The organism is Streptomyces griseosporeus, from assembly GCF_014656055.1.
GTDB lineage: Bacteria > Actinomycetota > Actinomycetes > Streptomycetales > Streptomycetaceae > Streptomyces > Streptomyces griseosporeus.
In genome coordinates, this window is record NZ_BNBR01000001.1 from 1642089 (window position 1) to 1697806 (window position 55718).

A 55718-nucleotide genomic window follows, 5' to 3' on the forward strand; every position below is an offset into this window, starting at 1 on the left:
CGCGTCCAGGATCTGCCCCCGCACCGAGGCCCGCTGGATCAGCGGTCGGTCGGCGGGCTGCTCGCCGTGGGTGTGCTCGCCGCGCGCCGCCGCGTTCACGTCCGCGGCGCTCGGCTGGGCCGGCACCGACGCGGGACGGCCCCGCGTCGCGGGGATCCCGGGTCCGGCGGAGCCCTGCACGCCCTGCTTCACGGGTCCTCCTCCGGGCTTGTCGGTACTTGGGGTCATTACGGCCGGTTGTTACTCGGCCGTCAAGCACCATAGGCGCAGAACCGCCCAGTTCAAATCCGAGCCATGTTCGATAAGGTGAGGCTTGCCTTGCTTGGAGGGCGTCGAGTTTCCGTGATTGGTGGTTCCGTATGCCTGTCCCGTCGTCGGCCGTCGCGGACTCCTACGCCCGCCTGACCGAGGTCTTTCCGGGACTCATCGTCACCGAGCTGGGACCGGGCGAGCGCGCCCCGCAGGGCGGCGGCTGGGTCGCGGCCGCTGCGCTGGCCGGGGGCGGGGCCGAGCTGGACGCGTTCCTCGAATGGGACGACGCCCAGGTGCTGCGCGACTACGGGCAGCGGGCCCGCCCGGACGTCGTGGCGAGCTTCGGGCTGCACCGGTACGCCTGGCCGGCCTGCCTGCTGATCACCGTCCCCTGGTTCCTGCACCGCCGGGTGCCCCGCTATCCCGTGACGCACGTCTCGTACGACCGCACCGCCGGGCGCATGGCCGTGCGCCCCGCGTCCTTCGCCTGCCTGCCGGGCGACCCCGCCGCCGCGCTGCCCGGGGCGCGGGTGGTCGCGGACGAGGAGGCCCTGCGCGCGGAGGTGCGGGGCGCCGTCGCCGAGCACCTGGAGCCGCTGCTCGCCGCCTTCGGGCCCCGGATGCGGCGCCGCGGCCGCGCCCTGTGGGGCACGGCGACCGACGAGGTCGTCGAGGGGCTGTGGTACGTCGCCCATCTGCTCGGCGAGGAGGAGCGCGCCCGGCGCGAGCTGGAGCTGCTGCTGCCCGGCGCCACCCGGCCGTACGCCGGGTCGGCCGCCTTCCGCGAGCTGACCGGGCCGGACGGCGAGCGGCTGCCCACCCGGGACCGGGCCAGCTGCTGCATGTTCTACACCGTGCGGCCCGCGGACACCTGTGTCACCTGTCCGCGCACCTGCGACGCCGAGCGGGTCGCCAAGCTGGCCACCGCGGCCGTCAGTTGAGGATCCCTCAGGTAAGATCACCGCGAGCAGGACACCCGTTCGGTCACAGGTGTTTCACATCTTCCCCACGCGTCGCGGGAACTTTCCGTGGAACCACCCGTACGGGTAGTCTTATTCGAACTCAACTCCCGCCCCTCAAGCGGCAGTTCGAGCAGAACGCCGTCCTGGGCATCCCCTTGCACCTCCTTGGCGGCCTCTTGCCCCGAAACCCCCTGAGGGCCGGTGGGATTGGGCCACTATGGCGGGCGTTACGCCCTATCCCAATGCAAGGGACCCCAGATGAGACTGACCGACATATCGCTGAACTGGCTGCTTCCGGGCGCCGTACTGCTCCTGGGCATGCTGGCGGCGGTTGCGGTGCTCGCGCGCGGCAAGCGCTCCTCCGGGGAGCACGCGAAGACGGAAGACTCGTGGGAGCGCGCCGAGGAGCGCCGCAGGCGCAAGGAGGCCCTGTACGGCACGGCCTCCTACGTGCTGCTCTTCTGCTGTGCGGCGGTGGCCGCGGCACTGTCCTTCCACGGCCTGGTCGGCTTCGGCCGGCAGAACCTGAACCTCTCCGGCGGCTGGGAGTACCTGGTGCCGTTCGGCCTGGACGGGGCGGCGATGTTCTGCTCCGTGCTGGCCGTGCGCGAGGCCAGCCACGGTGACGCGGCCCTCGGTTCCCGGATACTGGTGTGGACGTTCGCGGGCGCCGCGGCCTGGTTCAACTGGGTGCACGCGCCGCGCGGCATGGGCCACGACGGTGCGCCGCAGTTCTTCTCCGGTATGTCCCTGTCGGCCGCCGTGCTGTTCGACCGGGCGCTGAAGCAGACCCGCCGCGCCGCGTTGCGCGAGCAGGGCCTGATCCCGCGGCCGCTGCCGCAGATCCGCATCGTGCGCTGGCTGCGGGCGCCGCGTGAGACGTACAAGGCGTGGTCGCTGATGCTCCTGGAGGGTGTGCGCAGCCTGGACGAGGCCGTGGACGAGGTCCGTGAGGACAAGCGGCAGAAGGAGGAGTCGCGCCGTCTGCGCCGGGAGAAGGAGCGGGTGGAGCGCGCCCAGCTGAAGGCGATCAGCCGCGGCCACCGCGGATTCGTGGGCCGGGGCACCGGCCGCGAGGTCGAGGTCGCCGTCGAGCGGGACGACGAGCGGGTCTCCGCGGAGCCCGCCATATCCGCGGAGCAGCTGCCCGTACGCTCGCGTCCCTCCCTCCAGCCCGTACGGAGCGGATCTGACCCGATCACCGTCGACCTGACGGCCGAGGACGACACCCAGGCCCTGCCGCGCCTCGACTCGCTGGAGCGCAAGCTGAAGGACCTGGAGCAGCAGTTCGGCTAGGAGGCCGGTGGCTGTCCGCCGACGGATTCACGGGAAGGGGCGCGACCCGCTTGGGGGTCGCGCCCCTTCCCGTTGCCACAAGGGCCGTCTGCCGGGCCGGTCAGGCGGCCTCGGCGTCCAGTTCGAACCACACCACCTTGCCCGCGCTGTGCGTCTTGACGCCCCAGGCGTCCGCGAGGGCCTGCACCAGCACCAGGCCCCGGCCGTGCGTACCGTCGTCGGCGTGCGGTACGCAGGGCCTCGGGCGGCGGGCCAGACCGTCCCGGACCTCCACGCGCAGGGCGTGCGTCCCGACGGTGGCCGTCAGGACCGCGTCATGGTCGGTGTGCACCAGCGCGTTGGTGACCAGCTCGCTGGTGAGCAGTTCCGCTATCTCCGAGCGTCCCGGCCTCCCCCAGTGCCGCAGCAGCTCCCGTACCGCCCGGCGTGCCTCCGGCACGGCCTTCAGGTCGGCGCGCCCGAGTCTGCGTTCCAGCCGGGGCGCGCCCGGTCCGTCCGCGGCCGAGCCGGTCTCCTCGGCCGCCATGTCCGTTGTCGTCGTCTGAGCCGAGGTGGCCCCGATGGTCATCGGTCCGCTCCCTCGTGCTTGCCTCTTCATGACCCCCGCCCGCGTGCCGATGTCGGTTTCCCTCCTGCTCGAACACGTTCACGGGAATGCTTGCCCGGCGGTTCGGACGGCAGTCATGTCACGTCGCCGACGCCCGGGTGTTCGGCCATGGCCGGGGCGCCCCGCACATGCTCCGGGAAGGTGTCCGGCGGGTTCCCGGCGGGATTTCGGAGCGTTGCCGTGCGCCGGTGTGCGCGGGCGGCGCCGGGGCGGACGGTCGTACCGGGCCGGGTGAGCCGTACGACCGGCGCGACGTTCCCGGAACGCCACCGTCACCCCGGCCGCTGCACCCGTCGCACGCATCCCCGGTCCTCTCCGCCTCGCGGCCTGCAATTGCACGCCGTGCGGCCACTGGCCCCGCCCCCGTCCGCAGGCCCGCGTCACCGCGGTCGCCGGGCGCGCGATCCGGGCCCGGGCCGGGCCGCGCCGGCCCCCCGGTGCACTCACGGTGACGCGCCGGGCGCGGCGCGCTGCCACGCCGTCCGTCCGCCCGGTGAAGTTGGCCGGAAACCGACCCTCCGGCACGTCAGGGACGGGGCACGTTGCGCAGGTTGGAGCGGGCCATCTGGAGCATGCGGCCGACGCCGCCGTCCAGCACGATCTTCGAGGCGGACAGGGCGAAGCCGGTCACCATGTCGGCGCTGATCTTCGGCGGGATGGAGAGGGCGTTGGGGTCGGTGACCACGTCGACGAGGGCCGGACCCTTGTGCTTGAACGCGTCCTTCAGCGCGCCCGCGAGCTGCTTGGGCTTCTCCACCCGCACCCCGTAGGCGCCGCAGGCGCGGGCGACGGCGGCGAAGTCGGGGTTCTTGTTGGTGGTGCCGTGCGAGGGCAGGCCCGCGACCAGCATCTCCAGCTCGACCATCGACAGCGCCGAGTTGTTGAAGAGGACGACCTTCACCGGCAGGTCGTACTGGACGAGGGTGAGGAAGTCGCCCATCAGCATGGCGAAGCCGCCGTCGCCCGACATCGACACCACCTGGCGGCCGCGGTCGGTGAACTGGGCGCCGATCGCCATCGGCAGGGCGTTCGCCATCGAGCCGTGCGAGAAGGAACCGATCACGCGGCGGCGGCCGTTGGGCGTGATGTACCGGGCCGCCCACACGTTGCACATGCCGGTGTCGACGGTGAACACCGCGTCGTCGTCGGCGAGTTCGTCGAGCACGGCGGCCACGTACTCGGGGTGGACGGGGATGTGCTTGTCCACCTTGCGGGTGTACGCCTTGACCACGCCCTCCAGCGCGTCGGCGTGCTTCTTCAGCATCTTGTCGAGGAAGCGCCGGTTCTCCTTCGGCTTCACCCGCGGGGTCAGACAGCGCAGCGTCTCGCGCACGTCGCCCCACACCGCGAGGTCCAGCTTGGAGCGGCGGCCGAGGTGTTCGGGCCGGACGTCGACCTGGGCGATCTTCACGTCGTCCGGGAGGAAGGCGTTGTACGGGAAGTCCGTGCCGAGCAGGATCAGCAGGTCGCACTCGTGGGTGGCCTCGTAGGCGGCGCCGTAGCCGAGCAGGCCGCTCATCCCGACGTCGAAGGGATTGTCGTACTGGATGTGCTCCTTGCCGCGCAGCGCGTGCCCCACCGGCGACTTGATCTTCTCGGCGAACTCCATGACCTCCGCGTGCGCGCCCGCGCAGCCGCTGCCGCAGAACAGGGTGACCCGCTGGGCCCCGTCGATCAGCTCCACCAACCGGTCGATCTCCGCGTCGCCGGGCCGCACGGTGGGCCGGCTGGTGACGAGGGCGCTCTCGGCGGCCTTCTCGGGCGCGGGCTGGTCGGCCAGGTCGCCGGGCAGGGCGACGACGCTGACGCCGGAGCGGCCGACCGCGTGCTGGATGGCGGTGTGCAGCAGCCGCGGCATCTGCTTCGGGCTGGAGATCAGCTCGCAGTAGTGGCTGCACTCGCGGAACAGCTGGTCGGGGTGGGTCTCCTGGAAGTAGCCGAGGCCGATCTCGCCGGACGGGATGTGCGAGGCGAGGGCGAGGACCGGGGCCATCGAGCGGTGGGCGTCGTACAGGCCGTTGATCAGGTGCAGGTTGCCGGGCCCGCAGGAGCCGGCGCACGCGGCGAGCCGCCCGGTGATCTGCGCCTCCGCCCCGGCGGCGAACGCGGCGGTCTCCTCGTGGCGTACGTGGATCCAGTCGATGGCGGCGTTGCGGCGCACGGCGTCGACGACCGGGTTGAGGCTGTCGCCGACGACGCCGTACAGACGGCGGACGCCGGCGCGGACGAGGATGTCGACGAACTGCTCGGCGATGTTCTGCTTGGCCATGCCCAGGCATCCCTTCCTCGGTCCCGGCCCGGGCGGGGAGCCCGGGGGCGGTCGCGTACGGCGCGTCGGGATCCATCAACCCACAGGCGGCGCGGTCACGCCTCCCACACCGCGGCGGCCGTACGGTCGTCGGCGTACCCCTTCACCCGGACCTGGGTGTCCGCGAGGAACGCGGCGAGGCCGGGCGGGGCGGGCTCGGACCACCGGCCGGTCAGATGGCGGCACAGCTCCGGTTCTCCCCGCAGCGGCTCGGCCAGGCCCTCGGTGCACATCAGCAGCACATCACCCGGACGGGCGACCGAGGCGCGGAACCGGAACGGCTCGCGCGGCGGCTGCGGGGCCGGCTCGTACGGGCTCGGGGGCGTGGGGATGCCGAGGTCCATGGTGAGGCGGTCGCCCTCGGGTGTCTCGGCGGGCGGCGAGCCGAAGCCGACGACGGGTTCCCCGGCGACCTCGCCGACCGGCGGTTCGATGTCCCGCCAGGCGCCGTCCCGCAGCCGGAACAGACCGCCGGCGCCCACGCCGAAGAAGACCCGGACCCGGCACGCGGGGTCGGCGGGCAGCAGCAGGCAGCGCAGGGTGGCGGAGTACTCCTCCGGCTTCAGGCCCTGTTCGGCGGCGCCGGCCCGCAGCCGGCCGAGGCTGCGGTCGGTCAGCCGGTGCAGCCCCGACTTCAGGTCGCCGCGCCGGGCGGCCCGGATGTCCTCCACGAGCCGGGCGTGGCTGCGGCCGACGGCCCGCCCGATCCACCGGCAGGCCTCCGCGGCCGCGCGGTGCGCGCCGGGTGTGGCCCGCGCGCCGGTCGCCATCGCGACCAGCACCAGCGCCTGCTCCCCCGCCCCGAACCGGGCGGTGAGCAGCGCGTCCCGGCGTGGTTCGCCCCGGTAGCGCGCGGAGTCCCCGCGCACGGACGCGGCCCGCAGGGTGCACACCCCGTAGCGGGCCCCGTCCAGCACGGTGTCCGCCACCAGGTCCCCCAGGTCGTCGGGGTCGGCGGCGGGCAGCGCGGTGGGCTCGGCGTCGTAGGTGGGCGGCCGCGTCCCGACGAAACGGAGGGGGGCGGGGGGCTGCGCGGGGAGGTCCACGCGGGTGGGGGTGCGGGGTGCCGAGGGCTCCCCGGTGCTGTCGAGTGCGGGCGGGGCGTCCGGCAGCGGGGGTGCGGGGACCGCGGACGGCGACGGTGGCGCGGGCGGGGCGTCCGGCGGCAGCGGTGGGGACGGGGGCGCGGGCGGAGGGGCGCCGAGGCCGGGGGCGGCGCCCTCCGTGCTGGCGGTCGGCCGGCTCTGCGCACCGGAGTCCGGGCCGGGCGCGGTCCCGGCGGGTTCGGGCGGGGCCGTACGGCCCTCGGGCCCGCGCTGCGTGAACCCCGGCGGCATCGGGCCGGGCGGGAAGCTCGCCGGCTCCGGCGGGGCGGCCGGCGGCGGCTCCCAGGGCGCCCGCGGCCGGACGGTCCCGGCGGCGCCGGACGCCGTGGCGCCCTCGGGCCCCGGCGCCGGCCCCGTCCGCTGGGGAGGGAGTGCCTCCGGGGCGGCGGGGGCGCCCAGCGTGCCGGTCGCGGAGACGAAACGGTCGTCCAGCGAGTCCGGTGCGGCCGTCGGGCCGGTGTCCCCGGTGGCGTCGTCGTACAGCTGCGCCCACCAGTCGTCCTCGGGCCCGGCGGGCCTTCCCCCCTGCTGGCTCATGCCCCTCATTGTCCACCGCACGGGCCGGATGAGAACGGGGCATCGGGAAAATGGGGCACCACGGGCCGCACCGGACGGCGTGTCGGACGGCGTGTCGGGCGAACCGTCAAACAACCGTACGAAGTGTGGAGTTGAGGGTCGCCGGACGGCTCCACCCCCCACGGGAGAACCGCCCGGCGACAGCTGGTGACCCGGCCCCGGATCCCCTTCGCGCACACACGCGTCGCGGGCCCGGGTCACGTCCTGGGTACGGCCGGTCCGCCCGCACGCCTGAGGAACCGCGGGAAGGACACCCGTCGCGGTGATCATGCGGGACCGCCGTGGCCCCCACCTTGGCAGAGCGGCCAGGGGTACGGCGATGATGTCCGGCGGCGGGTTTACGCCGTGGCCGTTTCCCGCCACCTCGGGCACCCGCCCCACCGGCCCGCCGTCACCAGGGAGGACGAAGCAGGAATGCTGGCAGCGATAGACCTGGACGAGACGCACGAGTCGGCGTACCGCGCCCTGGTGGCGCTCGGCGCCGCCGACGTGCCGGACCTCGCGCGCCGGCTGTCGCGGGGCGAGCGGGACACCGAGCGTGCGCTGCGGTGGCTGGAGCGGCAGGGGCTGGCCGCCCGGTCCTCGGCGCGGCCGGGCCGCTGGGTCGCCGCCCCGCCCGCCGTGGCGCTCGGCGCGCTCCTCACCCAGCAGCGGCACGAGCTGGAGCAGGCGGAGCTGGCGGCGGCCCTGCTGGCGGAGGAGTACCGGGCGGCGTCCGCCGAACCGGCCGTGCACGACCTGGTCGAGGTGGTGACCGGCGCCGCCGCGGTCGCGCAGCGCTTCCTCCAGCTCCAGCTCGGGGCGGGCGAGGAGGTGTGCGCGCTGGTCACCGGCAACCCGGTGGTGGTCTCCGGCACGGAGAACGAGGCGGAGGAGCGCGCCGCCGCCCGGGGCGTGCGCTACCGGGTGGTGGTGGAACGCCCGGTGCTGGACCTGCCGCACGGCATGACCGAGCTGACGGCCGCGCTGTCCCGGGACGAGGAGGTGCGGGTCGTGGAGTCGGTGCCGACGAAGCTGGTCGTGGCCGACCGTTCGCTCGCCCTGGTGCCGCTCACCTCGCGCAGCGCGGAGCCGGCCGCGCTGGTGGTGCACGCGAGCGGGCTGCTGGAGCTGCTGCAGGGGCTGTTCGAGTCGGTCTGGCGGGACGCGCTGCCGCTGCGGCTCGGCCCGGACGGTGTCACCGAGCAGGGCCCGGACGGTCCCGACGGCACCGATCTGGAGATCCTCTCGCTGCTGCTGGCCGGGCTGACCGACGCGAGCGTCGCCAAACAGCTCGACCTGGGGCTGCGGACCGTACAGCGGCGGGTGAAGCGGCTGATGGAGCTGACCGGGGTGACGACCCGGCTGCAACTGGGCTGGCACGCCCATGAGCGCGGATGGGTGGCGCGCGGGCGGTGAGCGGTGCCGGGGCGGTCCGCCCCCGCCTGCGCGGCGGGGCTGCCTCCGGCACCCTGGGCAGATGGGAGTGTGGGAACTCCTGCTGGTCGGGGTGGTGCTGCTGCTCGGCCTGTGCGGAGTGCTGGTGCCCGGCGTGCCCGGATCGTGGCTGGTGTGGGCCGCGGTCATGTGGTGGGCGCTGCAGGACCCGCGGCCGCTCGCCTGGGGCGTGCTGGTCGGCGCCACCATGGTGCTGCTGCTGTCGCAGGTGGTCCGCTGGGCCCTGCCGCCGCGCCGGCTGCGGACCGGCGGAGCCACCCCGCGCATGGGCGTGTACGCGGGGCTCGGCGCGCTGGCCGGCTTCGTCCTGCTCCCCGTGGTCGGCGCGATCCCCGGCTTCGTCGGCGGCATCTACCTCTCCGAGCGGCTGCGCCTGGGCCGGCACGGCGAGGCGCGGGCGGCGGTGCGGACGGCGATGCGCTCGGGCGGCTGGAGCGTCCTCGCGGAACTGTTCGCCTGCCTGCTGATCGCGGGGGCGTGGCTGGGTGTGGTGCTCGGGGGCTGACCGTGCCGCCGGCCGGGGTCCGCGGGGACCGGAAGCCGTAGGTCGCAGGTCCCGGTCGGGCTCCGCCGAGGATCCGATGTGCGGGACGGCGGCGCGTGCTTGGCTGCCGTACATGACGACGACGCACTCCGGCGAGGCGACGACCGGGCGGTTCAGCGAGGCCGAGCGGGCCTACCTGCGGACACAGCGGCTCGGCCGCATGGCCACCGTCGACCCGCGGGGACAGCCGCAGGCCAACCCGGTCGGGTTCTTCCTCCAGGACGACGGGACGATCCTGATCGGCGGGTACGCCCTCGGCACCACCAAGAAGTGGCGGAACCTGCGGAAGAACCCGAAGATCGCCCTCGTCGTCGACGACGTCGTGAGCGTACGGCCGTGGCGGGTGCGCGGGGTCGACATCCGCGGCGAGGCCGAACTGCTCGTCGGCCCGCACGACCTGGGCCCCCACTTCAGCGAGGAGCTGATCCGCATCCACCCGCGGCGCGTGCACAGCTGGGGGCTGGAGGACGGTGACGCCTAGAACGTGTCACCACGCCTCGGGGAGCGAACCTTCCAGGGCGAGCAGCCGTTGCTTGCGCTCCAGGCCGCCCGCGTAGCCGGTGAGCGAGCCGTTCGCGCCGATCACCCGGTGGCAGGGGCGCAGCACGAGCAGCGGGTTGGCGCCGATCGCGCCGCCGACCGCCCGGACGGCGGCGCGGGGCGCGCCGATGCGCGCGGCGATCTCGCCGTACGTCGTGGTGGCCCCGTAGGGGACGGCGTCCAGGGCGTCCCACACCCGCTGCCGGAAGGCGGTGCCGTGCGGGCGCAGCCGGAGCCGGAACTCCTTCAGGTCGCCCGCGAAGTACGCGGCGAGCTGCTCCTCGGCCTCCCGGAAGGGGGCCGGGTCGCGCACCCAGCCGTCCTCGACGCTGCGGCCGCCCTTCTGTCCGGGCACGGACAGCGAGGTCAGCGCCCCGTCGTCGGCGGCGGTGAGCAGGAGGGTGCCGAGCGGGCTCGGCGTCTCGGTGTAGCGGATCGGGCCGGTCATGTCAGCTCCCACTCCCCTGCGACGAGCAGGTGGTGTACGGCGTAGGTGCGCCAGGGGCGCCAGGTGTCGGGTACGTCGGCGCCGGGCGGCGCGACGTCGGGGTCGCCGAGGGCGCGGGCACGGACGGCGGCGGCGGTCGCCGCGTCGACACCGTCCACGGCGAGCAGGGCCTGCTGGGCGTCGTCGCGGTCGGCGCCCGCGTCCAGGCGTACGGCGCCGTCGGCGAGGGCGGCGGCGAGCGCGCCGACGGGCCCGCCGGGCTCGGCCTCGGCGAGCACGCCCGGTTCGGGGAACAGGTGGGTGAGGGTGCCGCAGGGCGCGTCGAGGGCCTTGCCGTAGCGCTGGACGAGCCGCTGCGCCTCGGCGGTGCCGACGAGGGCGCGGACGGCGAACTCCTCGGGGTCGGCGGCGCCCGGCACGCGCAGCCCGGGCCGGGCGGCGACCAGCGGGGCGAGCCGCGGGTCGGCCCCGAGGCGCTCGTCGACGGCGTACGGGTCGGCGTCGAGGTCGAACAGGCGGCGCAGCCGCTGAACGGCGGTGGTCAAGTCGCGCGGGTCGGTGAGGTGCAGCCGCGTATGCAGCCAGCCGCCCGGGTGGGCACCGCCGCCGGGCCGGGCCGCGCCCGGCCGCTCGTCGACGGCGACGATGCCGGTGCCGTACGGCAGCCGCAGGGTGCGGCGGAAGACGCGCCGGCCGGGAGGGCCGGTGACCTCCTCCACGCCGGGCACGGCCTCGCTCGCGAGCCGGTCGAAGACGGGACCGGCCTGGTACGGCCCCCGGTGGGCGAGCCGCAGCGGGATGCCGGCGCCGGGGGTGCCGGAGCGGCTGCCCCGGGGGGCGGCGTCCCGCAGCGCGGTCGGGGTCGCGGCGTACACGGCCCGTACGGTGTCGTTGAACTGGCGGACGCTGGCGAACCCGGACGCGAACGCGATCTCGGTGACCGGCAGGTCGGTGGTCTGGAGCAGCACGCGCGCGGTGTGCGCGCGCTGGGCGCGGGCCAGGGCGACCGGGCCGGCGCCCAGCTCGGCGGTGAGCTGCCGCTGCACCTGCCGGGCGCTGTAGCCGAGCCGGGCGGCCAGGCCGGCGACGCCTTCCCGGTCGACGACTCCGTCGCCGATCAGCCGCATCGCCCGCCCGACGACATCGGCGCGGGCGTTCCACTCGGCCGACCCCGGCACGGCGTCCGGCCGGCACCGGCGGCAGGCGCGGAACCCGCTGCCCTGCGCGGCGGCGGCCGTCGCGAAGAACCGCACGTTGCGGCGCTTCGGTGTGACGGCCGGGCAGCTGGGCCGGCAGTAGATGCCGGTCGTCTCGACACCGAAGAAGAACACCCCGTCGAACCGGCCGTCCCGGCTGCGCACGGCCTCGTACCTGGTCTCTTCGTCCATCACGGGATCCAGTGTGCGCTGCCGGGACGGGTGCCGCTGGCGGGAATCGGACATGGCGCTGAGGTGCGTCTCCCACCGCGGGGAGGGTGGGAGACGCCGGTCGCTCAGCTCACCGCAGGCGTCCCCGCTTCGCCTCCATCGCCGCGCGCCCGATCGCCCCCTTCCGCTTCCAGTCCCGTCGCAGCTCCGCGCGGACCCGTGCGTCGGTCTTGGCGACGATCCGCTGGTTCTCGCGCTTGAGCTTGCGGTAGCTCTCCAGGCGCCGGGCCGGCAGCTCACCGGCGTCGATGGCGGCCAGCACCGCGCAGCCCGGCTCGCTCTCGTGGGCGCAGTCGTGGAAGCGGCAGTCCTCGGCCAGTTCCTCGATCTCGGCGAAGACCTGCCCGACGCCGGTCTCGGCGTCCCACAGTCCGACGCCGCGCAGCCCGGGAGTGTCGATGAGGACGCCCCCGCCGGGCATGACGAGGAGGTTCCGGGTGGTCGTCGTGTGCCGGCCCTTGCCGTCGACGTCCCGGGTGGCCTGCACGTCCATCACGTCCTCGCCGAGGAGCGCGTTGGCGAGGGTGGACTTGCCCGCGCCGGACTGCCCGAGCAGCACGGACGTACCGCCGGAGACGACCGCGGCGAGCACGTCCAGCCCTTCGCGCAGCTCGGCGCTGACGGGGATCACGGGCACGCCGGGCGCGGTGGTCTCCACGTCCTGGGCGAGGTACGACAGGGTCACCGCGTCGGGCACGAGGTCGGCCTTGGTGAGCACCACGACCGGCTGCGCCCCGGACTCCCAGGCCAGGGCCAGGAACCGCTCGATGCGGCCGAGGTCGAGTTCGACGCCGAGGGAGACGGCGATGATCGCGTGGTCCACGTTGGCGGCGAGGATCTGCCCCTCGGACCGCTTGGAGGAGGTGGAGCGCACGAACGCGGTACGGCGCGGCAGATAGGCCCGTACGTAGCGCGGGTTGCCGCCGGGTTCGACGGCGACCCAGTCGCCGGTGCACACGACCCGCATCGGGTCGTGCGGGGTGACGAACGCGGTGTCGGCCCGCAGGACGCCGCCGTCGGTGGCGACGTCGCACTGGCCGCGGTCGACCCGCAGCACGCGCCCGGGCAGCAGTCCTTCGGCGGCGTACGGGGCGAACGCGTCGGCCCAGTCCTCGTCCCAGCCGTAGGGCAGGAGGGAGGACGGGGTGGACGGCGAAGAAGAGGTGGAAGTCAAGGGTGACCCTTCACAGGGTGGCCCCGGCGGCGCCCGTGGGCGCGGGATGGGTGTGAGGTCAGCCGGTGGCCACGGAGGTGGACGGAATGGATTCCTGGATGCGGGCAACGCCCGTCACAGGGACAGCCATCGGTCGACACCTCCTCACACTCGTCACGTCGGCACGCGGCGGCCGACTGCCGTCGCGCGGAACGTCCCTCACCCTAGCGAGGCGCCCTGGGTCCGGGTCAACCGGTTTTACAGGGGTGTCCGTTGAGGGTGAAGCCGTAGGGGGCCGTGTTGCGCTCGGACCAGGTGGCGAGGAAGCCGAAGGAGACGGTGCCGCCGGCGGGGACGGAGCGGTCGTAGTCGGCGGCGTCGGCGGTGACGTGCGGGCCGTTCTGGGTGGCCTGGGCGTTCCACATCTGGGTGATGCGCTGGCCGTCCCGGAAGGACCAGTCGACGTGCCAGTCGGTGAGGGCGTCGGCCGTGCTGACGGTGACGGCGGCCTGGAAGCCGTCGGGCCACTGGTTGAGGAGGCGGTAGCCGACCGTGCAGGCGGCCGCCGCGGAGGCCGCCTCGCCGGTGGTGGAGGCGGTGCCCTGGGGTTCGGGGTCCGGGTTCTGGGCGCGCGAGGGCGCTGTGGTCCTGGCCGCGGGCGCGCTGGTGGCCGTGACCGTGGGGTGCTTCGGGGTGGCGGAGTGGGTGAGCGCGGGCCGGGTGGGCGGCGCGTCGGGGAGGGCGCCGGTGGCCTGGCGGCGGTCGGGGTCGTCGGTGCGGGCGCCGGCGGCGTCCCCGTCGGAGCCGAGCGGCATCAGGGTGACGGCGAGGGCGAGCAGCGAGACGAGTCCGGCCGCGGCGAGGAGGCCGCCGCGCGTCCTGCGGGTCCGGTCGGGTTCGCCGGGCTGCTCGGCCGCCGGTGTCCGGGCGCCCGCGCGGACCTCGGCGGCCCTGCGGCGCCGCTCCAGGTAGGCGAGGCCGCCCCAGCCGAGGACGCCGCCGGCCAGGGCCGCGGGAAGGGTGCCGCCGTGCAGGCGCAGGCAGGAGACGGCCTCGGCGCAGTCGGGGCAGGTGGCGAGGTGCCGGGAGAGGTCCTCGGGGGTGTCGGTGCCGGGCCGGCGGGTGACGGCGTCGAGCAGGTGGGCGTAGCTGCGGCATTCGGTGTCGAGCGGGGCGTCGAGGTGGGCGCGCCGGCAGCGGTCCCGGAACAGGACGCGGACCTGGTCGAGTTCCTCGGCCGCGGCGGCCGGGTCGAGGCCGAGCCGGCGGGCGACGGCGCGCAGCGGCAGCGCCTCCACTTCGGCGAGCCACAGCAGTTCGGCGTCGGGTTCCTGGAGGTCGCGCAGGCCGCGCAGGGCGAGGGGGCGGCGGCCGGTGTGGCGGGCGGCCTGCGGGGAGTTGAGCCACAGCCGCAGGTCCGGGTCGAGGTGGTGGCCGCGTCCGGTGGCCTCCCAGTCGGCGGCGGTGGCGCGGACCGCGGTGAGCAGCAGCGGGATGCGCGGCAGCCGGGCGGGGCGGCGTCCGGGGCCGCGCCGGGTGACGGCCTCGGCGTCGCGGACCTCGCGCAGGCCGCGGGCGAACGCCTCGCGGGCGAGCGTCGGGGCGGCGCTGGTTCCGGCCGTGCACAGGTCGGCGTAGGAGAGGACGGCGTCCCAGCACTCGGTGAACTGCGCGGCCTCGGTGGCGTCCTGGGGGGTCGGCAGGTCGGGCATGCGTCTCCTGCATCCACACGGGCGAGGTCAACTCATCTACCTGGCAGTGGAGTTGAGGGGAAGCCTCGCGGGGTGACGGCCGAGCCTTTCACGTTTCCCGCACAACTGACAAGCGCGCTGTTCAGATGTGGGGGGCCCGCTGCCGTGCCGCCCCCAGGGGTACGGCGGCGGGCCCCCGTCCGTTCACGGGGTGGTGGCGGCGGGTTCCTGGGCCGGGAGGCTGTCCATGAAGGAGCTGACGGAGAACACGGCGCGGCCGGGTCCGGGCGGGCCGTACCCGGGGGGCGAGGAGAGGCCGAAGTCCTCCATGGTCTGCCGGTAGGCCTGGAGCAGCCGGATGTGGTACTCCAGCGGCGCGCCCTGCGGGTTGGCCTTGCCGAGCGGGGTCGTCGGCTCGGGGCACCAGGTGGTGAAGCGGGGCGTGATGCCGTGGGACATGAAGAAGCGCAGGCCCTCGGTGGTGGAGGCGATGGCCTCGTCGACGGTCTTGAAGCCGAAGGGCTCGGCCATCTCGACGCCCGCGACGAAGTTGGGGATGACGTTGCGCGCGCCGAAGACGTCGGCCGAGTCCAGGATGCGCTTGTGCCACTCGTCGCGGCCGACGTACCGCTCCTTGCCCGGGCAGTACATCTTGAACAGGTACTCGTCCCACACCTCGTAGTTGGGGTGGTAGATCTGCACGCCGTAGTCCTTGAACCGCTGCACGTCCGCCTTGGGCAGTGCCTGGGCGACGACCTTGCCGATCCAGCGGCCGGGGAAGCGCTCCTCGATGGCCTTGGCGTAGTGGCCGTAGAAGTCGGCCTCGTCACGGCCGGAGACGGTCTTGGTGATGGCGCCGCCGGTGAGCGTGTAGGCGGTGGACGCCTTCTGGGTGTCGTACCGGTCGATGATCTCCAGGGCCTCCAGGACCTCCTCGACGTCCTTCACACCGGTGTAGGGGCGTCCGGCGGCCTTGTGCTGGCGCCAGTTGTGGTTGATGTCGCAGTACTGGCACTCCTCCTTGGCGCCGAAGTACTGGCAGACCCGGAAGACGGTGAGGTAGATCAGATAGCCCCACTGGATGGTGGGGGCGACCTCCATGACGGACTTCCCGTTGGACAGCTTGTGCCGGTAGTACTCCGGCATCGGCGGCACGCCCACGTCGGCGATGCGCCTGCCGTCCAGGTAGAGCCCGAGCATGCCCTCCTCGTCCGCGGCGACGCGGTAGGGGGAGGCCGGGTTGACGCGGACGGACACCACGGTCCGGCGCAGGTCGTACGGCCCGCCGGTGAGGATGATCTCCTCCGGCGGGCGGCGCAGCGCGGCCTCGCCCAGCTCGGGCAGGGTCCCGTGGTCGAAGGAGAAGATGAAGTACGACTTCGGCTTCACCTCGCCGCTCTCGTTGTCACTCAGGGCCGACGGGTCGAAGGCGACCCCGCCGCGCAGCAGGTCCTCCTTGAAGACGGCCTCCCGCGGCACATGCGGAAAGCGCTCCATCAGATCCTCGACCAGCGCGGTACGGCTGCCCATCCGTCTCTCCTCCCGGCTCAGGCGTACGACTCCTCACGGTATGCCCTGCCTCCCGCGTCACCCCTGCCGGGTCCCCCCGCGCCGCGCGAGGTGCGCCGGGACGGGGGTGTCCGGGGGCAGCGCGGGGTCGGTCACCGGGGCACCCCAGACCGAGGTCAGCGGCAGGACGCCCGCCCACAGGCCGAGGGCGGCGTCGGGTCCGTCGCCGTCGTCCGGCGCGCCCGTGCGGATCTTGACGGAGGCGTGTTCGAGGGAGACGGCGAGGAGGGTGGTGGCGGCCAGCTCCTTGCGGTTCGGGCGGCGCGCGTAGGCCCACTGGCCGGGTGCGGCGTGCTCGGTGAGCCGGCGCAGGCCCTCCAGCTTCTCCTCGGGGTCGGTCACCGGGCGGGCGTCGCCGTGGACGACGGCGCTGCGGTAGTTGACGCCGTGCTCGAAGACGGACCGGGCGAGGACGAGCCCGTCGACGTGGGTGACGGTCACGCAGACGGGTGCGCCGCCGGCGAGGCTGCGGCTGGCGACGGAGCCGTGGACGTACAGCCACCGCTCGTCGCGTCCGTACACGGTCGGCACGACCAGCGGCCGCCCGTCCACCACGACCCCCAGATGGCAGACGAACCCGGCGTCGAGGATCGCCTCCAGGTCGGCGCGGCGCAGGCTGCCCTGCTCGCGCAGACGGCGGTGCCGGGTCAGCTCGGTGAGGGGGAGGTCGGCGGGCAGCGGGGAGGCATCCATAGGCAGGGAAGCTACCGATTTCGCGCAACGGAAGCCAGATACCGGCGATAACAATCGCTGGAACGGCGTGATACGACGAAATCCGCAGTGATCTCGGGCGACCGAGGATGCGCGGGATATGTTAACGCGGAAAACTAATTCGACCCTGCACCCTGGGAGGGCGTCCGCATGACCGTGACCAACTGGGCGGGCAACATCACCTACTCCGCCGCGGAGCCGTACCGACCCAGCTCCCTTGAGGAGCTGCGGGCGCTGGTCGCCGGCGCGGCCGCGGTACGGGTGCTGGGCAGCGGGCACTCCTTCAACGAGATCGCCGAGCCGGGCGCCGGGGGCGTCCTGCTGTCGCTCGACGCAATGCCCGCCGGGACGGACGTCGACACGGCGGCGCGCACCGTGCGGGTGGGCGGCGGCGTGCGGTACGCCGAGCTGGCCCGCCGGGTGCACGCGCACGGGCTCGCGCTGCCCAACATGGCCTCCCTGCCGCACATCTCGGTGGCGGGCTCGGTGGCGACGGGCACGCACGGCTCGGGCGTCGGCAACGGACCGCTCGGCGACGCCGTACGCGAGGTGGAGCTGGTCACCGCGGACGGCTCGACGGTCGTCATCGGCCGCGACGACGCCCGGTTCGGCGGCGCGGTCACCTCCCTCGGCGCCCTCGGCGTCGTCACGGCGCTCACCCTGGACCTGGAGCCCGCCTACGAGGTGGAGCAGCACCTCTTCACCGAACTCCCGGCGGAAGGCTGGGACTTCGAGACGGTGGCGGCAGCGGCGTACAGCGTGAGCCTGTTCACCGACTGGCGCGACCCCGGCTTCCGGCAGGTGTGGCTCAAGCGGCGCACCGACCAGCCTCTCACCGCGTTCCCCTGGGCGGTGCCGGCGAAGGTGGCGCTGCACCCGGTGCCGGGCATGCCGGCCGGGAACTGCACCGAGCAGTTCGGGGTGCCGGGCCCCTGGCACGAACGGCTGCCGCACTTCCGGGCGGAGTTCACGCCCAGCAGCGGTGCCGAGCTGCAGAGCGAGTACCTGCTGCCGCGGCGGCACGCGGAGCGGGCGCTGCGCGCCCTGCACGAGGTGCGCGGGGCCGTGGCGCCGGTGCTGCAGACGTGCGAGGTGCGAACCGTCGCCGGCGACCGGCAGTGGCTCAGCCCGTCCTACGGCCGGGACACCGTGGCCGTGCACTTCACCTGGATCGAGGACACCGCGACCGTGCTGCCGGCGGTGCGGCGGGTGGAGGAGGCGCTGGAGCCCTTCGAGCCGCGGCCGCACTGGGGGAAGGTGTTCACCACCCCCGCGGAGGCGCTGCGCGAGCGCTATCCCCGGCTCGGTGACTTCCGGCGGCTGGTGGCGGAGCTGGACCCGGCGGGGAAGTTCACCAACGCGTTCGTGCGGAGGGTGCTCGGCGGGGGCCGCGCCTGAGCGGCGGAGGCCCGCGGCCGGGACGGCCCTCCGACCCGGCCGGGACTTTTTTCAGCCCCTTTCCTAACCCCTTGTCGAACCCGAGCCGTACACCCTAGCCTGAGCGCCGTGAAACGCACATCCCGCGACATCCGCACCGCGAACCGCTACGAGGTGCTGCGTCAGATCATCGCCTCCTCCCCCACCTCCCGGCAGGAGCTGGCGGCCGCCACCGGTCTCTCGCTGGCCACCGTGGCCACCCTCGTCGGGGAGCTGCTGGACCTCGGCATGATCACGGAGGTCGGGTTCGAGGACTCGGCCGGCGGCCGCCCGCGCGGGCTCGTCGCCGTCAACAGCTCCGGCGGCGCGCTGATCGGCGTGGACATCGCGGAGACGTACGTCCGTGTCGAGCTGTTCGACCTGGCGCTGACCGTGCTGGCCCGCGCCGACGAGGACGTCCGTCCCGGCGAGAGCCGCCCCGAGCAGGTGGTCGCCCATGTCGCCGCCGCCGTCGGCTCGGTGGTCGCGCAGGCCGGGGTGGAGGCGGCGCGGGTGCTGGGCGTCGGGGTGAGCGTGCCGGGGCAGGTGGACCGCGACGGCGGCATCGCCGAGTACGCGCCCAACTGGGACTGGCACGACGTGCCGTTGCTCGACCTGCTCGCCGAGCACATCGCCTACCCGCTCTACCTGGACAACCCGCTGCGTGCCTGCGCGGTCGCCGAGCTGTGGTTCGGGGCCGCGCGCGGGCACGGGGACGCGGTGGTGGTGAACCTCGGCACCGGGGTCGGTGCCGGGCTGGTGCTCGGCGGCGGGGTGCACCGGGGCGTGAGCAACAGCGCGGGCGAGTGGGGGCACACCACGCTCGTGCTCGACGGCCGGCTGTGCCACTGCGGCAACCACGGCTGCGTGGAGACGTACGTGGGCGCCCCCGGCATCATGCTCAACCTGCGCGAGCTGAGCCCGCGGAGCCCGCTGCTGCACCCGGAGGACCAGACCGCGACCGTCCGGGCGCTGGCCGACGGGGTCGCGGCGGGCGACCCGGTGGCGCTGAAGGTGGTCCGCGACACCGCCCGCTACCTCGGTGCGGGCATCGCCGACCTGGTCAACCTGCTCAACCCGGAAGTCGTCGTCCTCAGCAGCTGGGTCGCCTCCCTGCTCGGCGAGCCGCTGCTCGACGAGGTGCGCGCGTCCGTCGCCCGGCACGCGCTGCGCCGGCCGCTGGCCGCCACCGAGATCGTCCTGTCCCCCGTCCCCACCGACCCGGTGTGCCTCGGCGCCGCGACGTTCGCGCTGGAGGGCGCGCTCCAGTCGGTGGGCCAGCGGGCGGCGGGCAAGCGCGCCCCCGCGGCGAAGGGCCGTACCGCGCCGCCTTCCTGACGGTCCGCCCCCGCGCCCGAAGGCCGCCGGCCACCCCTGACCGGCGGCCCGCACCCGCGTGCCGACTCGACCGTCCGTCCGTGCTGTTCGTCATCCCGAACCCGGCACAACGTTTCGCACCGACTTCGTCCAACCCCTTGCCGAAGCCTTAGCCGAAGGTTAACGTCCCGCACCGCACCGCTCGCCTCTCACGACAAGGACGTCACCATGCCGGCACCGAACAGCAGCACCTGGAACCGCCGTTCGCTCCTCCGCGCCGCCCTCGGTGTGACCGCCGGCGGCGCGCTCGCCGCCTGCGGCAGCAACAACGGCCGGGCGGGCGGCGGTTCCGGCAAGGGACTGGTCCAGTACTTCCACGCGTACGGCGAGCCCGGCACCGAGCAGGCGATCCGGCGGTACGCCAAGGCCTACCAGGGCGCGAACGTGACCACGCAGTGGATCACCGGCGCCGACTTCGAGAGCAAGCTGTTCGCGACCCTGCTCACCGACAACGCGCCGGACCTGTTCGAGTTCCACCCGCAGATCCAGCTGGTCAAGAGCGGGCAGGTGGCCGATCTGACGGACATCGTCGCGCCGGTGAAGGACGACTTCAACGCGGCCGACATCGCCTCGCACACGGTCGACGGGAAGATATACGGCGTCCGGATGCTCGACGACCCGCAGTTCTTCTTCTACCGCAAGTCGATGCTGGAGAAGGCCGGCGTCGGCGTGCCGCAGACCCTCGACGAGCTGATCGAGGCCGCCGCCAAGCTCACCACCGGCAAGGTCAAGGGCCTGTTCCTCGGCAACGACCTGCACGCCGTCATCAACCCGCTGATCTGGTCGGCCGGCGCCGACACCCTCGACGACAACAACCGGATCGCCTACCACACCGACGGCGTGGTCGAAGGCCTGAAGAAGATGCGCACGCTGTTCACCAGCGGCTCCCTGCTGCTGGGCGCCCCGGCCGACTACTGGGACCCCTCCGCGATCAGCCAGGGGCTGACCGCCATCCAGTTCTGCGGCATGTGGGCGATGCCGCAGCTGCAGCAGGCGCTCGGCGACGACCTCGGCGTCTTCCCCTTCCCTAAGGTCACCGACGCGGGCAAGCCGTCGGTGTACAACGGCGGCTGGTCGATGTTCGTCAACGCCAAGGGGAAGAACGTCGACGCGGCCAAGGAGTACGTCAAGTGGCTGTGGATCGACCAGAAGCGGTACCAGGAGGACTGGGCGCTCTCCTACGGCTTCCACATCCCGCCGCGCACCTCGATCGCCGCCTCCGCCGGGAAGCTGAAGAGCGGGCTCGCGGCCGAGGGGGTGAAGCTGTTCAACGACTTCGGCCACTTCGACCGGATCGGCTGGACCCAGGCCATGATCAAGGCGACGGAGGACGTCTTCGCCGACTGCGTGCGCAAGGGCGGCGACCCGGAGGCCGCGCTCGACCGCTGCGACAAGGCCGTGAACACCGAGCTGAAGAAGCTCTTCGGATAGGCCGCCGGACGGACAGCGCCATGTCGACCACCACCACGAAGGACGTCGCCCGCCCCGCCGGACCGGGGGCGTCCCCGGTGCGGCCCCGGCGGGGACCGCGCGCGCTGCTGGGCAGCCGTACCTTCAACTTCTGGCTCTTCACCGGCCCGTTCCTGATCGGGCTGCTGGTCTTCGTCTACATCCCGATCGGCTGGAGCGTCTGGCTCAGCTTCTTCGAGGCCCGGTTCACCGTCACCCCGGAGAAGTTCACCGGCTTCGACAACTACCGGCAGATCCTGCGGAACGGGAACTTCACCGGCGCGCTGGTCACCTTCACCGTGTTCGCCGCGTTCATCGTGCCCACCACCTGGGCGGTCTCGCTGGGCCTCGCGCTGCTGGTGAACCGGCTGCGGTTCCTGCGGGCGTTCTTCCGGTCGGTGTTCTTCCTGCCGACGGCGTGCAGTTATGTCGCCGCCTCGCTGATCTGGAAGATGTCCCTGTTCAACGGTGTCCGCTTCGGTCTGGCCAACACCGTGCTCGGCTGGTTCGGGGTGGAGAACATCGCCTGGCTCGCCGACCCGGACCCGCCCTGGTACTGGCTGGTCATCGTCACGGCCCGGCTGTGGCTGCAGTCCGGCTTCTACATGATCCTGTTCCTGGCCGCGCTGCAGAACATCCCGCAGGAGCTGTACGAGGCCGCCGCGATCGACGGCGCGAAGCGCGGCTGGCAGACCTTCCGGTACATCACGCTGCCGCAGCTGCGGGCCACGTCCACCGCGGTGATCCTGCTGCTGCTGGTCGCCGCCTACCAGGCCTTCGACGAGTTCTTCAACCTGCTGTCCCGCACCACCTGGGGCCGCCCGCCCCTCGTCGAGCTGTACTACACCGCCCTCGGACAGAACCAGGACTACGGCGCGGGCAGCGCCGGCGCGGTGCTGCTGACCCTGCTGATCTGCGTGGTCACGCTGTTCCAGGGGAAGATCCTGGGCTTCGGCCGGGGGGAGGAGTCGAAGTGAGCCGTGCCAAGCGCGGCGGGGTCATGGGCTCCGCCGGCCTCTACCTCGCCACCGGCGTCGCCGCCCTGTTCTTCCTCGTCCCGTTCTATCTGCTGGTCCGCAACGCCCTGTCCACCGACCCGCAGATCACGGGCGAGGAGTGGACGTTCTTCCCCACCGACCTCCAGTGGGGCAACATCACCGAGCCGTTCCGCGACCCGACCGTCGACTTCGGCCGGTCGATGGTGAACTCGCTCGTCGTCGGCGTCCTGCACACGCTGGGCACCCTGCTGGTGTGCTCGCTGGCGGGGTACGGCCTGGCCCGCATCCCGTACCGGCACGCGAACAAGGTCTTCTACGCCGTCCTGGTGACGCTGATGGTCCCGGCCGCCGTGACGTTCGTACCGAGCTTCGTGCTGGTGTCGTCCCTCGGCTGGGTGGACAGCTACCGCGGGCTCATCGTCCCCGGCCTGTTCAGCGGGTTCACCTGCTTCCTGTTCCGGCAGTACTTCCTGGGGTTCCCCAGGGAGCTGGATGAGGCGGCGCGGGTCGACGGGCTCGGCTACTGGGGCGCGTACTGGCGTGTCGTGGTGCCGAACTCGCTGAACTTCTTCGCGGCGATCGCCACGATCACCTTCATCAACGGGTGGAACTCCTTCCTGTGGCCGCTGGTCATCGGCCAGGACCCGAGCGCCTGGACGGTCCAGGTCGCCCTGTCGTCGTACATGACCAACCAGACCGTCAACTATCACCTGATCTTCATGGCCACGGCCATCTCGATCCTGCCCCTGCTGCTCGTGTTCCTCTTCCTCCAGCGCTGGCTGGTGCAGGGGATCGCGCAGACCGGCATCAAGGGCTGACCCGCTCCTTCTTCCACCGTCTGGAGACCGATGTCTTTCCGTACGACCGCCGACTACGTCGAGGACGTCTCCCCGGGCGGCGGCGCCCTGCCGCCGCGCGCCTGGTACGCGGCGTCCGACGCGAAGTCGCTCTCCCTGAACGGCAGCTGGCGGTTCCGGCTGTCGGCGACCGCCGACGCCGAGGACGACACCTTCGCCGAACCCGGCCACGACACCGGGGACTGGGCCGAGGTCACGGTTCCCGGGCATTGGGTGCTCCAGGGGCACGGCGCGCCGATCTACACCAACCACCTCTACCCGTTCCCGGTGGACCCGCCGCGGGTGCCGACGGAGAACCCGACCGGCGACCATGTGCGCCACTTCGACCTGCCGGCGGACTGGCCGGCGGACGGCGCGGCCGTGCTGCGCTTCGACGGGGTGGAGTCCTGTGCCCGCGTCTGGCTGAACGGCACCGACATCGGCGAGTTCAAGGGGTCGCGGCTGCCGCATGAGTTCGCCGTCGGGCACCTGCTGCGGCCGGCCGGCAACGTGCTCGCCGTCCGTGTCCACCAGTGGTCGGCCGGCTCCTATCTGGAGGACCAGGACCAGTGGTGGCTGCCGGGCATCTTCCGTGACGTGACGCTGTTGCACCGCCCGGCGGGCTGCGTCCTCGACTTCTTCGTGCACGCCTCCTACGACCACGTGAGCGGCGAGGGCACCCTGCGGGTCGACTCCGACACCGACGGGCGGGTGACCGTGCCGGAGCTGGACCTCGACCTCGCCACCGGCGAGGCCGCCACGGTCCCGGTCGAGCCGTGGACGGCCGAGACGCCCCGCCTGTACGACGGGGTCCTCGCCACCGAGGGCGAGCGGGTGCCGCTGCGCATCGGGTTCCGCACGGTGGAGCTGTCCGACGGGCTGATCAAGGTCAACGGCAAGGCGGTCCTGTTCAAGGGCGTCAACCGGCACGAGTGGCACCCGGAGCGGGGCCGCGCGCTGAATCCGGAGACGATGCGCGAGGACGTGCTGCTGATGAAGCGGCACAACATCAACGCCGTCCGCACCTCCCACTACCCGCCGCACCCGGCCTTCCTCGACCTGTGCGACGAGCTGGGCCTGTGGGTGATCGACGAGTGCGACCTGGAGACGCACGGCTTCACCGAACAGGGCTGGCGGGACAACCCGGTCGACGACGACCGCTGGACCCCGGCCCTGCTGGACCGCGCCGCCCGCATGGTGGAGCGGGACAAGAACCACCCGTCGGTGGTGATGTGGTCCCTCGGCAACGAGGCCGGCACCGGCCGGGGCCTGACCGCGATGGCCGAGTGGATCCGCGGCCGGGACGCCTCGCGCCTGATCCACTACGAGGGCGACCTCGACTGCCGGGACACGGACGTGTACTCGCGGATGTACGCCGCCCACGCGGAGGTCGAGCGGATCGGCCGGGGCCTGGACGGCGGGACGCACAAGCGGCGCGCACTGCCGTTCATCCAGTGCGAGTACGCGCACGCCATGGGCAACGGCCCGGGCGGACTCGCCGACTACCAGCGGCTGTTCGAGGCGTACGAGCGGCTCCAGGGCGGGTTCGTCTGGGAGTGGATCGACCATGGCATCCGCCATCCGGAGCTGGGCTACGCCTACGGCGGCGACTTCGGCGAGGAGCTGCACGACGGGAACTTCGTCTGCGACGGCCTGCTCTTCCCGGACCGCACGCCCTCGCCCGGCCTGGCCGAGTACAAGAAGGTGATCGAGCCGGTCGGCTTCGACGGCGACGGCGGTACGGTCCGGATCACCAACAAGCAGGACTTCGCCGACCTGTCCGCGCTGGCGTTCGAGTGGTCGTACCAGGTGGAGGGGGAGACGGCCGAGTCGGGCAGCCTGGCCGTGCCGCCGCTCGCGCCGGGCGCGTCGGCCGAGGTGAAGCTGCCCGAGCCGCCCGCCCCGCACCCGGACGGCGGGGAGACGCAGTGGACGGTACGGGCGGTGCTGGCGGCGGACACCGCGTGGGCGCCGCGGGGGCACGTGGTGGCCTGGGGCCAGTTCCCGGTGACGGCACGGCAGGCCCCGGCCGTCGCGGCGACCGCCCGGCCGGTGCGCGGGGCGGACCGGATCACGCTCGGCCCGGCCGCGTTCGACGCCCGCACCGGCGCGCTGCTGTCGATCGGCGCGGTGGCGGTGCGGGACCTGCGCCTGGACGTGTGGCGGGCGCCCACCGACAACGACGACGGGGCGTCCTGGCAGGACGACGTCCGCCACGGCCCGCTGTGGCGCAGGCTCGGCCTGCACCGGATGCGGCACCGGCTGGACGCGGTGGAGACGGCCGGCGACGCGCTGACCGTGCGGACCCGGGTGGCGCCCGCCGCCTGGGAGTTCGGACTGGCCACCGTGTACCGGTGGACCTCCGACGGCACCCGGCTGAAGCTCACCGTGTCGGTGGTCCCCGAGGGCGACTGGACGGTGCCGCTCCCCCGGCTCGGCGTGCGCTTCGCGCTGTCCGCGGCCGACGAGGTGCGCTGGTTCGGCGGCGGCCCCGGCGAGGCGTACCCGGACACCCGGGCCGCGTCGATGACCGGCCGCTGGCGGTCGACGGTGGACGCGCTGCAGACGCCGTACGTCCGCCCGCAGGAGAACGGCGCCCGCGCCGGGGTCCGCTGGGCGGAACTGGGCGGCCTGCGGGTGGAGGGCGACCCGGAGTTCTGGCTGACGGCGCGGCGCTGGACGACCGAACAGCTGGACGCGGCCCGGCACCTGACCGACCTCGCGCCCGGTGACGCGGTGTGGGTCAACCTCGACCACGGCCAGCACGGGATCGGCTCGCAGTCCTGCGGTCCGGGCCCGCTGCCCGGGTACTTCCTGCGGGCGGAGCCCGCGGAGTTCTCGTTCGTGTTCACGGAGACCGGCTGACCTGCGCGGTTCATCCGTCGTCCGCGGCCGGCCGGGGTGCGTCCACCCGGCCGGCCGCGGTCGTGTTCCACCGGACCCGGGGAAGGGGTCAGCCCGCGCGGTACGCCCGCAGGAACGCCGCCACGCCCCCGCTGATCAGCCGTTCGGTCTCGTCCCGCGGCAGGGGCAGGATGCCGTAGTGGGACAGCTGCACGATGGCCTGCCAGGTGAGCGCCGTGTAGTGGCCCGCGGTCAGGGCGGCGTCCCCGTGCGTGTCGATCAGCCCGGCGTCCGCGAGGTGGCCCATGGCCTCGGTCAGGGCCCGGCGCACCGGTTCGGGGCCCGCCTCCTGCCAGGCCCGCAGCACCTCCGGCGGCACATGGTCGGCCTCGGCGTGGATGTGCCGGACCAGCGCGAAGTGGTTGGGGAAGTCCGCCATGAGGTCGACCAGGGAGCGGGCGAGCGCCACCAGGTCCCGCTCCAGGTCCTCGGGGCGGGGCAGCCGCGCGGTGTCGAGCACGGCCTGGATACGGGCGATCTGGGCGTCCTTGACCTGGGCCGACGTCCAGGCGAACACGGTGCGGAAGAGCTGCGCCTTGCCGTCGGGGAAGTGGTTGTAGAGGGTGCGCGTGGACACGCCGGCCTCGGCGGCGAGCGCGTCGACGGAGGCGCGGGCGTACCCCTCGCGTCCGAAGACCGTGCAGGCCGCGCTCGCGATGGCGATCTGCTTCTCCAGCTTCCTGGGTGACATCTCCCGCCGCGCCTGCTCCAGCCAGGTCTCGTTGGTCCGGCCCACTGCGTCTCCTCGCTCCATGGAGTTACAACGAGCATTGTACTTTCAACAACGCTCGTTGTAGTTTTTACAGCGAGCGTTGTAACTCCATCCCTGAAGGGGGACCCATGACCGTGTCCGAGACCCGCCCCGCCGCCGACGAGGCGCCGCTGCGGGTGGCCGTGATCGTCGGCAGCGTCCGGGAGGGACGGCAGGGACCTGCCGTCACCGACTGGTTCCTGCGCACCGCCGAGGGCCACGGCCTGGACCTCGACGTCATCGACGTCGCCGAGGTGGACCTGCCGCTGGTCATGCCCGGCTGGGGCGGCAGCGCGAGCCCGGAGGCGGCCGCCGCACTCGCGCGGGTGTCGCCGCGGGTGGAGCGGGCCGACGCCTTCGTGATCGTCACGCCCGAGTACAACCACAGCTTCCCGGCCGCGCTGAAGAACTTCATCGACTGGCACCACCCGCAGTGGCAGGCCAAGCCGGTCGGCTTCGTCTCCTACGGCGGCCTCGGCGGCGGTCTGCGCGCGGTCGAGCAACTGCGCCTGGTCTTCGCCGAGTTGCACGCGACGACCGTGCGCGACTCGGTCAGTCTGCACGGCCCGTGGTCGGGCCTCGGCCAGGACGGCGAGCCGCTCGACGCGACCGTGTGCGCGGGCGCCGCCAAGGGCATGCTCGGCCAGCTGGCCTGGTGGGGCCGGGCCCTGCGAACCGCCCGCGCCGAGCACCCCTACCAGGGCTGAGGGGCGCACCCGATGGCCACGGTACGGGCCGCCGACGGGGACGTGGCGGCGTCCCCTCGGCCCACCGGCCCCTCGCCCACCGCCGCTCTGCACCGCGTCATCACCGTCGTGATCATCGGCTCGGTGATGTCGGTGCTCGACATGACGATCGTCAACGTCGCCCTGCCCGCCCTCTCGACGGCCTTCTCCGCACCGCTGGAGACCATCCAGTGGACGGCCACCGCCTACACGCTCGCGCTCGCCGCCGTGATCCCCACCGCCGCGTGGGCGATGGGCCGGATCGGCGCGAAGCGCGTCTACCTCACCGCGCTCGTCCTGTTCACGCTCGGCTCGCTCCTCGCCGCGTGCGCCTGGGACGCGCCCAGCCTCATCGCGTTCCGCGCGGTGCAGGGGCTCGGCGGCGGGCTGCTGATGCCGGTCGGCATGGCGATGACGATGCGCGCGGCCGACCCGGCACGCCTCGGGCGGGCGATGGCCCTGCTCGGACTGCCCATCCTGGTCGGTCCGGTGGCCGGTCCGGTGCTCGGCGGCCGCCTGCTCGATTCGGCCTCCTGGCACTGGATCTTCCTGGTCAACCTGCCGGTCGGCGCGGTGGCTCTGATCCTCGCCGTACGGCTGCTGCCGCGCGACGCGCCCGCCGGCCCGGCCGCCGCGCCCCGGCTGGACGTGCCCGGCCTGCTCGCGCTGTCACCGGGCCTCGCCCTGCTGCTGTACGGCCTGGCCCGGGGCGGCGAGCGCGGCGCGTTCACCTCGGCCGGCGTGCTCGTCCCGACGGTCGCGGGCGCGGCGCTGGTGGCGGCCTTCGCCGTACGCTCCCTGATGATCCGTCACCCGCTGCTGGAGCTGCGCCTGTTGCACGACCGTGCGTTCGCCGCCGGGATCGTCACCCTCGCCCTGTTCTCCTGCGGCTACTTCGGGTCGATGCTGCTGGCGCCGATGTACTGGCAGCAGGAGCGCGGCCTGAGCGCGTCGGCGGCCGGCCTGCTGGGCGCGCCGACCGGGCTCGCCGTCGGCCTGGCCATGCAGGTGGCCGCCCGCCGGATCGACCGGGTCCCGCCACGCCGGGCCATCCGGGCCGGGATCGTGATCGGCGCCCTCGGCATGGCGCTCACGGCGCTCCAGGCGGGCATGCCGGACGTCGCCGCCTGGCGGATGGTGGCCTCCTCGATGGTGATGGGCATCGGCTCGGGCATGACGCTGATGCCGACGATGGCCACCGCGACCCGCGCGCTGCCGAAGGACCGCGCCGCCGCCGCGAGCACCGCGCTCGGCATCAACTCCCAGATCTGGGCGTCCGTCGGCACGGCCCTGATCTCGGTCGTCCTCGGCACGGGTACGGGCGGCCCGGCCGCCTTCCGCGTCGCCTACGCCGTGGCGGCGGCCCTGCTGGCCCTGGCGTGGCTGCCGGCGAGCCTGCTGCCGGGGCGGCGGGGCTGAGACCGAGGGGGATCCTCCACCTTGATGCGCTAGGCTCATACCTAGAGCCCCTAGCTTCGGGAGGATTCCCCTTGGCCCGTGCCGGTATCACCGTCGACCGCCTCGTCGCGGCCGCCGCCGAACTCGCCGACGAGGTCGGCTTCGAGAAGGTCAGCCTGTCGGCGCTGGCGCGCCGCTTCGGGGTGAAGGACGCGAGTCTCTACTCGCACGTCCGCAGCCTCCAGGACCTGCGCACCCGGCTCGCGCTGCTGGCCGGCGGCGAGATGATCGACCGGATCGCCGCTGCGGTGGCCGGGCGGGCCGGGAAGGAGGCGCTGGCCGCGTTCGCCGGCGCCTACCGGGAGTACGCCCTGACGCACCCGGGGCGGTACGCCGCCACGCAGATCCGCCTCGACCCGGCGCTCGTCGCCGACGCCCCCGCCATGCGCCGCACCGCCGAGATCACCTACGGCATGCTCCGCGCCTACGGCCTGGAGGAGCCCGACCTCACCGACGCCGTCCGCCTGCTGCGCAGCACCTTCCACGGCTACTGCGCGCTGGAGGCGGGCGGCGGCTTCAACGCCTCGCGGGATGTGGGCCGTTCCTGGGACAGGGTGGTCGACGCCCTGCACACGGCCCTCACCCACTGGCCCCACGACGACCACTCCGACGGGAGCGAACATGACTGAGTCCGGCCCGCACCACGACGTCCGCGGCAGTGGGCCCGTCCTGCTCGTGCTGCCCGGTGGCGCGGGCCATCCGATGGGGCTCGGCCCGTTCGCCGAACGGCTAGCGGCGCGGTTCACCGTCGTGACGTACGACCCGCTGGGCCTCGCCCACGGCCGCCTGGGCCTGCCCGTCGAGGACCAGCGGGTCGAGCGGTGGAGCGACGGGGCGCGCCAGGTCCTCGACGCCGTACTGCCCGACGGGGAGCAGGCGTACGTCGTCGGCTTCAGCTCGGGCGGCATCGCCGCGCTGGACCTGCTCGCCCGGCATCCGGAGCGGCTCGCGCACGTCGTCGCGCACGAGCCGCCGTGCGTGGCCCCGCTCCCGGACGGGGCACTGCAGCGCGGGCGGTTCCAGGAGGTGGTGGCCACCTACCGCGCGGAGGGACCGGAAGCCGCGGCGCGCGGTCTCGGCGCCGTACTGGAGGGACGGGAACCCACGGCTCGGCCGATATCCGCCGGGGACGGCGAGGAGACAGTCACCGAGGGCCGGCCCCTCGGCCGCCAGGAGGAGTTGAGCCGGCCCATGGCGCTCTTCCTCCGCCACGTCCTGGGCCCGTTCACCGCCTACGTCCCCGACCGGGCCGCTCTGGCGGCCCCGCACCGCACGGCCCGGCTCACCCTCGCCGCGGGCGCCGACTCCCGCGGCCACCTGCTGTACCGCACCGCGGAGTTCCTCGCCGGGTGGGCGGGCGGTGACTTCGCCGAGTTCCCCGGCGGGCATGTCGGCGCCGCGACGCACGCCGGGGAGTTCGCCGACCGGCTGGCCGGGCTGCTGTCCGTCAGCCGCCCGGACTGAACGCCACGACCTCGGCGTACGCCGGTGCCGTGCCCGTCGGCGTACGGCCCTCCCGCACGTCCGCCGCCGTCTCCAGCGCGGCGCCCAGCGCCCTGCGGTACAGCAGCGAGCCGAGGCTGATCCGGCGGACGCCGAGGTCGGCCAGCCGGCCGACGGGGAGACCGTCCGGCGAGTAGAGGATGTTCAGCGGCACGTCGAGGTGCCGGACGAGCTCGGCGATGGTCCGGGGATCGGTCACGCCCGGCACGAACACGCCGTCGGCGCCCGCCAGGCGGTAGGCCTCCAGCCGGGCCAGGGTGGCGGCCGTACCGCCCTCGCCGTCGCCGAGCCAGTGGGTGTCGGTGCGGGCGTTGACGAACAGGCCGGGGGCCGCCGCCTTCACCGCGGCGATCTTCGCGGCGTGCCGGTCGGCGGGCCCGAGCCCGTCCTCCAGGTTCACGCCGACCACTCCGACCGACCACAGCTGCCGCGCCAGCTCCCCCACCTCGTCGGGATCGTCGCTGAAGCCGCCTTCCGCGTCGACGGACAGCAGGAAGGGACCGCTGCCGAGGGCGACGGCCAGCCGCAGCGTCTCGTCCCGGGTCGCCGCGGCCCCGTCGGGCAGCCCGGCCGCCGCGGCCACGCCCAGGCTGGTCGTCCCCACGGCGGGGAACCCGGCGGCGGCGAGGGCGTGCGCGGAGGCGTGGTCCCAGGCGTTGGGCAGCAGCAGGGGGCGCTCGGCGTGGTGCAGGGCCGCGAACGCGGTGGACGGGCGGGTGAGCGGCGGGGAACCGGGGGCGCTGTCGGTCATACCGGCACGGTAGGCGGGCATCGCTTCGGCAGCGGCCGAACTGTCCCCCTCCAGCGGCGGCCGGGTCAGCCCTCCCCCCGCTCCGCCGCGCTCCGCTCCACGCAGAACTCGTTGCCCTCCGGGTCGGCCATGACCGCCCAGCCGGTGCCGTCCGGGTTGCGCCGGTCGGCGACGAGGGTGGCGCCGAGGCCGAGCAGCCGCTGCACCTCCTCGTCCCGGGTGCGGTCCTGCGGCTGGAGGTCGAAGTGCAGCCGGTTCTTCACCGACTTGGCGTCGGGCACCGCGATGAACAGGAGGTGGGCGTCCTCGATGATGGCGGCGGGGTCGCCCGGCTTGTCGTCCTCGTGGAGGGGCAGGTCCAGCACCCGGGACCAGAAGCCGGCCAGCTCGTAGGGGTCGGCGCAGTCGATCGTGACGTGGCGAATCGTCGAAGTCATGCGGGGCATTGTCCGCAGCGCCCGTGGGGCGGGCAACGGGATTAGGAGCCGCCCGGCGGCTCCTCCGGGACGAGCCCCAGAGCGCGGGCCCTGTTCACCGCGGTGACCCGGTCGTGCACGCCGAGCTTCTTGTAGAGGTTCTCCTTGTGCTTGACGACCGTGCGCTCCGCTATCCGCAGCGGACGGCCGATGGCGTACGCGGTCAGCCCCTCGCTCAGCAGCGCCAGGACGGCCGCCTCCCGCGCGGTGATCCCGAACTCCGCGGGATCACCGAGGGCCGGAAGACTACGCACGACCGCTTCATGGGCGGAGACCGTGTCGAGCAGGGAACGGGCCAGCCCGGCATACTCCAGGTCGCGGCCGGTGAAGCCCTGCCCGCTGCGGCTCATGATGACGCTCCGGACCTGGCCGGTGCGCGCACTCAGCGGTAGCGCCAGCTGGCGGTCGATCCCGATGGCCGACCTGCCCGCGCGGTAGGCCTCGCTCTTCCACCACCGGTCGTCAGCGATCGCGTCGAGGGTCAGCGGCGTCCGGTCCGCCGTGGACGCGTAGTGGCGCAACAGCGGGTGGACCCGCATATGGGTGTTGATCAGGGCGTCCAGCGGGGCCTCGTACAGCCAGTCCGGTTTGCCGGTCAGCGCATGACCGGTGCCGGCGTCCCAGTCGAGGTCGACGAGGACGGCCAGGTCCACCGGCAGGTCGGCGGTCAGCCGCTCCATGAGCAGCGGCCACACACGCACCGGTTCGCGTTCGGTGAGAATCGCCATCGCCAGATCGTGAAGGAGCCGGGCATCACGCCCCGACAGAGCGGTCACCCACGCAGTGTCCCCGATCGGTCAGGGCACCGCCAGGCGCATCGGGGGCTCAACCGGCGTACAGCAATGCGGAGTTGTCCGTATGTCCCGCCCCCCGCGCCGGAGGCCAGCCTGGACCGACCAGGAGGCGGGCAGGGTGTCCGTCTCTCCGTCCGTTCCGGAGGTCCCAGGCATGCGTACACCCATCCGTGGCCGGCTCGCGCCCGCAGCGGCCACCGACCGGAAGCCCCGGTTGCGCCGCCGTTTTCTGCTCGCCGCGCTCCTGTTCACCGCAGTGGCGCTCACGGGGGCGCAGCAGGCGCCGCCGGCCCACGCCGTGACCTTCCAGCCGCTGCGCAGCTGGTGGAATGACGGACGCGGTGACAACTTCGCCACCGGAACGCCGGAGCAGGAGGCGAGCGCCCGGTCGGCGAACTACCGTTCGCTGCGCGTCGAGGCATGGCTGTGGCCGGACGACGGGGACAACACCCGGTCGGGGCTCTACCTGTTCTGGAACGCCGACCGGCAGGACTACTTCAGTACCGCGACCCGGCAGGGTGTCGACTCCGCCGTCAGCGCCGGATACCAGTACATCGGCGTCCAGGGCTACGTGCTGGGCCGGTACGAGGCCCACACCGTCCCCCTCCGCCAGTACTGGAGCGCCGACCGGCAGGACAACTTCCTCACCGCCACCCCGGAAGGCATCCGCGACGCCGTCGCCGCCGGCTACACGTTCGTCCGCATCGAGGGCTACGTGTACCCCGCCACGTGACCGGCCCGGCGCGCGGCCGGTGCGCCGCGCGCCCACCGACCACCCCACGCCGGAGAGGGCCGCGCACGGCCCAGGACACACCGAGGACGGCACCATGCCCGATCTTCCGACACCGGACGGCTCACCACCGGTGTTCGTGATCAACCTCGACCGGGACCACGAACGCCTGGCGGCCATGGCCGCGCGACTGGGCGCGTGGGGGGTCGAGTTCACCCGCTGGCCGGCCACGGACGGCCAGGCCCTGGCCGACGGCCCGCACCTGCCGGCCGCGGCCGAGTTCGACGGGGTCGCGCTGAGCGGCTTCGACCGTTTCGCACTGCCTGAAGCGGCGTGCGGGATCAGCCACATCAGGCTGTGGCGGATGCTCGTCGCACAGCGCGTTCCCTGGGCGGTCGTCCTGGAGGACGACGCGAGGCTGATCCGCCGACCGCCGTCCGGCATCGGCGCGTGGGGGCTGCCGCAGGACGCGGACATCGTGCTGCTCAGCGACCGCGCCGCCCCCGGAGCGGTACGGCGGGCAGGGGCTTCGGGATTCTCCTTTGCCGACGTCGTCGGCGGCGCGGGCACCGAGGGGTACCTCGTCTCCTGGGAGGGCGCGCGGCAGTTGCTCGCCGTGACGCGGCCGCTGCTCAACCCGCTCGACTTCCAGATGTACGCGCACTTCGCCTCCGTACGGCGCGCGGACACCTTCCCCCATCTGTGGTCGCTGCCCCGCAACGAGGCGGCGGACGGGACGGAGCTGAACGCCTACCGTCTCCTCCCGCCCCTGGTCGCCCACGCGGACACCCGGTCGAGCATCGGCAACGGCCGCCACCGCAGGGCACGTTTCCTGTGCCGGGCCCTGCTGGGCCTCAACTTCGACACCGACGGCTCCTACCCCTACCGACCCCGGCCGCCGGCCGCGATCGCCGCGTCCACCCGGCCGGCGGCGGCACCTCCGGTCTCCGCCCCGGCGCGGGGCGGCGCGGGGGAAGCCGGCTTCGTCACCGGTGCCGACCTTTCCCACTGCCCGGAGGGTGCCGCGGCGCGCATGGCCCGGACGCTGGCCGAACACGGTGTCACCACGGCCAGGATCAGCTGCTGGGTTGCCGACGACAGCACCATGAACCTCGCCAGGACCGTGCGGCTGGCCACCGCCGCCACCCGCGCCGGCCTGGGGGTCCATCTGGTCCTGCATTACTCCGACACCTGGGCCGATCCCGGGCGGCAGAACAAGCCGGCGGCATGGCGGGGGCTCGGCATCGGCGCCCTGCGCTCCACCGTCCGCACCTATACGTCGGCCGTCCTCGCGCAACTCGCGGACCACGGTGCCCCGCCGGTGATCGTGCAACTCGGCAACGAGATCACCAATGGCCTGCTGTGGGCCGCGGAAGGTGAGGACCAGCGCGCGGGCGGACGCCTGCACCCGCCGGGCCGGGATCCGCACCCGGGTGGCGCCGGTGCCCACCCGTACTGGGAACGCGAGGACCAATGGGTGATCGTCGCCGAGCTGCTGAACGCGGCCTCGGCCGGCGTCCGCGCGGTCCTGCCCCGGGAGTGCCGCACCATGGTCCACCTCGACCGGGGCGCGGACATCGACGGAGCACGCTGGTGGCTGGAACACGCCACTCGGCACGAGATCGGCTTCGACCTGATCGGCCTGTCGTTCCATCCCCTCTGGCACGACGACGCGACCCTCGACCGCCTGGGCCGGATCGCCGAACTGCACACCGCGTTCCCCGGCAAACCGGTGGTCGTCGCCGAGACGTCCCACCCCTACCGGGTGTTCCGGCACGACGGCCCGGTCCGCCGCACCGGTCCCGAGTTCCCCTTCACCCCTGAGGGGCAGGCCGCGTTCCTGGCCGGGGCGCTGCGGACCGTGCGCGACGCGCCCAACGGGGCCGGGGTGATCTGGTGGGGCACCTGCTTCACCGGCGATCAGGTCGAGAACGGGGTGGACGCCTTCTACGCCCAGGCGCTCTTCGACGCCGCGGGCACACCTCTGCCCGCCCTCGCCGCCTTCCGCGCGGCCCGGCGGCACCACGGCGAATGAGTCACGGATCCCGAGCGCCCGCCGGTCAGGCCAGGTCACGTCCTCCCCGGCTCGACGGCATGCGTCAGACGACGCTGTCCAGAGCCGGCGCGAGGACGGCGAACGCCTCGTCGGTCAGGGCGGCGGGGTCCTGGTCGCCCTCGCCCGCGCTCCAGCGTTGCAGCACGGTGTCGAACGCGGTGAGCGCCGCTCCGGCGGCGAGTTGCGGGTAGAGGCCGGCCGGGCCGAGGCCGAGCCGCCGGGTCAGTTCCTCGGCCAGCGCGTCGCGCCACTGCGCCTGGCGTTCCAGGAAGCGCGCGAGCAGGGCCGGTGTGCCGAGGATCAACCGGATGACGCGCAGGGTCTGTTCGCCGTGGCCGGCGCACGCGTCGACGGCGGACCAGACGGTGTGCCGCAGCGCCACGGACGGCGGCTCCTGCGCGGGACGCTCCGCGAGCGCCGCCCGCATCCCGGTGCCCATCTCGCCCAGGAACTGGACGACGACGTCCTCCTTGGAGGCGAAGTAGCGGAAGAAGGTCCGCTTGGACACGCCGGCCGCGCCCACGATGTCGTCGACCGTGACCGCGTCGAACCCCTTGCGGGCCAGCAGATCCAGCGCGGCCCTGGTCAGTTCGTCCGCGACCAGCTGCCGTTTGCGCTGGGCCAGGGTCGGTTCGGGTCGGGCGGTCATGGCGCCATCCTATAAGCGATGTCATGGGTGGCACTTGAGCGCATGCTTGACACCAAGTGTCATTAGGGGCATGTTGTGCCGCATGGGGAACGGACAGAAGGACACCAGCGGCGCGGAGCACGTGCCCGACCAGACCGGCCGGACGTTCGTCGTCACCGGCGCCAACAGCGGCCTCGGGCTCGCGACTACCCGTGCGCTGGCCCGCCGGGGCGCCCGCGTGGTCCTGGCCGTCCGCGACGAGAGCAAGGGGCGGCGGGCCGTCGCCGGGATCACGGCCGAAGTGCCGGACGCCCGTCTGGAGGTGCGTTCGCTCGACCTGGCGGACCTGGACTCGGTCCGTGCCTTCGCCGACCGTCTGCACGCGGACGGTCCACGACCGGACGTCCTCGTCAACAACGCGGGGGTGATGGCCCCGCCGCGCACCCTCAGCGCCCAGGGCCACGAGCTGCAGTTCGCCGCGAACCACCTCGGCCACTTCGCCCTCACGGGCCTGCTGCTCGGCCTGCTCACCGAGGGCAGGGACCCACGCGTGGTCACCGTGACGTCCCTGAACCACCGTCAGGGCCGTCTCGACTTCGACGATCTGCACGGTGAGCGCGGCTATGCCCCGATGCGGTTCTACAACCGGTCGAAGCTCGCCAACGCCGTCTTCGGCCACGAGCTGCACCGGCGGCTCGACGCCGCCGGCAGCCCGGTGCGCAGCCTGCTCGCCCACCCCGGGTACACCGCCACCAGCCTCCAGACGAGCGCGCCCACCGGCCTGGTGCGGTTCCTCTTCGGACGCCTCCTCACCCCGCTCGCCCAGTCCCCCGACCGGGGCGCGCTGCCCCAGCTGTACGCGGCGACCCGCCCGGACGCGGGGAGCGGGCAGTTCTTCGGGCCGGGCGGCCCGGCCGAACTGCGCGGCGCGCCCCGCCGGGTGCTGCTCGCGCCGGCCGCCACCGACGCCGGGACGGGCCGACGGCTGTGGGAGGTCTCGGAGCGGCTGACCGGCGTACGGTTCCCCCTGCCGGTGGCGTGACCGGGGCGCACGCCGGGTTCCGGTCGGGCACCCTGCGTCCGGTCAGGGCACCCCGGGGCTCTCAGCCCTCCGCCCGCACCAGCCCCGCCGGAACCAGGTGCTGGGCGAGGAGCTCGTCCCGGACCAGACCGGCGTAGACCGTGGCGCCGTGGACCGAGGTGTGCGTGTTGTCGCGCTTCTCGTTGGAGAGGTAGAGCGCCTTGGAGCCCTCCACGCCCAGGGACTCCACCAGCGCCTTGGTCTTCGCGGTGAGGTCGATCAGCGGGACGCCCTCGGCGGCGGCGACGGAGCGGATGACGGCCGGGTGGTCCACCCCGAGGCCGTTGACCAGCAGGGCGGTGTTGTTGTCCAGGGTGCCGTCGGAGTTGAACCAGCGGCGGACGATGGGCGTCACGAGGACGGGCTCGCCGCCCCGCGCCCGGACGCCGTCGACCAGCGTCTCCAGGTTGGCCCGGTAGGTCGCCGCGTCCGTCGTCTTGTCGTTGTGGGCGAGCTGGACCAGCACCAGGTCGCCGGGGCGGATCAGCGGCTCGACGGTGGCCCACAGCTGCGGGTTCTGCAGATAGCTGACCGTGCTCTCGCCGGAGTCCGCGTAGTTGGCGACGGACAGGCCCTTGCGCAGGTACTGCGGCAGCTGCTGACCCCAGCCCGAGTACGGGTCGCCGGGCTGGTCGCAGACCGTGGAGTCGCCGACGAGGAAGAGCCGGCGGGCGTGCCGGGCGGGGGTGACCCGGATGTCCGCGAGGGCCGGGGCGCCGCCGCCGATCGTCAGGTCGAGGCCGGGAGTCCCCGCAGGGCCGGTGGGCTCTCCCTCGGGGGTGCGGACGTTCACCGTGAAGCTGCGGGCGGCGCGTTCGCCGGCCGCCACGGCCGTCTCGGGCAGCAGGGAGCGCCTGGTCTCCCCGCCGAGGCCGGTGCGGGAGGCGGCGTCACCGCCGAGGAGGACCTGGACGTCGTACGTGCCGGGCGGGACGTCGAAGTGGCAGGCGGTGGCGGTGCAGTGGTCGAGGCCGAGGGGGCGCGGCGCGTCCCCGGCGGCCCGCGCCGGTACGGCGGTCAGGGCGGTGGTCAGGGACAGCGCCGCCAGCACGGCGAGGTTGAAACGTCTCACGTACGGCTCCTCCGTCGGCAACAGGGCTGGGCGGCTGGACCGTACCGCTTACGACAAGCGCTTTCTAGACCCGTGGCAGATTTTGCCCGTCGCTCAACCACAGCTCCGTGAAAGGGCTTTCGCGAAATCGATTCAACTGTCACGCTGCCAGACACCCGCAACCCCGCACGCCCCGAAGGAGGGCACCCGTATGCCCGGATCCGTGAACCGACCGGTCCGCCGCCGCACCCTCGTCCTCGGCTCCGCGGCCGCCGCCGGCGCGGCCGCCCTCGGCGGTCCGCTCGCCCCGGCCGCGTCGGCGGCGGGCTTCGGCTGGAGCGACGACGGCGCGAACTACGTCGTCGACACCGGAGCCAACCTCGTCTTCAAGGTCAGCAAGACCAACGGCGACCTGACTTCGCTCGTCTACCGGGGCACCGAGTACCAGGGCTACGGCGGCAAGAACTCCCACATCGAGTCCGGTCTCGGCACCTCCACCGTGACGCTGAAGCAGTCCGGCTCGACGATCCTGATCTCCGTCGCGTACGGCACGCTGCGGCACTACTACGCGGCCCGCAGCGGCGAGAACAACATCTACCTGTGGACCAACAAGGCCGACACCTCGGTCAGCGCCACCCGGTTCATCCTGCGCGTCAAGGCGGGCCTGTTCCTCAACGACGAGCCCGACTCCTACACCTACGCGCCGACCACCGTCGAGGCCTCCGACGTGTTCCGCAAGGCGGACGGGCAGACCCGCTCCAAGCACTACTCCAGGCTGCGCGTCATCGACTACGACCACGTCGGCTGGAGCACCGGAACCGTCGGCTTGTGGATCGTCCGCAGCAACCACGAGAAGGCGTCCGGCGGCCCCTTCTACCGTTCCCTGCTGCGCCACCAGAGCGCCGACGGCGGCGGCCTGTACGAGATCCTGTACTACGGCGAGAACCAGACGGAGGCCCAGCGCTTCGGGCTCCAGGGCCCGTACGTCATCGCCCTCACCGACGGCGGCGCGCCCTCGCCGTCGCTGTACCACGGCGCCCTGACGACGCCCTGGGCGGACGGGCTCGGCATCGCCGGGTACGTCCCGGCGAGCGGGCGCGGCCGGGTCGCGGGCGTGGGCATCGCAGGGCGGAACACGGCGTACCCGTACACGGTCGGGCTGGCCAACCCGGAGGCGCAGTACTGGACGCCGGCGCGGGCCTCGGACGGCTGGTTCTCGCTGGCGGGAGTGCTGCCGGGGACGTACACGCTCACCGTGTACAAGGGCGAACTGGCGGTGTACACCACGTCGGTGACCGTGGCCGCGGGTGCGACGACGACCCTGAACACGATCACCGTGCCGTCCTCCGGCGACCCGGGCAACGCGAGCGCGATCTGGCGGATCGGCCAGTGGGACGGCACGCCGGGCGGGTTCAAGAACGCCGCCCTGATGACGTACGCCCATCCGTCGGACGTACGGGCCGCGTCCTGGACCGGGAACGTCGTCGTCGGCAGCGGCACCGAGACCTCGTCGTTCCCCTGCTATCTGTGGAAGGACGTCAACAGCGGCATCCTCGTGCACTTCCGGCTCACCGCCGCGCAGGCCGCCGCCGCGCACATCCTGCGCATCGGCGTGACGACGGCCTACGCCAACGGCCGGCCGCAGGTCACCGTCAACGACGCCTGGACCTCCGCCGTCCCCTCGCCGCCCGTCCAGCCGAGCACCCGGTCGCTGACCGTGGGCTCCTACCGGGGCAACAACCACACCTTCACGTACAGCGTCCCGGCGTCCGCGTGGCTGACGGACACCAGCCGGTACAACACGCTGCGGATCGATGTGGTGAGCGGTTCGGGGACGACGTCCTACCTCAGCGCGGGCACGGCGATCGACGCCATCGACCTGCTGGCCTGACCGGTCCTCAGCTGCCGCGCGTCCACTGCTGGTTGGTTCCTCCGTTGCAGGTGTAGGTGATGATCGCGGCGGAGTCGGCGGTGGACGCGCCGGACACGTCCAGGCACTCGCCGCTCGCCCGGGACACGACGGTCACGTAGGAGCCGGAGGCGGTGACGGACCACTGCTGGGCGGTGGCCGTGCCGCAGTCCTCCTGGGTGACGGCGCTCGCCTGTTCGGTCAGGCACAGGGAGCTTCCGCGTCCCACCAGCTGGTAGGTGCCGTCGGCGACCGGCTTGAACCACCAGGCCTGGTTGGTGCCGCCGTTGCAGCTGTACTGGCTGACGGCGACGCCCTGCCACAGCGACCGGCCGGGCACGTCGGCGCACTTGCCGCTGTGCCGGGCGATCAGCGTCCGGTAGGTGGCGGCGGTGCCGGTGACGGTGCCGGCGGCCGTGTCGACGGTGATCTCCGGGTACCAGGTCATGGACAGCGTGGTGGAGGTGGGGAAGGCCAGCGGCAGCCAGACGTACCGGGAGTCGTTGACCGTCCCGTCGAAGGAGTTGCCCCAGCGGTCGCCGAGGTAGAGGTACGACGTGCCGGAGGTGCCCTGCACCGGCAGCACGTACGCGGTCTGCGAGCCGTAGGCCGTGGCGTCGCCGACGTTCGCCATCCCCGTCCAGGGCCCGGACGGGGACGGGGCGGTGGCGTACTGCTGCTGGTTGGGGTTCCAGCCGGTGGCGCCCGAGGTCAGCATGAAGTAGACGCCGCCCCGCTTGAACAGGGCGGGGGCCTCGCGGTGGCCGCCGGGCCAGGGGTTGGCGACCAGGCTCGCGACACCGGTGTAGTCGGCGGTGAGCCGGTAGATGTGCAGGTCGTAGTTGTCCCGGGCGGCGGAGATCAGATACCCGGTGCCGTCGGTGTCGGTGAAGACGGTGAGGTCGCGGGACATGTACTGGCCGAGCGGGCGGAAGCTGCCGCGCCAGGTGTAGGTGCCGTCGACGGTGTCCGACACGGCGACGGCGGCACGGGCCTCGCTGTAGTCGGAGCCGTTCTCCTTGTGCATCCACATCACGAACTGCCCGGTGGCGGCGTTGTACACGACCTTCGGGCGCTCGATGTTGGCGGTGGCCAGTTCGGCGGCGGACGACTGGGTCAGGACGTGGTTCCTGAACTCCCAGTTCTTCAGGTCGGTGGAGCGGTAGGCGTCCACGGACCGGAAGGTGTTGTCGGCGTTGCGGTGCTCGCCGAACCAGTAGTAGTACGCGCCGGCCTTGAGGACACCGCCGCCGTGCGCGTGCAGCGGGTTGCCCGACGTGTCCTTGAACTGCGTGCCGTTGGCGATGGTCTGCGGTGCGGCCTCGGCGGGTGCGGCGGCGGCGAGGGCGGCGGCGAGCGCGCAGCACAGGGCGAGGAGGAGCGCGGGGAGGCGTCTCATCTCACGCGCCTCCCCGCCGGGTGTCGGCGACGGGGACGCCGAAGTCCGGTGTGCCGTCGGGCTTCCAGCCGAAGGGCTGGATCCGGGTGTGCCGGTTGGGGTCGTCGAGCGGGTCGCCGGTGATCTCCGGGTAGGTGCGGGCGTGGTAGACGAGGACGTCGGTACGGCCGTCCTCGGCGACGGTGAAGCAGTTGTGCCCGGGGCCGTACTGGCCGGTGGTGTCGCTGCTGGTGAAGACCGGCACCGGGGACTTGGCCCAGCTCGCGGGGTCCATCAGGTCGCTGCCGGCGTCGGCGGTGAGCAGGCCGACGCAGTAGTGCCGGTCGGTGGCGGAGGCGGAGTAGGTGAGGAAGACGCGGCCGTTGCGCTGCAGGACGTACGGGCCCTCGTTGACCTTGTAGCCGACGCACTCCCAGTCGTACTCGGGGGTGGTGAGCCGGATCTGGGGGCCGGTCAGGGTCCACGGGTTCGCCATCCGCGACAGCCACAGCGCGGTGTTGTTGTCCATACCGGGCTCGTGCTGGGCCCAGCACAGGTAGCGGGTGCCGCGGTGGGTGAAGGTGGTGGCGTCCAGGGAGAACGTCTCCCAGGCGGTCCTGATCTGCCCCTTCTCCACCCACGTCCCCCGGAACGGGTCGGGGTGGGCGTTCTCCAGCACCCAGACGCGGATCCGCCACACGTCCTCCGCGGGGGCGGCGGCGAAGTAGACGTACCACTTGCCGTCGGCGCGGTGGAGCTCCGGCGCCCAGATGTGGGCGCCCATGTCCCCGGTGGGGTGGGCCCGCCAGACGACGGTCTCGGGGGCCGTGGCGAGGCCGTTCAGGGTGCGGGAGCGGCGCAGCACGATGCGGTCGTACTCGGGGACGGTGGCGGTGAAGTAGTAGCGGCCGTCGGTGTGCCGGTGGATGTGCGGGTCGGCGCGGTGCGGCACGAGGGGGTTCACGAACCGGGCCGCCTCCGGGTGTGCGACGGGCTCGGCCGCCTGGGCGGTGCCGGGGACGGCGGCCAGGGCGCCGGCGGCCGCGGCACCTTTCAACAGCAGTCTGCGGCCGGGGGCTTGGGGCAGGTCGGGGTCGCGGCTCATACGGTGCTGCCTCTCGGTGGGGGACGAAACGGTGCGCACACTCTGTTCGGCATATCAAACGCCATCTGCCATTCCGAACGCCGAAAACGTAAGGGCGGTCCGCGGGGAGGTCAACACTCCCGGCCGTGGATTCCGGGCCCGGCTCGACTACCGTCGACGGCATGACCAGCACCGTCCCCCTCGCCGAGGCCCTCACCGCCGGGACCGTCGTCCTCGACGGCGGCATGTCCAACCAGCTGGAGTCCGCCGGGCACGACCTGAGCGACGCGCTGTGGTCGGCGCGGCTGCTCGCCGAACGGCCCGAGGCGGTCACCGAGGCGCACCTGGCCTACTTCGAGGCGGGCGCCGACGTGGCGATCACCGCCAGCTACCAGGCCACCTTCGAGGGGTTCGCCGGGCGCGGCATCGGCCGGGCGGAGGCGGCCCGGCTCATCGGGCTCAGCGTGGAACTGGCGCGCCGGGCCGTGCGGCAGGCCCGGGACAAGGGGGTGACGCGGCCGCTGTGGGTGGCGGCCTCAGCCGGCCCGTACGGGGCGATGCTCGCGGACGGCTCCGAGTACCGGGGCCGCTACGGCCTGAGCGTCGGCGAACTGGAGCGGTTCCACCGGCCCCGGCTGGAGGCACTGGCCGCCGCCCGGCCGGACGTGCTGGCCCTGGAGACGGTGCCCGACACGGACGAGGCGGCGGCCCTGCTGCGCGCGGTGCGCGGGCTCGGGGTGCCGGCTTGGCTGTCGTACACCGTGGACGGCCCCCGCACGCGGGCCGGGCAGCCGCTGGAGGAGGCCTTCGCCCTGGCCGCCGACGCGGACGAGATCGTGGCGGTAGGCGTGAACTGCTGTGCCCCCGAGGACGTGGACGCCGCCGTGGCGACCGCGGTGCGCGTCACCGGCAAGCCCGTGGTGGTCTACCCGAACAGCGGCGAGGCCTGGGACGCCGAGGCCCGCGCCTGGAACGGCCGCTCGACCTTCACGCCGACGCAGGTGCTCGGCTGGCGGCGGGCGGGCGCCCGGCTGATCGGCGGCTGCTGCCGGGTGGGCCCGGACGCGATCACGTCGATCGCGCGGACGCTGGCGGGCTGAGACGGTCGCGGGGAGAGGCCCGGCCCGCCGGCCAGGAGGGCCCGCTCCACCGGACCGCGTGCGGAGGCGTCAGCGGCGGCGGACGCCGGCCGAGCGGCGGAACCGCCGTACCGCCGACCGCAGTTCCGTACCTCGCGCGGACGAGCCGGCAGCCGGGTCGGGGGCGACCTCCGGAACGGTGAGTTCGGCGGCGCTCCACAGGGCCAGCTCGGCGTCGCGGTGACCCCGGGAGGTGTACGGGGCACGCACGGCGGACGGGTCCCGGGCGGCCACCGGCTCCACCGGCGCCCCGGCCGCCGGCTCGTCGGCGCCGGCGGCGAGCAGCGGTTCCGTGGCACCGCCCGCGCGGACCGACTCGGCGGCCTCGGCCACCGGCAGCGGCGCGGGGGCCCCGTCCACCGGCACCGGTTCGACGTCTTCGTCCGCCGGTGACGGGCCACCGCCGCCGTACCCGCCAGGGGCCAACGCGCCCGTTCCCCCTCCTGTTTCGAGGTCCACCGCCTCCGTGCCGTACAGCGCGCCCGCGGCCCCCGAGCCGCCGTCGCCCGTCCCGTACGCCGTCGGTCCGGCGACCTCGCCGAAGATGCGCACCGGGTGCGTGGCGTCCCAGGCCTCCCAGCCCGGGTCGCCCTCGGCGGCGAACCGCACCCACGCGCGGTGCATCGCGTCGGCCAGTTCCTGCGGCGCGCCGTGGCCGGCCAGCTTCGCGGACTCGGGGACCTCGCCCGTGTCGAAGACGAACCCGAGTTCCAGCGCGTGGCAGGCGCCGAGCCCGGGCAGCAGGGACGGCCAGGCGAACTCGTACACGTACGACGAGCCGGGCCGGGACTCGGCCAGGCGGTGCAGCGGCAGGCGCAGGAGGTGGTCGGTGACCATCTGGCCGACGATCTCGGCGGTGCCGGCCCGGGGGTGCAGGGCGCGGTAGCCGCGCGGCACCTCGTGGCCGCAGTGGCAGCGGGCCATGGCGCCGGCGAGCGCCACCGGGCCGAGCCGGTCGACGCGCTCGACGAGCCCGCCCGGCACCAGCCACAGCCGGTACTCGTCGCGGGTCCAGCCGAGGAGCAGTTCGGCGTCCCGGGCCACGCCGCCGTCGGTCAGCGCCTCCAGCGGGTCGCGCGGCACCAGGTCGCCGTCGACGACGATGCCGAAGGACGGCCCGCCGAGGACGGGGCTGCCGAGCCGGCCGACCTCGGCCTGGGTGCGCAGCAGCAGGTCGCGGTCGACCTCGGCGAAGGCCTGCGCGGTCGCGGGGATCTTCAGCCGGGCCGCCATCCGGCGCACCATGCGCCGCACCTTGTCCCGGCCGAAGGCCTCCGGCGGCCCGCTCTGCAGGACGGCGCGCCGGAACAGGCCCTGGGCCTGCGGGGCGGCGATGAGCGCGCCGACGCTGATCGCCCCGGCCGACTGCCCGGCGAGGGTGATCCGGCCGGGGTCGCCGCCGAAGGCCGTGATCGCCTCGTGCACCCAGCGCAGGGCGGCGAGCTGGTCGCGCAGGCCGGGGTTGGCGGGGGCGTCCGGGAAGAGGCCGTAACCCTCCACGCCCAGGCGGTAGTTGACGGACACGAGGACGACACCGTCGCGGGCGAAGGCCCGGCCGTCGTAGACGGGCACGGCCGAGGAGCCGCGGGTCAGCGCGCCGCCGTGCAGCCAGACCAGGACGGGCAGCCGGGCGTCCGGGTCGGGGTCGGGCGTCCACACGTTGAGGTTGAGGCAGTCGTCGCCGGGGACGACGGGGTCGGACAGGTACTTCTCGAAGGCCTCGGAGTACGGCGGTTTCGGCGGGGTCGGCCCGAACGCGCCCGCGTCGCGCACCCCGTCCCAGGGCTCGGGCGGCTCCGGCGGCCGGAACCGGCGCGGGCCGAAGGGCGGCGCCGCGTACGGGATGCCGCGGAAGGTGGCCACGCCGTCCTCGTACCTGCCGCGTACCGCCCCGTAGGGGGTCCTGACCACGGGATCCGTCGGGTCCGCCGTCATGTGCCCACCAGCCCTTCGCCGCACACGTGCACCGGTAACACCAGAGCATCACACCGGCGGCGGGTATTCCGGCGCTCGCGGGGTGCGGGGGGCCGTTCGGGGGACCTCGTCCGGGCCGGGGCGCCGGGCTCTTCACCTCGCGAGGCCGCCCACCTAGGATAGCAAGCGCTTTCTGCACCTCGTTCGGACGCGGAGAGTGCGGCGCTGGTCGATCGATGGCCCCCGGGGCGGGCCGGAGAGGTGGTTGTCGATGGTCCGTACGGGGAGTGCGAGCGTGGCGGCCGGACCGACGCTGGCGGTGGTGGCGCGGGAGGCCGGGGTGTCGGTGCCGACCGCGTCGAAGGTGGTCAACGGCCGCCAGGACGTGGCCCCGGAGACGCGCCGGCGGGTCACGGAGGCGCTGGACCGGCTCGGTTATGTGCGCAGGCCCCGCTTCGACGCGGCGAAGGCACCCCGGCTGGTGGATCTCGTCGTGCACTCCCTGGACAGCTCCTGGTCGGGCGCCGTCCTGCACGGGGTGGAGGAGGCGGCGTACGACGTGGGGCTGGACGTGGTCGTCTCGGCGGTCCTGGCGCGCGGCCGGGGCGGCCGGGCGCGGCGCGACTGGCTGGACAAGCTGACCGTGCGCGGCTCGGCCGGGGTGCTGTTCAACCTGGCGGAGCTGACGGAGTCGCAGTACGCGTGGCTGGACGCGCACCGCATCCCGTTCGTGATGCTGGACCCGGTGGTGGAGCCGCCGGCGGGCGTGGTGTCGGTGGGGGCCGCGAACTGGCAGGGCGGGGTGACGGCGACGGAGCATCTGCTCGCCCTCGGCCATGAGCGCATCGCCGTGATCGGCGGGAACCGGCGCATGCTGTGCAGCGGCGCCCGGGTGGCCGGCTACCGCTCCGCGCTGGCGGCGGCGGGGGTGCCGTACCGCTCCGAGTACGTGCGCCACGGCGGGTTCGACGAGGCGGTGGCGGGCCGCCGGATGCGTGAGCTGCTGGAGCTGCCGGAGCCGCCGACGGCGGTGTTCGTCTGCTCCGACCGGATGGCGCTCGGCGCCTACGAGACGCTGGCCGAGCGCGGGGTGCGGGTGCCGGAGGACATCAGCGTGGTCGGCTTCGACGACCTGCCCGAGTCGCGCTGGGCGGTGCCGGCGCTGACGACGGTCCGCCAGCCGCTGGCGGAGATGGCGGCCACGGCGCTGCGGCTGCTGGTGCGGATGATGGACGGCGACCACCCGGAGAGCACCCGCACCGAGCTGTCGACCCGAGTGGTGGAACGGGCCAGTACGGCGCCGCCCCGGGCGAGCTGAGGAGCCGCACCGGGAGCGGGTGAACTGCGCGTCCGTTCGGGCGTGCGCCTCGTGACGGGCGGCGCGGCAAGATCGTTTGCCGGGCATGAACCTCACCAAACGCACCGCCGTGCTGCTCGCCCTCGCGGCGCTCACCGCGACCCTCACCGCCCTCGCCGTCGCCGGACCGGCCCAGGCCGCCGCGCACCACGACCCCTCGCACCGTCACTCGGCCGCCGCCGACCCGGTGGACGAGCCGGAGGACGTCGAACTCGACGAGGCGGGCCGCCCCGACCTCACCGAGGACTGACCGGACACAGCGAACGGCCGGGCACCCACCGTCGGACGGGTGCCCGGCCGTCGTCGCGCACCGGTCCGGCCGGACAGGCGCCCCCTCGCGCGTCAGCCCCTCAGCCCGGCCCCTCCCCCGCGACCCGGTGCCCCGCCGCGGCCAGCGCCTCGACCATGTCGACGGCGCTGCCCTCGTGGTCACTGCCGGCGGTGCCGCTGCCGGTCTGGAGGTTGGCGGCGCGGTCCACCTCCAGGACCGAGTCGGAGTGGGAGTTGTCGATCACGGTGATGAGGCTGCCGGCCGCCGCGGGGCTCGCGGCCGCGCCGAGCAGCGCCGCCGTGAGCGCCGCCGCCGTCCGCAGCCGGGCGGGGCCTGCGGTCATACGGTCACGCCCGCGGCGCGTACGGCGGCGTCGTCCCGGCCGGCCTCGTGGTCGCCGGCCGAGCGGAAGCGGGCGATGTTGCGCTCCAGCAGCCGGGTGGCCGCCTTGACGCCGACGCCCCGCTCGGCGTCGACCTCGGGCAGTCGGCCGTCGGCGGCCTTGAGGCCGGTGAGGGCGGAGTCCATCGCCTCGTGCGCGGCGAACAGACACGGCGTGCTGTAGATCGCGACGTCGACGCCGAGGTCGGACAGCTCGCCGAGGGAGAGGCGGGGCGACTTGCCGCCGGCGATCTGGTTGAACAGCAGCGGCTTGCTGCCGACGACCTCGCGGATCCGGCGGATCCACTCCACGCTGCGCACCCCGTCGACCAGCACCACGTCGGCGTCGGTGGCGGCGAGCTTCTCGGCGCGGCGCAGGATGTCGTCCTCGTCGGTCGCGTCGGTGCGGGCGACGACGACGAGGTCCCGGCGGGTCTTGAGGACCTGGTCCAGCTTCTCCAGGTACTCCTCCAGCGGCAGCACCTGCTTGCCGTCGGCGTGGCCGCAGCGGCGGGGCCGCTTCTGGTCCTCCAGGATCACGCCGGAGGCGCCGATCCGCTCCAGGCCCTCCACGACGTGGCAGGCGACCTCGGGGTCGACGTACCCGTCGTCGATGTCGACCAGCAGATGGTGGCGCGGGAAGGCGCCGCGCAGCCGCTGGACGAAGGCCACCATGTCGGGCCAGGCGATGAACCCGATGTCCGGCAGCCCGTAGTAGGAGGCGGCGAAACCGAATCCGGAGACGAACATCCCGTCGTAGTGGCGGGCCGCGATCGAAGCGGAGTACATGTCGTAGACGCCGATGAGCGGGGTGGTCCCGGGTCCGGCGATCTGCTCCCGCAGCTTGTTCCCGTAAGTCAAGGTCCGGCTCCTCCACTGGAGTTGGATCACATGCGTCGAGCGGGCCGCCGTGCGGGACACGGGCGGCCCTTTGCCAGGACAAAAGGATCCCTATACCGAAGCGAGACCTCTGCTGGATGTGTCCTTTACTCACTCCAATGGGGTAAGCAGTTCACCGGAGAAACGTCACTGGAGACCGCCGTCCGCCGTGTGGGCCGCCCAGGCGGTGCCGCCGCGCAGATGGGCGCGGAAGGCGGGGTCGGCGTAGGCCTCGGCGGCATGGCCCAGAGCGGTGTAGAAGACGCGTCCGGCGCCGTGGCCGTGGCACCAGGCGAGCGGGTGGTCGGCGCCCATGCCGCCGCCGTCGTACGACGACTCGTCCGCGGCGAGCAGCACGCGCACCCGGCCGCGCGGGCTGGAGCGGAAGTCGTACCACTCGTCGGTGAAGTCCCACCGCGGCGGCAGGTGCCGGGTGGCGGGGTGGTCGCGGTCCTCGACGACGGCGCTGCCGGGCTGGTACCGCGGGTGGCGGGCGAAACGGGCGCCGAGCAGGTCGCCGTAGTACGGCCAGTCCTCCTCGGTGCAGGCCGCGGCGTGGACGCCGACGAAGCCGCCGCCCTCCTCCACGTACCGCGCGAGGCGTGCCCGGCCGGCGGGGGTGAGGACCTCGCCGCTGGTGGAGAGGAACACCACGGCCGCGTAGCCGTCCAGCGGGGCCTCCAGCGCCGCGGGGTCCTCTGTGTGCTCGACGTCGAAGCCGCCGAGCGCGCGGAAGGCGGCGACGGCGTCCGGGATGGAGTCGTGCCGGTAGCCGGTGGTGCGGGTGTACACCAGCAGGCGCGGGCGGTCCGCGGGGACGTGCGGCCGGCGCGTCATCCGCTCACGCCCACGTTGTTGTCGGGGGCCCCGTCGCCGGCCGGGGGCAGGTCGCCGCGCTCGACCGGTGCGTCCGCGGCGGGTGCGGAGGGGAGGAGGGCGTCGAGTTCGTCGGCGGACGGGCGGTGCACGTGCTCGGCGGCCGTGCGCAGGACGTCGCGCGGGACGCCGTCCGCGCCGACGCGGACCACGTGGCCCTTCTTCCGCAGCGTGTACTCCCGGTGCCCGCCCGTGCCCTCCAGGTACCAGGCGTCGCCGTCGCGTACGCAGGGCGCGGACGTGGCGTCGCCGGCCGGCCGCGGGCAGGCGCCGGCCGCGAACGCGTCGCGGTCGACGGAGAGCTGGATGGTGGTGCCGTTGTCCTGTGAGACGTACGCGGCGGAGAAGCCGTCGCCGCCGATCACACCGACGGACTGCCGGGCCAGGGTGTAGCCGGGGACCTCGGTGACGTAGACATGCTCGGGGGCCACGCCCAAGGCCCGCGCCCGGGTGGCGAGTTCGGCCGGGTCCGCGGGGCCCGGGGCACCGGCCTGCTCGCTGCCGCACCCCGCGAGGACCGCGAGCAGCACGGGTACGAGCAGGGGCAGGGCAGCTGATCGACGCTTCATGGGCCCATCGTGCCGTACAGGTGTTCCCCGGTGGTGCCGGTCGTGCCGTTCCGGCGCACCCGCCGCTGTCCGTTTCGTTCAAGACCCGGCCCCGGGGCCGCTCCTACGGTGGCCCGTATGACTCCACGATTCGATGCCATCGGGCTGGTCGTCTCCGACATGGCCGCCTCCGTCGCCTTCTACCGCCGGCTCGGCTTCCCCTTCCCGGAGGGCGCCGAGCGGGAGCCGCACGCCGAGGCCGCGCCGCCCGGCGGGGTGCGGCTGCTGCTGGACACCGAGGACACCGTCCGCTCCTTCCACCCCGGCTGGCGTCCGCCCGTCGGCGGCGGCCGCGCCTCGCTCGCGCTGGCGTGCGACGGCCCTGGCGAGGTGGACGCGGTGTACGAGGAGCTGGTGGGCGCCGGGTACCACGGCGAGCTGAAGCCGTGGGACGCCTTCTGGGGGCAGCGGTACGCCGTCGTGCACGACCCGGACGGCAACGGCGTCGACCTGTTCGCGCCGCTACCCGCCACCCAGTAGCACGCCCAGCGTCCGCCCGGTCAACTGCCGTACGTCGCGGGCGAGGTGGGCCTGGTCGGCGTAACCGGCGCGGGCCGCGGTGTCGGCGTACGGCACTCCGGCGCGGGCCAGGACGAGGGCGCGCTGGAGGCGGAGGACGCGGGCGAGGGTCTTGGGCCCGTAACCGAACGCGGCCAGCGCCCGCCGATGCAACTGCCTTGCCCCCAGGCCGAGTTCATCGGCCGTGGCGCCGACGGGACGGCCCGCGTCGAGGGCCGCGACGAGCCTGCCGAGGAGCGGGTCGGGCGGCCCGGCCTCCGCGGCCAGCAGGAGCGCGGCCTCCTCCAGGCCCGCCTCGGGGCCGGCCGCGGCGGCGACGCGCGCACGCAGCCGGCGCACCGGCCCCGCCGACCACAGGTCGGCCAGCTCCACGCGCCGATCGCGCAGTTCGTGCGCGGGCACACCGAGCAGCGCGGGGGCGGTGCCGGGGCGGAACCGGATGCCGGACCAGGGCGCGGCGGGACCCTGCGGGGTGTACGCGCGCGTGTCCGGCCCGGCGACCAGCAGCCGGCCCTCGTGCCACAGCAGATCCATACAGCCGTCGGGCAGCACGGGGGCTCCGCCGGGGCCGGCCGGCGTGTTGGTCCACACCACGGCCCCGGCCAGTCGAGCGGGCCGCTCCGTGTACATGCCTGCCAGGCTACGCCGGAGGACGCAGGCGGGGCGGGGTGGGCGGTGTGCCGTCAGGGCCCGGCAGGGGGCGGGACCGGCGGTGTGCCGTCAGCAGCCGGCCGACGATGCGGCTGCAGCGGGCCGTGTGCCCCGGCGCCCTCGGCCGGCGGAGCGAGCCGTGCCCGGTCGGCGATGCAGCGGGCCGCGTCCTCCGGCACTCTCGGCCGGGGGGGGCAGGCCGCGTGCCGTCAGGGCCCTGCCCCCCGGGGCAGCGTCAGGGCCCGGTCGGCCGGGCGCCCGGTGCTCCCTCCCGGTGTTCCTGCGGGCTCACCCCGTACATCCGTTTGAAGGCGGTGGACAGGGAGAACGCGCTGCCGTACCCGACCTGGCGGGCGATCGCGGCGAGCGTGGCGTCGGTGGTGCGCAGCCGGTCGGCGGCCAGGGCGAGGCGCAGGCCGGTCAGGTGGGCCATAAGCGGCTCGCCGACGAGGCCGGTGAAGCGGCGGGCGAGGGCGGCGCGGGAGACGCCGGCCTTGGCGGCGAGGGAGGCCACGGTCCACGGGTGGGCGGGGTCGTCCTGGAGGAGGCGCAGCACCCGGCCCACGACGGGGTCGGCGAGCGCCCGGTACCAGGCGGGCGCCTCGGCGTCCGGGCGGGAGAACCAGGCCCGCAGCGCGGCGATCAGCAGCAGGTCGAGCAGCCGGTCCAGGACGACCTCCTGGCCGGGCTCGTCCCGCACGATCTCCTCCATCAGCAGCGGCGTGAGCGGGCAGCGCCACTCGGCGTCGGTGAGGGACAGCAGCGGTGGCAGGGCGTCCAGCAGACGGGCGTTGATCTCGCTCCGCATCTGGTAGGTGCCGATCAGCAGGACGGTGGCGCCGTCGGGGCGGCTGCCCCAGGTGCGCACGCCGAGGTCCATGGAGCCGTTGAGCGAGCGGCCGTCGGGGTAGGAGCACGCGCCGCCCGGCAGGATCAGCGCCTGCGGCTCGGTGGCGGGGTCGTCGGCGCAGGTGTACGGGGCCGGGCCGCGGGCGATCGCGAGGTCACCGGCGCGCAGCCGCACCCCCGCGCCGCCCTCCGGGACGACCCAGGCGTCGCCGCGGACCAGCAGCATCACCGTCAGCGGGGCCCGGTCCTCGACCCGCACGGCCCACGGCGGATCGAAACAGGCCCGGATCAGGAAGGCACCGCGGGCCCGGGGCCCGTCCAGCAGCCCGGCCAGGGGATCCCCCGGCGTGAACGGCGGCGCACTCGGGGGAACGTCCATGCGGTCAGGGTAGAGGGCCCCGCCCCCGCCCTGGACGCACGCGCATGCGGGCGAGCCGATCAGCGATGGGAGGCCGGGCGGGGCCGGGCGTTCACTGGAGGTATGGCAGAGAACGCGAAGGACATGACGGTGGTGGTGACGGGGGCGTCCGGGCGTACGGGCCGGCGTGTGGCACGGGCCGCCGAGGCGGCGGGGCTGGCGGTGCGGGCCGCCTCGCGGGCGTCCGGCTTCGACTGGGACGACCGCGCCACGTGGGCGGACACCCTGAGCGGCGCGGACGCGGCCTACCTGGTGTACCCCTTCGACGTGGGCGCGCCGGACGCGGCCCGGGGCGTGGGCCTGCTCGCGCACGACGCGGTGCGGCTCGGGGTGCGGCGGCTGGTGCTGCTGTCGGCGCGCGGCGAGGAGGCGGCGCGGCCCGCCGAGGAGGCGCTGCGGGAGTCGGGCGCGGACTGGACGGTCGTACGGGCCGCGTGGTTCGCGCAGAACTTCAGCGAGGGGCCGCTGGCGGAGGAGCTGCGGGCCACGGACGGCCTGGTGTTCCCCGCCGGTGAGGTGCGCGAGCCGTTCGTGGACGCGGGGGACGTCGCGGAGGTCGTGGTGGCCGCGCTGACGGGGGGCGAGCGGTACGTGGGGCAGGCGCTGGCGGTGTCGGGGCCGCGGCTGCTGACGTTCGCGGAGGCGGTCGCGGAGATCGCGGAGGCGACCGGGCGGGCGCTGCGGTACACGTCGGTGCCGGTGCGGGAGTACGGGGCGCGGCTGGCGGAGGCCGGGACGCCGCCGGAGGAGTCGGAGTTCCTCCTCGATCTGTTCGAGCAGCTGCTCGACGGGCGGAACGCCTATCTCTCGGACGGCGTCCGGCAGGTGCTGGGCCGCCCGCCCCGGGACTTCGCGGACGTGGTCCGGGAGGCAGCGGCGGCGGGGGCGTGGACGCCGGGGAGCTGACCGGCGGCCGTACACCCCAGACCGCGCGCCCTCCTCTCACTTCTCCCCGTGCGGTGTCTCCCCCGGCCCCTTGGGCGTGTGGTGGGGTGCCCTCGCGTGGGTGCGCAGTCGGCCGGTGACGTCCTCCGGGGGGAGGAAGCGGGACCAGCGTTCGGGGAACTCCGAGGGCATGTCGACGTCCGTGGACTCGTCGTCGGGGTCCTCGTGGGCGCGGTACGCGGCCAGGGCGGCGACGTACTCGGCGACCTCCTCCTGCCGTGCCCGCTCGTTGGCGGCGCGGGCCGCGGCGGTCGCGGCGGCGGGCCAGACCCGGTCGATGGCCGCGTTGACGGCGGCGCCGACGAGGACGGCGAACGCGGACACGCCGATCCACAGCAGCACGGCGACGGCGGCCGCGAGCGAGCCGTAGATCGTCGCCCCCTCGATGGTGGACTGCAGGTAGAGGCGGAGCAGGAAGCTGCCGAGCACCCACATGGCGAGGGCGACCAGCGCGCCCGGCACGTCCTCGATCCACGGGGAGCGGACCGGGACGGACACGTGGTACAGCGTGGTGAGGAAGGCGACCGAGAGCACCAGGACGACCGGCCAGTACAGGACCTGTACGACCGTCGTCGACCAGGGCACGATCCGCACCACGGCGTCCGGTCCGGCCACCATCAGCGGCAGCGCCACCGAGCCGATCAGCAGCGCCACGGTGAACAGCAGGAAGGCCATCAGCCGGGTCTTGACGATGCCGCGGACGCCGTCGAGGCCGTACATGACGGTGATGGTGTCGATGAAGACGTTCACCGCGCGGGAGCCCGACCACAGGGCGAACAGGAACCCGATCGAGATGACGTCGGGGCGGCCGCCCTTGAGGACGTCGTCGAGGATCGGCTGCGCGATCTGCCGGACGCCCTTGTCGGACAGGACGGTGCGGGAGGCGTCGAGGAGGTTGGTCTCCAGGCTGGTGATGGTGTCGGTGCCGGTCCAGTCGTCGACGTAGCCGAGCAGGCCGATGAGGCTGAGCAGCAGCGGCGGCACCGACAGCAGGGTGAAGAACGCGGCCTCCGCGGCGAGCCCGAGGATGCGGTACTCGATGCAGGAGTTGACGGTGTCCTTCAGCAGCAGCCAGGCCGTCCTGCGCTTGGAGACGTTCCGGTACAGGGCACGCGCCCGGTGGAGACGGCCGGAAGGGCTCGGGGGCGGCTCGGGAGACTGACTTGCTGGCTGCACGCCCTAAAGGTATCCGCCGCGGGAGGGTGCACTCACACCCCTGGCGGGACCGGACCGGACGGGCACCGGTCGCGGCCCGTGTCGGGCCGGTCATGAGCGTCCCCGTGGCGGGTAGGTTGCGGAACATGGCAGGCAGCACGCACACGGTGAGCAACCAGCCCGAGCCGCTGACCGAATACGACGTCTACGGCGCCGACCGGGCCCTGGTCGAGGCGGTGCAACGGCACCTGGACCCCGCTCTGCTCGACGAGGCGCACGGCGAGCTGTCGGCGCTCGGCCGGTCGGCCGGGTCGGCGCAGCTGCAGGAGTGGGGTGCGCAGGCCAACGAGTTCCCGCCGCGGCTGCGCACCCACGACCGGTACGGGCGGCGGATCGACGAGGTCGAGTTCCATCCGGCCTGGCACCGGCTGCTCGGCAAGGGCGTCGCGGCCGGGCTGACCTCGGCGTGGACGCGGCCGGGCGGGCATGTGCGGCGGGCGGCGGCGTTCCTGGTGTGGACGCAGGTGGAGGCCGGCAACGGCTGCCCGCTGTCGATGACCCACGCGGCGGTGCCGGCGCTGCGCACCGATCCGGAGCTGGCCGCCGAGTGGGAGCCGCGGCTGACGTCGACGGTCTACGACCGGGAGCTGCGGCCCGCGCACCTGAAGGCGGGCGTGCTGTTCGGGATGGGCATGACGGAGAAGCAGGGCGGCAGCGACGTCCGCGCCAACACCACCGCCGCCCGGCCGCTCGCCGAGGCCGGCGCGTACGAGCTGACCGGGCACAAGTGGTTCTGCTCGGCGCCGATGTCGGACGGTTTCCTGGTGCTGGCGCAGGCGCCCGGCGGGCTGACGTGCTTCCTGGTGCCGCGGGTGCTGGACGACGGCACCCGCAACGTCTTCCTGATCCAGCGGCTGAAGGACAAGCTGGGCAACCGGTCGAACGCCTCGGCGGAGGTGGAGTTCGACGGCACCTGGGCGCGCCGGGTCGGCGAGGAGGGGCGCGGGGTGGCGGCGATCATCGGCATGGTCGCGGCGACCCGGCTGGACTGCGTGCTGGGCTCGGCGGGGCTGATGCGGCAGGCGGTCGCGCAGGCGGTGCACCACTGCTCCTACCGGGAGGCGTTCGGCGGGCGGCTGGTCGACAAGCCGCTGATGCGCAATGTTCTGGCCGATCTCGCGCTGGAGTCGGAGGCGGCGACGACGCTGGCGCTGCGGCTGGCGGCGGCGTACGACGACGGCGGCGAGGAGGAGCGGGCGCTGCTGCGGATCGCGGTGCCGGCGGCGAAGTACTGGGTGACCAAGCGGTGCGCGCCGGTGGCGGTGGAGGCCGCGGAGTGCCTGGGCGGCAACGGCTACGTGGAGGAGTCGGGCATGCCCCGGCTGGTGCGGGAGTCGCCGCTGAACTCGATCTGGGAGGGGGCGGGCAATGTGCAGGCCCTGGACGTGCTGCGGGCGCTGCGGCGGGAGCCGCGGGCGCTGGACGCCTGCCTGATGGAGATCGGGCGGTCGCGCGGCGCCGACCACCGGCTGGACGCGGCGGCGAAGAACCTGCTGACCGAACTCGGGGACCTGGAGGGCGTCGAGGGGCGGGCCCGGCGGCTGGCGGAGCGGCTGGCGCTGGTGCTGCAGGGGTCGCTGCTGGTGCGGTTCGCGCCGCCCGAGGTCGCGGACGCGTTCTGCGCGGCGCGGCTGGGCGGGGACGGCGGGGCGGCCTTCGGGACGCTGCCGTCCACCCTGGACCTGGCGGCCGTCGTGGAGCGGGCCCGGCCGGT

The 55718-nt window shown here is 73.9% G+C and carries 50 protein-coding genes and 1 pseudogene (2 of these 51 cut by a window edge); 25 read left to right on the top strand and 26 right to left on the bottom strand.

Annotation, left to right across the window (positions count from 1 at the left end; genetic code table 11):
• Positions 1-192: the 5' end (the start) of a GntR family transcriptional regulator gene (locus tag IE308_RS07215; protein WP_229908725.1), read on the bottom strand. It extends 582 nt beyond the left edge of the window; only the first 192 of its 774 coding nucleotides appear in the window; its start codon is at positions 190-192; its stop codon lies off the left edge, out of view.
• A gap of 167 nt (positions 193-359) precedes the next feature.
• On the opposite strand from IE308_RS07215, the gene IE308_RS07220 reads away from it, so the two are divergent.
• Both IE308_RS07220 and IE308_RS07225 read left to right on the top strand, forming a co-directional pair.
• A complete protein-coding gene (locus tag IE308_RS07220) occupies positions 360-1193 on the top strand; it encodes a (2Fe-2S)-binding protein (protein WP_190217048.1) in 834 nt (277 codons plus the stop codon).
• A 279-nt stretch (positions 1194-1472) separates the two neighbouring features.
• On the top strand, positions 1473-2510 hold the full coding sequence (locus IE308_RS07225; protein ID WP_110632330.1) for a DUF2637 domain-containing protein: 1038 nt from the start codon (positions 1473-1475) through the stop codon (positions 2508-2510).
• A 100-nt stretch (positions 2511-2610) separates the two neighbouring features.
• Here the strand turns inward: IE308_RS07225 and IE308_RS07230 are convergent, their stop codons facing one another.
• From IE308_RS07230 to IE308_RS07240, 3 genes are all read right to left on the bottom strand, one after another.
• Positions 2611-3036, bottom strand: a complete 426-nt coding sequence (locus tag IE308_RS07230) for an ATP-binding protein (protein WP_229908773.1) — start codon at positions 3034-3036, stop codon at positions 2611-2613.
• Positions 3037-3643: 607 nt separating this feature from the next.
• Entirely contained in the window at positions 3644-5386 is a 1743-nt protein-coding gene (locus tag IE308_RS07235) for a pyruvate dehydrogenase (protein WP_190217050.1), read from the bottom strand.
• A 95-nt stretch (positions 5387-5481) separates the two neighbouring features.
• A complete protein-coding gene (locus tag IE308_RS07240; protein ID WP_190217051.1) occupies positions 5482-7068 on the bottom strand; it encodes a protein phosphatase 2C domain-containing protein in 1587 nt (528 codons plus the stop codon).
• A gap of 453 nt (positions 7069-7521) precedes the next feature.
• Here IE308_RS07240 and IE308_RS07245 point away from each other — a divergent pair, with 453 nt between their 5' ends.
• The 3 genes from IE308_RS07245 (at position 7522) to IE308_RS07255 (ending at position 9569) form a co-directional block, all read left to right on the top strand.
• Positions 7522-8505 (top strand): TrmB family transcriptional regulator, encoded by a 984-nt coding sequence (locus tag IE308_RS07245; protein WP_190217052.1) that lies wholly within the window; start codon positions 7522-7524, stop codon positions 8503-8505.
• 61 nt (positions 8506-8566) lie between these two features.
• Positions 8567-9049, top strand: coding sequence for a DUF456 domain-containing protein (locus IE308_RS07250; protein WP_190217053.1), 483 nt, complete (start codon positions 8567-8569; stop codon positions 9047-9049).
• A gap of 112 nt (positions 9050-9161) precedes the next feature.
• The gene (locus IE308_RS07255; protein WP_110632313.1) at positions 9162-9569 is read left to right on the top strand and encodes a PPOX class F420-dependent oxidoreductase; all 408 of its coding nucleotides are present in this window, start codon (positions 9162-9164) and stop codon (positions 9567-9569) included.
• 6 nt (positions 9570-9575) lie between these two features.
• On the opposite strand, the gene IE308_RS07260 is transcribed toward IE308_RS07255, so the two are convergent.
• From IE308_RS07260 to IE308_RS07285, 6 genes are all read right to left on the bottom strand, one after another.
• Complete coding sequence (locus IE308_RS07260) at positions 9576-10076, bottom strand: methylated-DNA--[protein]-cysteine S-methyltransferase (RefSeq protein ID WP_110632310.1); 501 nt, start codon at positions 10074-10076, stop codon at positions 9576-9578.
• Entirely contained in the window at positions 10073-11464 is a 1392-nt protein-coding gene (locus IE308_RS07265) for a DNA-3-methyladenine glycosylase 2 family protein (protein WP_190217405.1), read from the bottom strand. Before IE308_RS07265 ends, IE308_RS07260 begins: the two co-directional genes overlap by 4 nt.
• Before the next feature lie 109 nt (positions 11465-11573).
• A complete protein-coding gene (rsgA, locus tag IE308_RS07270; protein ID WP_190217054.1) occupies positions 11574-12677 on the bottom strand; it encodes a ribosome small subunit-dependent GTPase A in 1104 nt (367 codons plus the stop codon).
• Between the two features lie 227 nt (positions 12678-12904).
• A complete protein-coding gene (locus IE308_RS07275) occupies positions 12905-14368 on the bottom strand; it encodes a cellulose-binding domain-containing protein (protein WP_190217055.1) in 1464 nt (487 codons plus the stop codon).
• A gap of 183 nt (positions 14369-14551) precedes the next feature.
• Positions 14552-15877 carry a radical SAM protein gene (locus tag IE308_RS07280; protein ID WP_110632298.1) on the bottom strand — a complete coding sequence of 442 codons (1326 nt, stop codon included), beginning with the start codon at positions 15875-15877 and terminating at the stop codon, positions 14552-14554.
• A 57-nt stretch (positions 15878-15934) separates the two neighbouring features.
• A complete protein-coding gene (locus tag IE308_RS07285) occupies positions 15935-16609 on the bottom strand; it encodes a pyridoxamine 5'-phosphate oxidase family protein (RefSeq protein WP_190217056.1) in 675 nt (224 codons plus the stop codon).
• A gap of 168 nt (positions 16610-16777) precedes the next feature.
• Here IE308_RS07285 and IE308_RS07290 point away from each other — a divergent pair, with 168 nt between their 5' ends.
• The 6 genes from IE308_RS07290 to IE308_RS07315 all read left to right on the top strand — a co-directional run bounded on the left by IE308_RS07290 (position 16778) and on the right by IE308_RS07315 (position 25568).
• The gene (locus IE308_RS07290; RefSeq protein ID WP_190217057.1) at positions 16778-18025 is read left to right on the top strand and encodes an FAD-binding protein; all 1248 of its coding nucleotides are present in this window, start codon (positions 16778-16780) and stop codon (positions 18023-18025) included.
• A gap of 108 nt (positions 18026-18133) precedes the next feature.
• Complete coding sequence (locus IE308_RS07295) at positions 18134-19381, top strand: ROK family transcriptional regulator (RefSeq protein ID WP_190217058.1); 1248 nt, start codon at positions 18134-18136, stop codon at positions 19379-19381.
• A 207-nt stretch (positions 19382-19588) separates the two neighbouring features.
• Complete coding sequence (locus IE308_RS07300; RefSeq protein ID WP_110632286.1) at positions 19589-20851, top strand: ABC transporter substrate-binding protein; 1263 nt, start codon at positions 19589-19591, stop codon at positions 20849-20851.
• 20 nt (positions 20852-20871) lie between these two features.
• Positions 20872-21846, top strand: coding sequence for a carbohydrate ABC transporter permease (locus IE308_RS07305; RefSeq protein ID WP_190217059.1), 975 nt, complete (start codon positions 20872-20874; stop codon positions 21844-21846).
• A gap of 23 nt (positions 21847-21869) precedes the next feature.
• Positions 21870-22685, top strand: a complete 816-nt coding sequence (locus tag IE308_RS07310) for a carbohydrate ABC transporter permease (protein ID WP_190217406.1) — start codon at positions 21870-21872, stop codon at positions 22683-22685.
• A 30-nt stretch (positions 22686-22715) separates the two neighbouring features.
• Positions 22716-25568, top strand: a complete 2853-nt coding sequence (locus IE308_RS07315; RefSeq protein WP_190217060.1) for a glycoside hydrolase family 2 TIM barrel-domain containing protein — start codon at positions 22716-22718, stop codon at positions 25566-25568.
• Positions 25569-25656: 88 nt separating this feature from the next.
• Here IE308_RS07315 and IE308_RS07320 read toward each other — a convergent pair whose 3' ends face one another.
• Positions 25657-26343 carry a TetR/AcrR family transcriptional regulator gene (locus IE308_RS07320; protein ID WP_190217061.1) on the bottom strand — a complete coding sequence of 229 codons (687 nt, stop codon included), beginning with the start codon at positions 26341-26343 and terminating at the stop codon, positions 25657-25659.
• 104 nt (positions 26344-26447) lie between these two features.
• Between IE308_RS07320 and IE308_RS07325 the strand changes: the two genes are divergently transcribed.
• The 4 genes from IE308_RS07325 (at position 26448) to IE308_RS07340 (ending at position 30005) form a co-directional block, all read left to right on the top strand.
• Positions 26448-27065: an NADPH-dependent FMN reductase gene (locus tag IE308_RS07325; protein WP_190217062.1), complete on the top strand. Its 618-nt coding sequence runs from the start codon at positions 26448-26450 to the stop codon at positions 27063-27065.
• A gap of 12 nt (positions 27066-27077) precedes the next feature.
• On the top strand, positions 27078-28502 hold the full coding sequence (locus IE308_RS07330) for a DHA2 family efflux MFS transporter permease subunit (RefSeq protein WP_190217063.1): 1425 nt from the start codon (positions 27078-27080) through the stop codon (positions 28500-28502).
• A gap of 71 nt (positions 28503-28573) precedes the next feature.
• Positions 28574-29170: a TetR/AcrR family transcriptional regulator gene (locus tag IE308_RS07335; protein WP_190217064.1), complete on the top strand. Its 597-nt coding sequence runs from the start codon at positions 28574-28576 to the stop codon at positions 29168-29170.
• On the top strand, positions 29163-30005 hold the full coding sequence (locus IE308_RS07340) for an alpha/beta fold hydrolase (protein ID WP_190217065.1): 843 nt from the start codon (positions 29163-29165) through the stop codon (positions 30003-30005). Before IE308_RS07335 ends, IE308_RS07340 begins: the two co-directional genes overlap by 8 nt.
• Here IE308_RS07340 and IE308_RS07345 read toward each other — a convergent pair.
• From IE308_RS07345 to IE308_RS07355, 3 genes are all read right to left on the bottom strand, one after another.
• Positions 29989-30795 carry an isocitrate lyase/PEP mutase family protein gene (locus tag IE308_RS07345; RefSeq protein WP_190217066.1) on the bottom strand — a complete coding sequence of 269 codons (807 nt, stop codon included), beginning with the start codon at positions 30793-30795 and terminating at the stop codon, positions 29989-29991. The genes IE308_RS07340 and IE308_RS07345 overlap by 17 nt on opposite strands.
• Positions 30796-30860: 65 nt before the next feature.
• Complete coding sequence (locus tag IE308_RS07350) at positions 30861-31232, bottom strand: VOC family protein (protein WP_190217067.1); 372 nt, start codon at positions 31230-31232, stop codon at positions 30861-30863.
• 41 nt (positions 31233-31273) lie between these two features.
• Positions 31274-31999 (bottom strand): helix-turn-helix transcriptional regulator, encoded by a 726-nt coding sequence (locus IE308_RS07355; RefSeq protein ID WP_190217068.1) that lies wholly within the window; start codon positions 31997-31999, stop codon positions 31274-31276.
• A gap of 220 nt (positions 32000-32219) precedes the next feature.
• Here IE308_RS07355 and IE308_RS07360 point away from each other — a divergent pair, with 220 nt between their 5' ends.
• Positions 32220-32798 carry a hypothetical protein gene (locus tag IE308_RS07360; protein WP_190217069.1) on the top strand — a complete coding sequence of 193 codons (579 nt, stop codon included), beginning with the start codon at positions 32220-32222 and terminating at the stop codon, positions 32796-32798.
• A 94-nt stretch (positions 32799-32892) separates the two neighbouring features.
• Positions 32893-34830, top strand: coding sequence for a glycosyl hydrolase 53 family protein (locus IE308_RS07365; RefSeq protein WP_190217070.1), 1938 nt, complete (start codon positions 32893-32895; stop codon positions 34828-34830).
• Between the two features lie 64 nt (positions 34831-34894).
• Here the strand turns inward: IE308_RS07365 and IE308_RS07370 are convergent, their stop codons facing one another.
• Complete coding sequence (locus tag IE308_RS07370; RefSeq protein ID WP_190217071.1) at positions 34895-35500, bottom strand: acyl-CoA-like ligand-binding transcription factor; 606 nt, start codon at positions 35498-35500, stop codon at positions 34895-34897.
• Between the two features lie 82 nt (positions 35501-35582).
• Here IE308_RS07370 and IE308_RS07375 point away from each other — a divergent pair, with 82 nt between their 5' ends.
• Positions 35583-36521 (top strand): oxidoreductase, encoded by a 939-nt coding sequence (locus tag IE308_RS07375; protein ID WP_190217072.1) that lies wholly within the window; start codon positions 35583-35585, stop codon positions 36519-36521.
• Between the two features lie 61 nt (positions 36522-36582).
• On the opposite strand, the gene IE308_RS07380 is transcribed toward IE308_RS07375, so the two are convergent.
• A complete protein-coding gene (locus IE308_RS07380) occupies positions 36583-37632 on the bottom strand; it encodes a rhamnogalacturonan acetylesterase (protein ID WP_190217073.1) in 1050 nt (349 codons plus the stop codon).
• 190 nt (positions 37633-37822) lie between these two features.
• Here IE308_RS07380 and IE308_RS07385 point away from each other — a divergent pair, with 190 nt between their 5' ends.
• Entirely contained in the window at positions 37823-39502 is a 1680-nt protein-coding gene (locus IE308_RS07385) for a rhamnogalacturonan lyase B N-terminal domain-containing protein (RefSeq protein ID WP_190217074.1), read from the top strand.
• Between the two features lie 7 nt (positions 39503-39509).
• On the opposite strand, the gene IE308_RS07390 is transcribed toward IE308_RS07385, so the two are convergent.
• Entirely contained in the window at positions 39510-40919 is a 1410-nt protein-coding gene (locus IE308_RS07390) for an RICIN domain-containing protein (RefSeq protein WP_190217075.1), read from the bottom strand.
• 1 nt (position 40920) lies between these two features.
• Entirely contained in the window at positions 40921-42003 is a 1083-nt protein-coding gene (locus IE308_RS07395) for a glycoside hydrolase family 43 protein (protein ID WP_190217076.1), read from the bottom strand.
• 161 nt (positions 42004-42164) lie between these two features.
• Between IE308_RS07395 and mmuM the strand changes: the two genes are divergently transcribed.
• Entirely contained in the window at positions 42165-43082 is a 918-nt protein-coding gene (gene mmuM / locus IE308_RS07400; RefSeq protein ID WP_190217077.1) for a homocysteine S-methyltransferase, read from the top strand.
• 540 nt (positions 43083-43622) lie between these two features.
• Here mmuM and IE308_RS07405 read toward each other — a convergent pair.
• Positions 43623-45056, bottom strand: a pseudogene (locus IE308_RS07405) (carboxylesterase/lipase family protein); the annotation flags it as partial.
• A gap of 250 nt (positions 45057-45306) precedes the next feature.
• Between IE308_RS07405 and IE308_RS07410 the strand changes: the two are divergent.
• Both IE308_RS07410 and IE308_RS07415 read left to right on the top strand, forming a co-directional pair.
• Positions 45307-46353: a LacI family DNA-binding transcriptional regulator gene (locus IE308_RS07410; RefSeq protein ID WP_190217078.1), complete on the top strand. Its 1047-nt coding sequence runs from the start codon at positions 45307-45309 to the stop codon at positions 46351-46353.
• An 85-nt stretch (positions 46354-46438) separates the two neighbouring features.
• Positions 46439-46642, top strand: a complete 204-nt coding sequence (locus IE308_RS07415; protein ID WP_190217079.1) for a hypothetical protein — start codon at positions 46439-46441, stop codon at positions 46640-46642.
• 100 nt (positions 46643-46742) lie between these two features.
• Here the strand turns inward: IE308_RS07415 and IE308_RS07420 are convergent, their stop codons facing one another.
• The 4 genes from IE308_RS07420 to IE308_RS07435 form a co-directional block, all read right to left on the bottom strand.
• Positions 46743-47006 carry a hypothetical protein gene (locus IE308_RS07420; protein WP_190217080.1) on the bottom strand — a complete coding sequence of 88 codons (264 nt, stop codon included), beginning with the start codon at positions 47004-47006 and terminating at the stop codon, positions 46743-46745.
• Positions 47003-47905: an isocitrate lyase/PEP mutase family protein gene (locus IE308_RS07425; protein WP_190217081.1), complete on the bottom strand. Its 903-nt coding sequence runs from the start codon at positions 47903-47905 to the stop codon at positions 47003-47005. The genes IE308_RS07420 and IE308_RS07425 overlap by 4 nt, the downstream gene beginning before the upstream one ends.
• Positions 47906-48070: 165 nt before the next feature.
• The gene (locus IE308_RS07430; protein WP_190217082.1) at positions 48071-48760 is read right to left on the bottom strand and encodes a ThuA domain-containing protein; all 690 of its coding nucleotides are present in this window, start codon (positions 48758-48760) and stop codon (positions 48071-48073) included.
• Positions 48757-49368: a hypothetical protein gene (locus tag IE308_RS07435; protein ID WP_190217083.1), complete on the bottom strand. Its 612-nt coding sequence runs from the start codon at positions 49366-49368 to the stop codon at positions 48757-48759. The genes IE308_RS07430 and IE308_RS07435 overlap by 4 nt, the downstream gene beginning before the upstream one ends.
• Positions 49369-49485: 117 nt before the next feature.
• Here IE308_RS07435 and IE308_RS07440 point away from each other — a divergent pair, with 117 nt between their 5' ends.
• Positions 49486-49887 (top strand): VOC family protein, encoded by a 402-nt coding sequence (locus IE308_RS07440; protein WP_190217084.1) that lies wholly within the window; start codon positions 49486-49488, stop codon positions 49885-49887.
• Here the strand turns inward: IE308_RS07440 and IE308_RS07445 are convergent.
• Together IE308_RS07445 and IE308_RS07450 are read right to left on the bottom strand one after the other, a co-directional pair.
• Complete coding sequence (locus IE308_RS07445; RefSeq protein ID WP_190217085.1) at positions 49870-50556, bottom strand: helix-turn-helix domain-containing protein; 687 nt, start codon at positions 50554-50556, stop codon at positions 49870-49872. The genes IE308_RS07440 and IE308_RS07445 overlap by 18 nt on opposite strands.
• A 256-nt stretch (positions 50557-50812) precedes the next feature.
• Positions 50813-51805 carry an AraC family transcriptional regulator gene (locus IE308_RS07450; RefSeq protein ID WP_190217086.1) on the bottom strand — a complete coding sequence of 331 codons (993 nt, stop codon included), beginning with the start codon at positions 51803-51805 and terminating at the stop codon, positions 50813-50815.
• Between the two features lie 102 nt (positions 51806-51907).
• Between IE308_RS07450 and IE308_RS07455 the strand changes: the two genes are divergently transcribed.
• Positions 51908-52750 carry an NmrA family NAD(P)-binding protein gene (locus tag IE308_RS07455; RefSeq protein WP_110632211.1) on the top strand — a complete coding sequence of 281 codons (843 nt, stop codon included), beginning with the start codon at positions 51908-51910 and terminating at the stop codon, positions 52748-52750.
• A 36-nt stretch (positions 52751-52786) separates the two neighbouring features.
• Here IE308_RS07455 and IE308_RS07460 read toward each other — a convergent pair whose 3' ends face one another.
• Complete coding sequence (locus IE308_RS07460) at positions 52787-53965, bottom strand: YihY/virulence factor BrkB family protein (protein ID WP_110632208.1); 1179 nt, start codon at positions 53963-53965, stop codon at positions 52787-52789.
• A gap of 125 nt (positions 53966-54090) precedes the next feature.
• Between IE308_RS07460 and IE308_RS07465 the strand changes: the two genes are divergently transcribed.
• Positions 54091-55718: the 5' portion of an acyl-CoA dehydrogenase family protein gene (locus IE308_RS07465; protein ID WP_190217087.1), read on the top strand. It continues 7 nt past the right edge of the window; only the first 1628 of its 1635 coding nucleotides appear in the window; the start codon lies at positions 54091-54093; the stop codon falls past the right edge of the window.

What these genes read in the sequence shown, in the direction of transcription:
- IE308_RS07220 (WP_190217048.1), top strand. Translation starts at nt 360, where the DNA reads ATGCCTGTCCCGTCGTCGGCCGTCGCGGACTCCTACGCCCGCCTGACC.
- IE308_RS07225 (WP_110632330.1), top strand. Translation starts at nt 1,473, where the DNA reads ATGAGACTGACCGACATATCGCTGAACTGGCTGCTTCCGGGCGCCGTA.
- IE308_RS07230 (WP_229908773.1), bottom strand. Translation starts at nt 3,036, where the DNA reads ATGGCGGCCGAGGAGACCGGCTCGGCCGCGGACGGACCGGGCGCGCCC.
- IE308_RS07235 (WP_190217050.1), bottom strand. Translation starts at nt 5,386, where the DNA reads ATGGCCAAGCAGAACATCGCCGAGCAGTTCGTCGACATCCTCGTCCGC.
- IE308_RS07240 (WP_190217051.1), bottom strand. Translation starts at nt 7,068, where the DNA reads ATGAGCCAGCAGGGGGGAAGGCCCGCCGGGCCCGAGGACGACTGGTGG.
- IE308_RS07245 (WP_190217052.1), top strand. Translation starts at nt 7,522, where the DNA reads ATGCTGGCAGCGATAGACCTGGACGAGACGCACGAGTCGGCGTACCGC.
- IE308_RS07250 (WP_190217053.1), top strand. Translation starts at nt 8,567, where the DNA reads ATGGGAGTGTGGGAACTCCTGCTGGTCGGGGTGGTGCTGCTGCTCGGC.
- IE308_RS07255 (WP_110632313.1), top strand. Translation starts at nt 9,162, where the DNA reads ATGACGACGACGCACTCCGGCGAGGCGACGACCGGGCGGTTCAGCGAG.
- IE308_RS07260 (WP_110632310.1), bottom strand. Translation starts at nt 10,076, where the DNA reads ATGACCGGCCCGATCCGCTACACCGAGACGCCGAGCCCGCTCGGCACC.
- IE308_RS07265 (WP_190217405.1), bottom strand. Translation starts at nt 11,464, where the DNA reads ATGGACGAAGAGACCAGGTACGAGGCCGTGCGCAGCCGGGACGGCCGG.
- IE308_RS07275 (WP_190217055.1), bottom strand. Translation starts at nt 14,368, where the DNA reads ATGCCCGACCTGCCGACCCCCCAGGACGCCACCGAGGCCGCGCAGTTC.
- IE308_RS07280 (WP_110632298.1), bottom strand. Translation starts at nt 15,877, where the DNA reads ATGGGCAGCCGTACCGCGCTGGTCGAGGATCTGATGGAGCGCTTTCCG.
- IE308_RS07285 (WP_190217056.1), bottom strand. Translation starts at nt 16,609, where the DNA reads ATGGATGCCTCCCCGCTGCCCGCCGACCTCCCCCTCACCGAGCTGACC.
- IE308_RS07290 (WP_190217057.1), top strand. Translation starts at nt 16,778, where the DNA reads ATGACCGTGACCAACTGGGCGGGCAACATCACCTACTCCGCCGCGGAG.
- IE308_RS07300 (WP_110632286.1), top strand. Translation starts at nt 19,589, where the DNA reads ATGCCGGCACCGAACAGCAGCACCTGGAACCGCCGTTCGCTCCTCCGC.
- IE308_RS07305 (WP_190217059.1), top strand. Translation starts at nt 20,872, where the DNA reads ATGTCGACCACCACCACGAAGGACGTCGCCCGCCCCGCCGGACCGGGG.
- IE308_RS07310 (WP_190217406.1), top strand. Translation starts at nt 21,870, where the DNA reads ATGGGCTCCGCCGGCCTCTACCTCGCCACCGGCGTCGCCGCCCTGTTC.
- IE308_RS07315 (WP_190217060.1), top strand. Translation starts at nt 22,716, where the DNA reads ATGTCTTTCCGTACGACCGCCGACTACGTCGAGGACGTCTCCCCGGGC.
- IE308_RS07325 (WP_190217062.1), top strand. Translation starts at nt 26,448, where the DNA reads ATGACCGTGTCCGAGACCCGCCCCGCCGCCGACGAGGCGCCGCTGCGG.
- IE308_RS07330 (WP_190217063.1), top strand. Translation starts at nt 27,078, where the DNA reads ATGGCCACGGTACGGGCCGCCGACGGGGACGTGGCGGCGTCCCCTCGG.
- IE308_RS07340 (WP_190217065.1), top strand. Translation starts at nt 29,163, where the DNA reads ATGACTGAGTCCGGCCCGCACCACGACGTCCGCGGCAGTGGGCCCGTC.
- IE308_RS07345 (WP_190217066.1), bottom strand. Translation starts at nt 30,795, where the DNA reads ATGACCGACAGCGCCCCCGGTTCCCCGCCGCTCACCCGCCCGTCCACC.
- IE308_RS07350 (WP_190217067.1), bottom strand. Translation starts at nt 31,232, where the DNA reads ATGACTTCGACGATTCGCCACGTCACGATCGACTGCGCCGACCCCTAC.
- IE308_RS07355 (WP_190217068.1), bottom strand. Translation starts at nt 31,999, where the DNA reads ATGGCGATTCTCACCGAACGCGAACCGGTGCGTGTGTGGCCGCTGCTC.
- IE308_RS07360 (WP_190217069.1), top strand. Translation starts at nt 32,220, where the DNA reads ATGCGTACACCCATCCGTGGCCGGCTCGCGCCCGCAGCGGCCACCGAC.
- IE308_RS07365 (WP_190217070.1), top strand. Translation starts at nt 32,893, where the DNA reads ATGCCCGATCTTCCGACACCGGACGGCTCACCACCGGTGTTCGTGATC.
- IE308_RS07370 (WP_190217071.1), bottom strand. Translation starts at nt 35,500, where the DNA reads ATGACCGCCCGACCCGAACCGACCCTGGCCCAGCGCAAACGGCAGCTG.
- IE308_RS07375 (WP_190217072.1), top strand. Translation starts at nt 35,583, where the DNA reads ATGGGGAACGGACAGAAGGACACCAGCGGCGCGGAGCACGTGCCCGAC.
- IE308_RS07385 (WP_190217074.1), top strand. Translation starts at nt 37,823, where the DNA reads ATGCCCGGATCCGTGAACCGACCGGTCCGCCGCCGCACCCTCGTCCTC.
- IE308_RS07390 (WP_190217075.1), bottom strand. Translation starts at nt 40,919, where the DNA reads ATGAGACGCCTCCCCGCGCTCCTCCTCGCCCTGTGCTGCGCGCTCGCC.
- IE308_RS07395 (WP_190217076.1), bottom strand. Translation starts at nt 42,003, where the DNA reads ATGAGCCGCGACCCCGACCTGCCCCAAGCCCCCGGCCGCAGACTGCTG.
- mmuM (WP_190217077.1), top strand. Translation starts at nt 42,165, where the DNA reads ATGACCAGCACCGTCCCCCTCGCCGAGGCCCTCACCGCCGGGACCGTC.
- IE308_RS07410 (WP_190217078.1), top strand. Translation starts at nt 45,307, where the DNA reads ATGGTCCGTACGGGGAGTGCGAGCGTGGCGGCCGGACCGACGCTGGCG.
- IE308_RS07415 (WP_190217079.1), top strand. Translation starts at nt 46,439, where the DNA reads ATGAACCTCACCAAACGCACCGCCGTGCTGCTCGCCCTCGCGGCGCTC.
- IE308_RS07420 (WP_190217080.1), bottom strand. Translation starts at nt 47,006, where the DNA reads ATGACCGCAGGCCCCGCCCGGCTGCGGACGGCGGCGGCGCTCACGGCG.
- IE308_RS07430 (WP_190217082.1), bottom strand. Translation starts at nt 48,760, where the DNA reads ATGACGCGCCGGCCGCACGTCCCCGCGGACCGCCCGCGCCTGCTGGTG.
- IE308_RS07435 (WP_190217083.1), bottom strand. Translation starts at nt 49,368, where the DNA reads ATGAAGCGTCGATCAGCTGCCCTGCCCCTGCTCGTACCCGTGCTGCTC.
- IE308_RS07440 (WP_190217084.1), top strand. Translation starts at nt 49,486, where the DNA reads ATGACTCCACGATTCGATGCCATCGGGCTGGTCGTCTCCGACATGGCC.
- IE308_RS07445 (WP_190217085.1), bottom strand. Translation starts at nt 50,556, where the DNA reads ATGTACACGGAGCGGCCCGCTCGACTGGCCGGGGCCGTGGTGTGGACC.
- IE308_RS07450 (WP_190217086.1), bottom strand. Translation starts at nt 51,805, where the DNA reads ATGGACGTTCCCCCGAGTGCGCCGCCGTTCACGCCGGGGGATCCCCTG.
- IE308_RS07455 (WP_110632211.1), top strand. Translation starts at nt 51,908, where the DNA reads ATGGCAGAGAACGCGAAGGACATGACGGTGGTGGTGACGGGGGCGTCC.